Here is a 56,696-nt window from a genome sequence, read left to right as displayed (position 1 = left end):
GCCCGGTATTCGGCTGATCGACCCGAGCGTCGTCGGCCCGACCTTCGAGCAGTTGCAGCAGGTGCGTGGGTTCTACTCGTTCCCGACCGATCTGGACGTTGACCGCTACCGGATCGGCAACAAGACCGCCGACACGGTGATCGCGGTGCGCGAGGTGCAGATCGACAAGCTGCCGGCCGGCCAGCGCAACTGGAACAACGACCACACCGTCTACACCCACGGCTACGGCGTCGTCGCCGCGAACGGCAACCAGCGCGCCGCCGACGGGACACCGGTCTGGACCGAGAAGGATCTGCCGCCGACCGGACAGCTCGGCGACTACGAGCCGCGGATCTACTTCGGTGAGAAGTCGCCGGACTACTCGATCGTCGGTGGCCCGAAGGGCGGCCAGGCGGTCGAGCTGGACACGCCCGAGGGCAAGGAGGGCGGCAACCCGACGCTGAACACCTACGACGGCAAGGGCGGCGTCGCGCTCGGCAGCTTCGGCAACCGGTTGCTCTACGCCACCAAGTTCCGCGACGCGAACCTCCTGCTGTCCAGCCGGGTGAACCCGGACTCGAAGATCCTCTACGACCGCAGCCCGCGCGAGCGGGTCGAGAAGGCCGCGCCGTGGCTGACGCCGGACGGTGACCCGTACCCGGCGATCGTCGACGGACAGGTCGTCTGGATCGTCGACGGCTACACGACCTCCGCGAACTACCCGTACGCCCAGAAGGTCGCCCTGGACGACAGCACCCGGGACACCACCACGGGCCGCGGCACGATCGCGCAGCAGCCGAGCGAGGAGATCAACTACATCCGCAACTCGGTGAAGGCGGTCGTGAACGCCTACGACGGCTCGGTCGAGCTCTACGCGTGGGACGAGGGCGACCCGGTCCTGAAGACGTGGATGAAGGCCTTCCCGAACACCGTGAAGCCGCGCTCCGACATCTCGCCGGACCTGATGTCGCACCTGCGCTACCCGGAGGACATGTTCAAGGTCCAGCGCGACCTGCTGGCGAAGTACCACGTGACGGACTCGACCACCTGGTACCAGAACAGCGACCTGTGGCGTGTGCCGGCCGACCCGACCGCTGCGGTGACGGCGAACACGGACTCGTCGGTGCAAAACAACCAGCCTCCGTTCTATCTTTCGTTGCGGATGCCCGGTCAGACGGACCCCAAGTTCTCTTTGACCTCGGTCTACGTGCCGAACGCGGAGCGGGAGAACCTCACCGCGTTCATGGCGGTCGATGCCGAGGCGACCTCGAAGGACTACGGCAAGTTCCGGATCCTCCGACTACCCGGCAACGTGCAGATCCCAGGTCCGGGACAGGTCTTCACCAAGTTCCAGACCGACGACGGGATCAGATCGGCGCTGCTGCCGATCAACCAGCCGACCAGCGGCACGCGCGCACAGTTCGGCAACCTGCTCACGCTTCCGTTGGGTGGCGGTCTGCTCTACGTGCAGCCCGTCTACTCGGTGCGGACCGGTGGCGCCGGTAGCTACCCGGTGCTGCGCTACGTCCTGGTCTCCTTCGGTGATCGGGTCGCCTACGGGGCGACGTTGCAGGAGGCCTTGACCAAGGTCTTCGACACCACCGTCGACACCGGCGAGGACCCGGGGGACAAGCCGCCGACGAACCAGCCTCCCGCCAACCAGACGATCAAGCAGGCTCTGGCCGAGGCACAGGCTGCCTACGCGGCCGCCCAGACCGCCTTGAAGGCCGGCGACCTTGCTGCGTACGCGCGGGAGATCGACAAGATGAAGGCTGCGGTCGACCGAGCGGTCGCCGCCGGAGCCGGCACGGGTCCGACCACGACCCCGACCGCTGCTCCGTCGGGATCGCCCTCGAGCACGCCGACCAGCCCGCCGAGCTCGCCGACCGGCTGATCTCGGCGAACGCAGCAGCTCGCGAGGGGCGGTGACACCGGTGAACGACCGGGGTCGCCGCCCCTTCTCGTTGCCTAGAGCACCGGGTCAGGTCTGCGGACGGAAGCCGGTGGCGGTGCTGAGCAGGTCGTCCTCGGTGAACCGCGTGCGGTCGAGCGAGACCTCGGCCGCCAGCCCGGGGGAGACGAAGTAGAACACCTCGTCCTCCGCGGCGAGACCGTCGTACGGCCCGATCTTGACCGGGCGCAACTGCCAGGCGCCGGGATCCTTCTCCTCGTACTCGACCAGGAACGCCTTCAGGGCTTCGAGGTCAGTGAGCTTGTCGCCGCGCAGCGTCTTCACGGTCAGGTCGACCTTGAACGCGCCCTCCGGATCGGGCCCCGTTTCCCAGACCCGGCTGTGGAAGACGACGTCCTCCCACTCGTACTCGAAGTCGCTCGGTGTCCCGATGCCGGCGGGGAGATGCTCGATCACGAAGCCGTCCACGGTGCATGCCCTTTGCTCGATCGACGGGAAAGAGATGGCGCACGGCGCCGAGGATTCGACGGCTGCCGCGGAGGCGGCCGTCCAGACTCCCAAGGAGGCAAGAACCACCGCACTGCCCGAAACGATACGGCGCAGCGCGCTGCGGCTCGGACATGGCACGGCTCGGGAACGACGGGACGATCGCAACATGGTTGCCTCCTGGGCAGAGAGTCAGTCCTCGGCGCCGCACTTTCGCGTGGCGCCTCTTGCCCAAGAAGATGCAGTGATCGCGGTCGTGTCTGACGGCTGTTGTCGAATCTGTGGACAACTTGTTCTGATCAGTGCCCGATCAAGCGGTGCAGCCGATGGAACGTCTGCTGGAAGCCGAGCGCCGGCCAGGCCCGCGACGACAACAGATTCGTCATGCGCCAGTCGGTGACGACGGAGTCGTAGCCCTGGTCGGCAGACCAGTTCAGCACCGCTTCGCCGAGCGCCCGTCCAGCGCCGAGGCCGCGAGCCTCGGGCAGGACCGCAGCGAAGCCAAGGAAACCGCAGTTGTCCGGCCGCGACAGTCCGGTGTGGGCGCTGCTCTTCTCGATCGAGGTGCCGATCGACGACCCGATCACGATGCCGTTGCTCTCGGCCACAAAAGTCGTGTACTCCGGATCGTCGAAGTCTTCCTCCCACTCATCGAGCGACTCCTGCACTGTCGGCACCGTGCCGGAGGCGAAGACGGGAGACAAGCCCTGGTGCTGCGGAAGCGCGACATCCAGTTGGGCGAGCACCGGGATGTCGTCGCGGACGGCGCGGCGCACAGTCAATCCAGGACGCGCGGGAATCGGCGTCGCGGGGACAGGCTGGATCGCATGGGCATGCTGCGATCCGAAGGCCAGCCGGAACCACGCATCCAGTAGCGCCGCGTCGTCGGGGACCAACGTGTAGTGCGCGATTCGGCCTTCGTCGACCCACCTCGCCGCGGCGGCGCCGTACAGGTCTCTGATGTGTTCTGCCTCACGCACCGCGTGCCCGGCCGCCTCCACCCAGATATTGGGTCCCCACACCGGCGATGTCTTCGGTGCCCCGAGCAAGTAGCCGGTCACTTCGCCGCTGTCCCGCAGTACAGAGCCGGAAGTGCCTTCGGACTCCCAGACCGCGGTCAGCTCTCCGAGTGCACGCTGCGGATCTTCGTACCCGGCCGGCAACAGCGGGTGCCGCCGGCGATGCTCACGGTGCCGCTCCGCCAGCAGTGCTGCCGCAGCCGGCAGATCAGTGGCTTCGAACGGTCGGATGTCGAGTCGGGACATACCCCGGACGGTACGCCGCGCTGCTGCCTGGCGGACATGGATTTTTCGGGCCGGCCGATAACTGATTTGGTTGCCCAGCTCAGATCCACTAATGTAAACCCAGCGGCGCGGGGTGGAGCAGCTCGGTAGCTCGCTGGGCTCATAACCCAGAGGTCGCAGGTTCAAATCCTGCCCCCGCTACTACAGAAGGCCCTTTGACGAGGTAGGAACCTCAGTCAGAGGGCCTTCGTCATATCCGGCGGTAGGACTGGTCGTTACGTCGAACGGAGACCGGATGAAACGGCGAATTGTCGCCATCGTTGCCGGCGTTGCGGTGATCGCGGCCGGTGGAGTTCTGATCGTCCGGCCGTGGTGGGCCGGGCGGTGCTCGGCGAGCTTCGAAGAGGTCCCGGCCGCGGAGATGACGAAGCTCCACGCAGTGCCGCTGGACCAGGTCGATCCCAACGACTTCAGCGGGGCGACTCGGACGAGTGTCCGGGAGCTCCTGGTGGCCGCTCAGCATCCTGCGGCTCCGTTGGGGCGGGCCCGAAGCGCCGTCGTCGTACCGCATAAGGGCGGCGTCAGCGCGGCGCGCTTGATCAATTCGCACGACGGCGACGTCCGGTTCGAGATCGACGGCGGCGGCCTGATCGGGACGGAGTACTCGGGCGCGGTCGTGCAGGTCGACGGAGAGACCGGGAAAGCGGTGTGGGGACGCCGCCAGGTGGGGTACGGCGTCGGCGGTGGGAATGTGGCTGACCGGATGATGCTGATGCACATTCCCAGGGGCAAGGCGCCCCGTGTGGCGGCCGTGAACCCGACTGACGGTGAGCTGGACTGGTGCACCACCCTCGGCAAGGATCACAATACCTCGTGGCGGCCGACCTTTGACTCGGCCGCCTCCGGCGACGCCATCTTCGTCGTCCGCGAGTCCGATGCGGAGCAGGACTCCAAGGATGACAACGCCCGCGACGTGCGGTTGTCGCGTCTCGACGCCGGGTCCGGCAAGGTCAAGTGGAACAAGCCCGTCGAGAACCTCTCGCAAGCTGACTCCCTGCATGTGCTGCGGGACCAGCTGCTGCTGAGCCCGTACCGCCTGGACATGAACGTCGATAGCTGGGCGCGCATCACCGATCCGGCGTCCACGTCGAAGCCGGTGAGCGGTGCCATCGTGGCGCGTTCCGCTGCGGACGGCACGAGGAGCTGGACCTATCGCGGACCCGATCAGCGGGGATGGATCAACAATGTTCTCGGGACCGGCAAGGACGTCGCCGTCGTGATCTCCCGCCGCTCGTCGCAGCAAGGCAAGCGCTCGGTGAGCGAATCCTGGCTGACCGGCATCGATCGGACCGGCAAGGAGGTCTGGAAGCACGACTTCAAGGGTCAGTTCGACTACTTTCGCAGCGAGTCGTTCCTGGTGACCGGCGACTTGGTCATCTCCCACGAGAGCCGGGACCCCAAGACTGACCGTTCCGAGCTGGTCGCCCGCAGCCTGACGGATGGCACCGAACGCTGGCGGGCCCAGCTCACCGGAATCGGTGCACCGCTGCGACGCCGGTCGTCCGAGATCGTCGGCAACAGCCTCCTGACGACCTCCGCCGCTGCCGGGTTGATGGCCGTTGACCTCGGCTCCGGGGCCGTAACCAACCCGCTTCCAGGCGAGAAGTTCGGCCGGATCGACAGCATCGTCAGCGACGGCCGCACCGTGACCATCGATGCCAACGGCCTCTTCCTCACCTTCGACCGGGCATTCTGAGCCGCCTGCGGTGTCCTGGCCCCGGGACCCGATTTGGACGCGCACCGGCCATCGCCTAGACTTACGAACGTAAGGAAGCGGCGCGGGGTGGAGCAGCTCGGTAGCTCGCTGGGCTCATAACCCAGAGGTCGCAGGTTCAAATCCTGCCCCCGCTACTTTCGGAAGACCCGGACCAATCGGTCCGGGTCTTCTTCTTGTTCCAGGTGCTCTACGTCCTGCGGAGGTAGAGGTCGCGGAGCAGACAGATCTCGGCACCGTGGTGGATGACCTCGACATTCGTGTACAGCATCTTCTTCGCCAGCGGCGCGTCTGCGAAGGCAGGTGGATACCCCTGCGGCTCAGAGAGCCCTGCTGTGCCCAGACCTCGTACGCCGGCAATCCAGGCGACGTACTCGCGGTCGAGCTGGCTCAGCGCCTCGCGCGCGGTGCCGGCGTACGAGTAGGTCGACTCGGTGACTGGGGCGCGGCCGAGGCCGCCCGTGGACGCGAAGACGACGCTCAGGTGGGCCAGCCGCCAGGCGATGGTCGTCACAGGCTCCGGGGTGGGTGGGGGCTGTGCGTAGTCCAGGGTGAACTCGCCTGTCCCGAAGGAGACCGGTGCTGTGCTCTCGCCTCGGCGGCTGAGGGTCCAGCAGTTCGGGACGGGCTGCCAGAAGTATTCGTCGTCGGTCAGTCCGTCGAGCCGGGGCTGGAGGCGCTCCTGCCAGTGCGACTCGAGCTGATCGACCACCTCGGCACACCAGTCAACGTCCACACCGCGACAGTAGCTCTAGAGGGTGAGGCGGGCTTGTAGGCCTAGGTGGTCGGTGAGGTAGCCGGGGCCGTTTGGCATGGGTTGTTGGTCGGTGAAGGTGAGGTGGGCGGTCTCGACGGTGATCGCGGGATCGGAGAGGAGGATGAAGTCGATGCAATGGGCCGTCTTGCCGGGTCTTAGGTAAGTGGCGTGGAAGGTTGGCGGGCAGGTGGGGCCGAAGGCGTCGAGCAGGCGGGTGTCGCGGAGGAAGCTGCTGAACAGGGAGCTGTCTCGGGCGATGTTGAAGTCGCCGGAGACGAGTGCGGGTTTGTCGAGGGCTGCGAGTACTCGGCCGACGGTGGTCAGTTGCTGGTGCTGGAGTCGGTAGTAGCGGTTGGACTCGGACCAGTCGCCGTCGAAGTTGGCCAGGAGGTGGGTGTTGGCGACGGCGAGGTGAGGGAGCGTTGTGACGAGGACGCCCTTGAGCCATGCCTTCTGGCGGGACAGCCTCGGGAGTCCGACCGCGTCCGCCGTGGATGGCATCGGGAAACGCACATAGTCGGTCCGGGCGAACGCAGTACGGGAGAGAGTCAGCAGCCCGCCAGCGGGGCCAGCGGCGGACCTTCGGAAGCTTGCGAAGCGGTACGACGGCATCGCTCGTGCCAGCTGGCGGAGGTGGTAGTAGGTGAGGACCTCCTGGAAGTTCACGAGGTCCACTGCTGATGCCTCGAACACGGCACCGATCGCGGCGTACCGCTCAGCGAGCCGGGAACCGCGGAGCGGCATGCCGCGGGTGTTGAGCGAGGCGACAGTCAACTGAACCAATGGACTTCTCCGTGAGTCTCAAACGACATGACTGATCCGTCGACCGTTTGACGCCTACTGGCGCGACGCCGATGCCGAGGCCCACTCGATCCTGGTTCATGTGCTTCCGGGTAACTCGAACCTCGCGGACCACGACGCTGCCTGGTGGCGAGCCCGCCATGCGCGCATCGAGGAAGCCGCCGCCGCGGCTATTTGACGGCGAGCTCGCCCAGCTCTGACCAGTCGTTCTGGGGCACCTTGAAGTTGACGATGCGCGGGGTCTCGACGAGGTGCGGCGGGAGGTCGCGCTGGGCGGCTTTGAAGTGGTCGGAGGTGACGTGGGCGGTGGCGGCTTCGTCGTCGGCGAAGGCCTCGACCAGGACGTACTCGTTGGGGTCGTCCAGGGAACGGGACCAGTCGTACCAGAGGCAGCCGGGCTCGGCGCGGGTCGCGGCGGTGAAGTCGGCGGTGATGGACGGCCAGTTCTCGGCGTGCTCGGGCTTCACGCGGAACTTCGCGGTGATGAAGATCATGGGTCCGACGTTAGCGCAGCGTGAACCCGGTGCCGAGCGAGTCATGGGGGTCGAGAGTGAAGGTCGCGGTGCCAGTGCGGTGAGCGGTTCCCGATACCTCGCTCAGTACGCCGGTAGGCGTGTCAGCGAGGATGCGGCCGCGGAACGTCGTACCGACGATCGACTCGTGCACGAGGACAGCGCCGGGCGGCATTCGGCCGTCGGCGTGCAGGAGGGCGAGGCGGGCGGAGGTGCCGGAGCCGCAGGGGGAGCGGTCGACCTGGCCGTCGGCGAAGACGGTCACGTTGCGCTGGTGCAGCGGGCCTAGGTCGTCGTACAGGATGGTGCCGTAGAGCCCGTTCAGTCGCGGGTCAGTCGGGTGGATGGCCGTGTCGTTGAGCGCATGCTTGATCTGCCGGCCGATGGCGATCAGATCGGCGTGGCAGTCCGGTGTGACGGTTAGACCGACGGATGCCGCGGGCAGTGAGGCATAGAACGCGCCACCGAAGCTGATGTCTGCAACGACTCCCGCTACCGGCACTGAGCGAGCCAGCACGTACGACGGCACGTTCTCGAACGCCGCACCGACCACTCTGCCGCCGGCGCACGTTACTCGCGCCACCACTCGACCAGACGGTACGTCGATCACCACCTCGGTCTCGCCGTCCGGCACAGCGGGGACGAGGCCGCTCTCGACCGCCCACACACCCAGGGCGATCGTCCCGTGCCCACATGCGGTCGAATAGCCGTCCTTGTGCCAGAACAGCACGCCGAAATGCGCACCCGCGTCATCAGGCGGTACGACGAAGCACCCGTACATGTCCGCGTGCCCCCGCGGCTCGTTCACCAGCAACTGCCGTACGGCGTCGACCGCCGCGCTGGACTGCGCAGTCAGCCGCCGCTCAGCCACCGTGGAACCGTCGACCACCGGACCGCCATCCGTGACAATGCGGAACGGCTCTCCAGCGGTGTGATAGTCGACAACGCTCACAGGCTCCACATGGGCAGCCTAGGCGGCCTGGCGGGCGGCGAGCAGAGCGCAGCGGAGCTTGGCCTTGTCCGGGTAGCCGGCGGCGTGGCCGATCTCGTAGACGTCGTGGCTGCGCATGTTCACCATCGCTGCGACGTACCAGACCGGGTTCCCCTCGGCCAGCATGGTGATGATCATGGTGGTGGTGGCGTTCATCCTGACCCTCTCCTCTGGTTGCTCTTACTGATACGTCGGATCAGGAACGCCGAAATCGACATCGGCCGGTCAGGCAAAACGAAGCGCCCCGGTCGATGACCGGGGCGCTTGTCCGTGTGGGTCCCGGGGGGAGTGGGACCTCCACACGTTGGGGGGGACTTGGACAGTAACAACCCGGTGGGGTCATGTCCGAACCAGAGGACCAGCTGCCGCGGGTTTCCGGTGAGCGGTGCGATTCGTGCGCTCAACGGTGAGTTACTCCTGCAGTTGTTTTCTGACCGGTGTGCCGGTCAGAAAACTACCTACCGCTTCGATCAGCTGAGCTCTACGATCGCATCCGCGGACGCGGCGGTCGCTGCGATCAGCTGGGCGTTGCGCTCGTCGCTGCCGAAGGTGCGCTCGTGCGCCTCTTCACGGGACCGTCCGAACTGCATGTGCCGGGCTTCGAGTCGCTGGTGCCGCAGTTCCTCGGGAACCTCGACGTACCAGCACTGGTCGAGCACAGTGCGGACGGTGGTCCACGGGAGCTCGTCGAGCAGCAGGTAGTTCCCCTCGGTCAGCACGAGGCTGACGTCTGGGGCCACACCGATGCTGGCGGCGATTGAGTCCTCCAGCGAGCGGTCGAAGCGGGGCGCCCAGATGTGCTCGTTCGACGCCGTCTTCAGTCGCTGGAGCAGGGCTACGAAGCCATAGCCGTCGAACGTGTGCGGTGCGCCTTTGACGGCCGCCAGCCCCAGCTCGTCGAGCACAGACTGCGCCAGGTGGTAGCCGTCCATGGGCACCAGCGCGATGCTGTGACCAGCTGCGGTCAGTCTGGCGGTGAGCTGCTCGGCGAAGGTGGACTTGCCGGCCGCCGGCGCACCACAGATGCCGAGGATCCGCCGTTCACCACTGGTGGCGAGCTCGACCGCAACGTCGAACGCGGCCTCAGCATCAAGTGTGCGCACCCGCCGATCCTAGAGCGCCACGCTCAGGTCGCTCTCGTGCTGCTGGTGGACGATGCGGCGGGCGATGGAACCGAAGCCCTCCAGTTGCAGCGTGTGCGGCGCCTCCGGCAGACGGTGGCCCAGTGCAGTCACGGTGTCGAGACAGCGGGCCTGTCCGAGGATGGCCCAGCCGGTGCGACTATCTGGGCTCAGGTCGAGGTCCTCGGCGAGCAACAGCTCCGAGCCGAGCCACGCGCGGCTCTGCGTCCGCAACGTGCCACCGACCTCTCCGTACCGGCCGAGGACGAGTGACTCGCGGATCTCGGCCGTGCACCCCGGCTCCAGCCGTACGACGGTGGACCGCGTCACGTCGGCGTCCGCGGCGACCACGAACGGTTCGCCGTACCAGCTCAGGCTGGCGCCACCGCTCAGCTCGACCGCGACGTCCCAGCGCGCCGACCCACCACGCATCGCGTAGGCGACCGTACCGGCCGTCTCAACGATCTCTAGCCGGATCGGTCCGGACACCACCACCTCGATCCGTACCTGGTCCCCGGCCAGCAGCAACGCACCGGCCGCCACCAGGGCAACCCGTACGACGCCTGGCGGTCCCGGGAGTCGCCGCGGTGACAGGTGGTCAGTGATCAGCACGCACCGGTCGCGGACCGGGTCGGCGACGATCTCAATGCGAGTGGGCATGGGTGTGCGAGATCAGTACGCCGTTCTCGTCGACGTGAGAGTGCGGTGCCATCGGACCGGGGTCGACCGGCGTGTGGTCGCCGTTCCGCACGATCTGGGTCATCGCCAGCACCCACTCTTTCAGACTGGCGACCGAGGCCGGGTCGTGCCTCGACAACGCGAGCACCGGCTTGCCGCTGCGGGCAGCCTCGGCGTCCTTGACCATCTGCGGTACGTCGACGCCGACGTACTGGGCGAGGTCGGTTTTGTTGACCACCAGCAAATCCGCTCGGGCGATACCGGGACCGCCCTTGCGCGCGACGTCACCACCGCCGGCCACGTCCAGAACGAAGATCTGCGCGTCGACGAGCGCGGGGGAGAAGGTCGCGGTCAGGTTGTCGCCACCGGACTCGACCAGTACGACGTCCAGCGGCGCGAAGTCGCGTTCGAGATCCTCGACGGCGATCAGGTTCGGCGTGACGTCGTCGCGGATGGCGGTGTGCGGGCAGGCGCCGGTCTCGACGGCGCGGATGCGCTCCGGGTCGAGCACGCCGGCCGAGCGGAGCAGACGCGCGTCCTCGTCGGTGTAGATGTCGTTGGTGATCACGCCGAGGCGGAGTTCGTCGGCGAGCTCGCGGCAGACCATCGCGATCAGCGAACTCTTCCCGGTACCGACCGGCCCGGCGACGCCGAGGCGGAACGAACGAGTGGTCTCAGGCATGGAACAACCTCATTCTCTCGATGGCGTGCTGCTCGGCGAACTGGTCGATCAGTGGTGCGCCGCCGGCGGGAATCTTCTCGATGTCGGTCAACGGCGCGACGTCGGTGACGAGCCGCTCGATGTCGTCGTGCACCGCGGCCAGCCAGGTGACCGCGTCGGCCGGGTCGACCGGGAGGAGCTTGAGTGAGGCGGCGACCACGGTCTGGGCGTCGTCGTACGCGACCAGTCGTGCGACTTGTTCTGGCGTTAGGCCGGTCACGGCGCCGATCACGCCGATGACTACTGGTCGCGCGATCTCGCCGTCTCTTGGTAGGTGCTGCAGTACGTCGGGCCAGACGCGCTCCGCCAGTCGGAGGTAGGCGCGGCCTTGTCGTCTCGACGCGGTCCTCAGCGCGCGGCTGGGGGTGCGCGCGGCCCAGGCCGACTCGAGGTGCGCGAACCTGGGGGCCATCACAATTGCTCGCTCAGCGCGGTCTCCCGCCTGGGCGAGGTTGATTTCGTCATTTGTGATGGCCTGGCGGTCCGGGCCTGCGTAGTGGCGGGCGAGTACGGCGACTGCGGCTTCGATCCGGGTCACCGTTCGCAGGCGGTCGCGGGCGTAGGCGCCGACGTCGGCCAACTGCTTGCCGTCGGCACCCAATCCCGCGCGTACGGCGGGCTCGAGGCCCGCGGACTGCGTGTGTCCGCCGGTCGGGAGCCGGCCGTCTGCGAGCATCAGCGCAACCACCTCGGGCGAGCTCACCGGCCGACTCCTGGCATGGCGCGGCGGGCGCCGGCCAGGTCGTCGTACCGGCGGCCTCGCAAGGCCGGCAGTTCGTTAGCCGGTACTTTTTCGTCATCTAGCGCCGAATAATCACCGACTAGCGCGAGCGTCCTCATCAGAACATCGCGTAGAGCTGGGCGAGCGGGAGGACCGTCGCGGGGGAGGGCTCGACCGGCTCGCCGTCGACGGCGATCGCGAACGTTTCGGGGTCGATGTCGATCGTCGGAAGCGCCGAGTTGTTCTTCATGTCTGCCTTCCCGATCGACCGCGTCGGCCGTACGCCGAGCAGTCGCCGACGCAACCCGAGTCGCCCGGCCAGCCCGTCGTCCAACGCAGCCGGCGAGACGAACGTGACCGACAGATCCGCCCCGATCGCATCGCCGAACGACGGCCGCATCAGCACCGGCTGCGGTGTCGGGATCGACGCGTTCGGGTCGCCGAGCGCGGCCCACGCGATCGCGCCGCCTTTGATCACCAGGCGCGGCCGAACCCCGAAGTACTGGGGATCCCACAGCACGAGATCCGCGAGCTTCCCTACCTCCACGGAACCGATCTCGTGATCGATGCCGTGGGCAATCGCCGGGTTGATCGTGTACTTCGCGACGTACCGGCGGGCTCGCTCGTTGTCGGCCGGCAGCCCGCCGTCGAGCGCGCCGCGGCGGTGCTTCATCACGTGCGCGACCTGCCAGGTCCGGGTGATCACCTCGCCGATCCGGCCCATCGCCTGCGCGTCCGACGACGTGACCGACAACGCGCCCAGGTCGTGCAGGATGTCCTCGGCCGCGATCGTGGTCGCACGGATCCGCGACTCCGCGAACGCCAGATCCTCCGGTACGTCGGGACTGAGGTGATGGCAGACCATCAGCATGTCCAGGTGTTCGGCGACCGTGTTCACGGTGTGCGGGAGGGTGGGGTTGGTCGAGCCGGGGATGACATGCGAGTACGCCGCGATCGAGAGAATGTCGGGTGCATGGCCGCCGCCCGCGCCCTCGACGTGGAACGCGTGGATCGACCGGCCCGCGATCGCGCCGAGTGTCGACTCGACGAACCCGGCCTCGTTGAGGCTGTCCGCATGCAGCGCGACCTGCAACCCCCAGTCGTCGGCCGCCCGGAGCGCGGTGTCGATCGCGGCCGGGGTCGAACCCCAGTCCTCGTGCACCTTGTAGCCGGCCGCGCCCGCGAGCGCCTGCTCCGCGAGCGCCTCGGCACTGACCGTGTTTCCCTTGCCGAGCAGGAGAATGTTGAGCGGGTACGCGTCCAGGCTGCGATGCATCTGCTCGAGATGCCACGCGCCGGGCGTCACGGTCGTCGCCTTCGACCCCTCGCTGGGGCCCGTGCCACCACCTGCGACGGTGGTGATCCCAGTCGCGAGTGCCTCGTGGAGTTGCGAGGGCGACAGCAGGTGCACATGGGAGTCGATCGCGCCCGCGGTCAGGATCCGACCCTCGCCCGCGATCACATCCGTCGACGGTCCGATCCGCAACAGCGGATGCACCCCGTCGGCGATGTCCGGGTTGCCAGCCCGTCCCAGCGCCACGATCCGCCCGCCACGAATCCCGACGTCAGCCCGAATGATTCCCCACCAGTCCAGAACGACGACGTTGGTGATCACCGTGTCCGGCGCTCCATCCGCCCGAGTCGCCGCGCCCTGAGCCATCGACTCGCGAATCGACTTGCCGCCCCCGAACACAACCTCCTCACCCCCGACCGTCCGGTCCTCCTCCACCTCGATCCACAAGTCGGTGTCGGCCAGCCGAACCTGATCCCCCACGGTCGGCCCGTACAAAGCGGCGTACGCAGCCCGAGAAATCTCAACCATGACGCTTCACCTGGATCCCTGGTACCAGGCGGGCGCCGCGGAGGGCGACGAGGTTTACCTCGCGGGAGGCGCCGGGTTCGAAGCGTTGCGAGGTGCCGGACGGGATGTCGAGGCGGAAGCCGGCGGCGGCTTCGCGGTCGAAGGCGAGGGCCGTGTTGGCGTCGGGGAGGTGGAGGTGCGAGCCGATCTGGACCGGGCGGTCGCCGGTGTTCACGATCACCAGTCGCAAGCGCTCGTCGGGGGCGCGGTCGGCGTTGAGCACGATGCTGCCGGGGCGGACGCGGATCGCTCCTGGTGCAGCGGCGGGGCCGGATGTTGCTGGGTACGTCCCCTGTTCTTCCTTACTAAGTCTACTCGGCTCTGCCATCGGGGCCGCCTTAAATGATCGGGTTGTGGATAGTCACGAGCTTGCGGCCGTCGGGGAACGTCGCCTCGATCTGCACGTCGTGGAGGAGCTCGGCCACCCCGGGCATGACCTGGTCGCGGGTGAGGACCTCGCGACCGGTGTGCATGAGATCGGCGACGGTGGCGCCTTCGCGGGCGCGTTCGATGACCCAGGTGCTCAGCAGGGCGACGGCCTCGGGGTGGTTGAGGAGCACTCCCCGGGCCAGCCGGTCGCGGGCGACCATGCCGGCCACGGAGAGCAGGAGCTTCTCGACGTCCGAGGGGGTGAAGTTCACCGGGCCGCCGGGAGGACGTGGTCGGCGACCTTGTCGGTGCTCAGGCACAGCGAGCAGACGGCCGCGTCATGCGTCTGGCACGCGGTCATGTCGGGTCGTTCGTAGTCCTGACGACAGACATGACACGTCAGTACGTCGCCCGACGGGTTGCCGTGCTCGTCGTACATGGGCAGGTCGAGCCCGTCGTCGGTACGCCGCAGGTAGTACTTCCCGCGGGTCGCCACCGCGAGCACCGGCGGCAGCACGAGCGCGAGACCGATCGCGACGAGCGGCGAGTACGGCTTGATCCCGTCGCCGAGTCCACCGAAGAACACCAGGATCGAGACCCCGGCGGCGACTCCCATCGACACGAAGCCGACCGGATTGACGGCGTACAGCATGCCGCGGCGGAACTCGGGATGCAGCGGCGACAGCTTCAGCAGGTACTTGTTGAAGACGATGTCAGAGGCAACGACCACGATCCACGCCATGCCGCAGTTCGCGTAGAACCCGAGGATCGTGTTGAGGAAGTCGAACATGTTCGCCTCCATCAGCACCAGCGCGATCAGCAGGTTCACGGCCAGGAACACCAGCCGCCCCGGATAATGCCGAGTCAGCCGCGTGTACGAGTTGGTCCAAGCGAGCGAACCGGAGTAGGCGTTCGTCACATTGATCTTCACCTGACTGATCACCACCAGTACGACGGCCAGCGTCATCGCGAGCCACCCAGGCAGGAACCCGCGGTAGATCTCGAGGAACTGATGCACCGGCTGATTCGCGATCGCCGCCCCGCCATCGACCTGCGCGATGACATAGACCGCCAGGAACAGCCCGATGACCTGCTTCAGCGCACCGAAGATCACCCAGCCCGGACCGGCGAGCAGCATGGCGGTCCACCAACGTCGCGAGTTCTCCGGCGTCTTCGGCGGCATGAACCGGAGGTAGTCGATCTGCTCGGCGATCTGCGCGATCAGCGACAGACAGACACCCGCCGCGAGCAGCATCGAACCGAAGTTCGCGTCCGGTCCGTAGTCGAGGAACGTCGAGACCGAGTCCGGGTGCGAAACAACCAGGTACACGAACGGCAGCACCATCAGGATCAGCCACAGCGGCGTCGTCCAGACCTGCAGCGTGGACAGCACCTTCATCCCGTAGATCACCAGCGGGAAGATCACCAGCGTCGACACGGCGTACCCGAGCCATAGCGGCACACCGAGCCCGAGCTCCAGCCCTTGCGCCATGATCGAGCCTTCGAGCGCGAAGAAGATGAAGGTGAACGACGCGAAGATCACGTTCGTCACGACCGACCCGTAGTACCCGAAACCGCTGCCGCGGGTGATCAGGTCGAGGTCGATGTTGTAGCGGGCGGCGTAGTACGCGAGCGGCAGTCCGGTCGCGAAGATCACCACCGCGAAGATGCCGATTCCCCAGAGGGCGTTGGTGGTTCCGTACGAGATACCGATGTTCGCGCCGATGGCGAAGTCGGCGAGATAGGCGATGCCGCCGAGTGCGGAGACGGCGACGACGCCGGTCGACCAGCGGCGGTAGCTGCGCGGGGCGAAGCGCAGCGTGTAGTCCTCGAGGGTCTCGCGGGTGGCCGCGGACTGAGTTGCTGGCGGAGTGGTGCGATGGTCGAGCGAGGGTTCAACAGACATGGCGGAACTCCTGGCGGCACCTTCGGGCGAGTGGTGCTCCGGCGGGCCGGCGACGCTGCCGGCGGGCGATGCACCCGAATGGAAGGAACCTAGGAAGCGCGTGTTACCGCAGTGTTGCCGATCCGCTACGTTCGTGTATTTCCATCTGGAAGTAATCCGCGAGCTCGGCCTCGAGCTCCCGCTGTACGGCGCTCACGCGCGTCGCGACCGTGGATCCGACCGGCGACAGCGCGGCGACGATACGACGCTTGTCGGTCGCATGGATCCGGCGCAGGACCAGACCGCGCTCGACCAGCTTGTCCACGTGCCGCGTCAGACTCGCCGCCGGCAGTACGGCGGACTCCGCGAGTACCGACATCGGTTGGCCCGGCTCCTCGTGCAGCGCGGCCATGATCCGCCACTGCTCGATCGTGAGCTCGAACTCGACCAGCAGCTCCTGCAGACCGAGCTCGATCCGGCGCTCGGCGCGCTTGAGCTGGAGCAACAAGCTGGTCGGCACGGCACCCCCTCTGTCTACGTGGTGGGAAATATAGCTCTTCGCTCGAAGTTCCGCCTCCGATTCGGTCACACTGAGCGCGGGAGGTGACAGTGCGCCGTACTGACGTGGTCTCGATCGCTTTCGTCGTTCCGCAGCAAGGACCGACCGGTCTCTACGGACCCTCCTGCCTCGCCTGCGGTCAGCTCGCCGTCGAGCAACTGAATGCCCGCAACGGGATCGCCGGGCGACAGATCGAGCTCGTGTACGTCGATGCCGGTCGCCCCGCCGAGGTGGTCGCGGAGGAGGTCGGGCGGCTCGTGGACACGGGCCGGATCGACGCGGTTGCGGGCTGGCACATCTCTGCGGTCCGGGTCGCTATCGCGCGGCGGATCGGTGGGCGGGTCGTCTATGCCTTTGCGGCGATGCACGAAGGCGGTGACGAGACCCCGGGTGTCTTCCTGCTGGGGGAGCGGCCGGTGAACCAGTTGCTGCCGGCCGCGGCCTGGTTGCGCGAGCACCATGGGGCGCGGCGATGGGTTGTCGTGGGCAACGATTATGTCTATCCGCGAGTGACCGGTTCGGTTGCCCGAGAAGCCTTGCGGGACAAGGGTTCTGAGATCGTCCACTCGGCGTACGTCCCACTCGGTACGTCGGACTTCCGCGGCGTACTGGATGAGTTGCGGACGACGCCGGCCGACGGGGTGATCATGCTGCTGATGGGGCAGGATGCGGTGCACTTCAACCGTCAGTTCGCCCGGGCGGGATTGAGCGAGCGGTTGCTCCGGCTCAGCCCGGCGATCGAGGAGAACACGCTCCTCGGCGCCGGCGCCGGGGCTAATGACGGATTGTTCGCGGCGGCGGCGTACTTCGACGGGACGCACACCGTGGAGAGCGGCGAGTTCGCCCGGACCTACTACGCCCGCTTCGGCGCCTACGCTCCCGCGCTGAACGCTGTCGGTGAGTCCTGTTACGAGGCCATTCGCTTCCTGGCCCGCCTCGGCGAGGTGGCCGGCTCGATCGACATCGGTTCGGTCGCCGCGCTGCCGAGCGGGCACTTCTACGACAGCCCACGCGGGCTGATGCGCCTCGACGGCAACCTGGTCGACCAGGACGTCTACCTCGCCGCGGCCGACGGTCTCCAGTTCACCATCCAGGAGCAGATCGCGTACACGCGCTGAGTGCGGATCGCCAGCCCATCACAATTGCGGTGCCGCCGCGCGTCGCCGTGGGGAGAGGTCGCGCTGGAGCAAATGTGATGGCGTGGCGGTCCGTCATGCCAGGTAGCCGTCGGGGCGGATGAGGATCTCGGCGCCGTCTGCAGCGTGGTAGCTGTCGAAGGCACTCGTGGAGGCGTAGGCGGTGCCGATGGGATCCGTGCGGACCAGGTCGACGGTGTGCGGGTGGGTTGCCGGCGTGGTGGGGGAGAAGCGGATGAGGGTTTCGTGGGGGCCGCGGAAGAGATCGAACAGGCGTAGGTGGTTGCCAGCGGCATCTACCAACGTGGCGTCGGGAGCGCGGTCGCCGGAGGTGAGCGCGCTTGTGTCGCTCAGGTCGCGGTAGGAGACGTCCAGTTGCTTGGTGTTCTCGCCGCGCTCCAGGGCCGACTCGTCACCGTCGATGTGCTTCTGCATCAGGTCCTCGCTGATGCCGAGGACGCGGGCCGCGTTCGTCCGGCGTTCGGTCTCGTACGTCGCGAGGATCTCTTCGCGGCCGTCGGCGAGTTTCCAGCCGAGGTTGTAGGCGTCCTGGACGCCGGTGTTCAGGCCCTGGCCGCCGGTCGGCGGGTGCACGTGCGCGGCGTCGCCGGCGATGAAGACGCGGCCGACGCGGAACCGCTCGGCGAGCCGCACGTTCGGGCGCCAGACGGTGACCCAAGTCAGGTCGTGCAGCTTGGCGAAACCGGGGCCGGCGTACGTGTCCATCAGGTCCTGCAGGACTTCGAGGGTCGGCTCGCGGTGCTCCTCGACGATCGGTGAAGCGAGCTGGAACTGGTCGCCACCCGCCAACGGCATCAGCACGATGCCCTCCATCGGGTTCTCCTTCTTGGCGAACCAGTACGACTTGTCGTGGTCGAGCCCGTCCGCCGCCACGTCGCCGATCAGCACCTTGATCGAGTCGTCCGTCGTACCTTCGAAGGCGATTCCGAGCTGCTTGCGGACGAGGCTGGCGCCTCCGTCAGCACCCACCAGGTACGTCGCCTGAACGGTCTCCCCGGTCGACAGTTCGGCGACGACTCCGGTCGCGTCCTGCGTGAACCCGACGATGGCCGTGTTCAGTTCGACCTGGACGCCGTACTCGGCGAGCTTGGTGCGCAGGATCTCTTCGGTGCGCGACTGCGGGAGCATGCGGCCGTTCGGGTACGGGATGTCCGGTGTGGGATCCACGAGTTCGCGCATCTGGCGCTGGTCGACCTCAACACCGTCGAGATGGATGTGAACCGTCGACCCGTCGATGCCTTGGCGGATGACCTCGTCGACGACGCCGAGGTCGTCGAACACCTCCAGCGTGCGCGGCTGCAGGCCGTCGCCGCGGGAGCCCTCGAAGAACTCAGTCGCCTTGTCGACGATGCGGACCGCGAGGCCGCGGCGGGCGAGGTCGACCGCCAGGGTCAGGCCGGTCGGGCCGGCGCCTGCGATGAGTACGGTCATGCTGGTCTCCTTGACTGAATCATGATTCACTGAATCTGTATTCACTATGAACCTGGCTAGGGTTCGGTGTCAAGGGAGTCGAGGAGGTGGGCGTGACGGAGACCGCGAGCCGCCGGGAACGGGCGGCAGGGACCGAGGCCGCGCTGAAGCAGGCCGCGCGGGAGGTGTTCGCCGCGCGCGGATACCTGAATACGAAGATCACCGACATCACCGCGGCCGCCGGTCGCGCGACGGGATCGTTCTACAACCACTTCGCCGGTAAGGAAGAGCTCCTCGAGGCACTGCTGAAGGACATGCTCGCGGCCGCGGACCAGCGAGTGCTGGACATCTCCGGGCACGATGACGACTTCAGCAAACGGTCGGCGATCCGCTGGCACGTCGCGATGTTCTGGCAGTTCTACCAGGACCACCTGCCGGAGATGATCGCGGTCAAGCAGGCCTCGATGCTCGACCCGGAGCTAGGCCGCCGCCTGCAAACGATCATGGCCGACGACGATGCCCACATGGTCGGGCACCTCGACCGGCTCCCCAACCCGCCGGCCGACCCCGCCGCGGTGATCACCGCCATCAACGCACTCACGGAGGGCTTCGCCTACACCTGGCTGGTCGTCAACCCCGCCAACGGCCAAACCATCGACTCCGAGGTCGCCATCGACCTCTTGACCGACCTCCTGCACCACGGACTGGCGGGGTCGGCGGACCGCTGACACTCACCAACTGCTCGTACGGCGCGAGGCTCCCGCGTGCACACGCCGGCGAGGTGGCCAGTTGCGGAGGTTGGTGAGTGGGGGCGATCCGCTCAGCCGGCTACTCCTCGGGCGGAGGTGGCTCTTCCGCGCCTTCGCGTTCGTCGCGCTCTGCCCACTCCATCAGTGGCGCGAGCGAGTGCGACTTGTCGTCGATGGTGGCGTGCAGGTCGCCCAGGTCGGCGAAGCGGTCAGGGACCGTCGCGATGGTGAAGGCTTTGGGGTCGACGGTGTCGATCTCGTCCCAGGTGATCGGGGTCGAGACCGTACCTTCGGGGTTGCCGCGGACTGAGTACGCGCTGGCGATCGTGTGGTCGCGAGCGTTCTGGTTGTAATCGACGAAGAGCTTCTTGGGATCGCGGTCTTTCCGCCACCAAGTGGTCGTCACGTCGTCCGGCACGCGTCGCTCGACTTCACGCGCGAACGCGAGCGCGGCACGCCGTACGTCGGAGAACCCGTACTCCGGCTCGACCCGCACATACACATGGATTCCGGAGCCGCCGGAGGTCTTCGGGTAGCCCACGATGTTCAGCTCGTCCAGGACCTCGTGGACGACGTGGGCGACGCTGCGGACGCGGTCGAACGGGCAGTCCGGCATCGGGTCGAGGTCGATCCGCCACTCGTCCGGCTTCTCGGTGTCGGCTCGCCGCGAGTTCCACGGGTGGAACTCCACAGTCGACATCTGCACGGCCCAGGCTACGTGCGCGATCTCGGTGACGCACAGCTCGTCGGCGGTGCGGTTGTACCGCGGGAACTTGACCTGCACGGTCTCCATCCACGGCGGTGCACCGTGCGGCAGCCGCTTCTGATGCACCTTCTCCCCGGAGACACCCGATGGGAACCGGTGCATCATGCACGGCCGCTCCCGCAGCGCCCGGACGATGCCGTCGCCGACGGACAGGTAGTACTTGACCAGGTCCAGCTTCGTCTCGCCGCGGGCAGGGAAGTACACCCGGTCCGGGTTCGAGACCCGGACCGTCCGCTCGCCGACCTCCAGCTCGATCGCCGGAGACTTCTCCTTGGCCATGCGTTCAACCTAACCGCCACAACCGACAAACGGCACGTACTACGCCAGTCGCGTCAGCCAACCGCGCGTGTCGGGCACCCGTCCGTACTGCACGTCCAGCAGCGCAGCGCGGATCTTGGCGGTGACCGGGCCGGTCTCCTCGCTGATCGTCAGGTCGCCGTCGGGCCACGCCAGACGGCCGATCGGAGTGATCACCGCGGCGGTGCCGGAGGCGAAGACCTCGGTGATCTCGCCGGACCGGACGCCGTCCTTCCACTCATCGGCGGAGATTCGGCGCTCTTCGACCTCGTGGCCGAGGTCAGCGGCCAGGTCGAGCACCGACTCGCGGGTGATGCCGGCCAGGATCGAGCCGGACAGCTCCGGAGTGGCGATCCGGCCGTCGGCGTACACGAAGAACATGTTCATGCTGCCGATCTCCTCGAGCCACTTGTGCTCGATCGCCTCGACGAACGCGACCTGCTCGCAGCCGTTCGCGGTCGCCTCGGCCAGGCCGACGAGGCTGGCGGCATAGTTGCTGCCGCACTTGGCCGCGCCGGTGCCGCCGGGCGTCGCCCGGACGGTGGAGGTGGTCAGCCAGATCGAGACGGGCCGGGGGCCGGTGTCGAAGTACGGACCGGCCGGTGACGCGATGACGCCGAACAGCACCTCGTGGGCAGGCCGCACACTCAGTGCGGCCTCGGTGGCGATCATGTACGGCCGCAGGTAGAGGCTGGTCTCACCGTCGGTCGCCGACGGCACCCACACTTCGTCCACCGTCACCAATGCCCGAAGTGCTGCCACAAACGCGTCCTCGGGCACCTGCGGCAGTGCGAGCCGCTGCGCGCTCGCAGTGAACCGGGCGGCGTTGCGGTCCGGCCGAAACGCCCACACTGATCCGTCAGCATGCCGGTACGCCTTCAGGCCTTCGAAGATCTCCTGCGAATAGTGCAGTACGGCGGCGGCCGGGCTCACGCGCAGCGGCGCATACGCGGTCACCTTCTGGTCGTGCCATCCACGGTCGACCGTCCAGTTCGCCACGACCATGTGGTCGGTGAACGTCAGACCGAAGGTCGGTTTGGCCAGAATGGCCTCCCGCTCCTCGGCACTGGCCGGATCACTCCGCAGCTCCACTGCAAAGTCCCACACATCACTCGCCGTCATTTCTGCAGTCACCCTCGGCACGCTACTCCCGACCGAGGCCTGAGGACGACTCGCTGCCCACAGTGCGGCCACCCCACGCCTCTGCGGCCAGCAGACGATCGAGATCGTGCAGTCCAGGCAGCCTCGGCTCGCGCGACCGGACCACGGCCAGCACGCGCTCGGCAACGCCGTACACGTACGTCGTGTGCCACTCGTCCGGCAGCTCGATCAGAACCCGCAGTGCCAGTGCGAGTGCCGCTGGGCCTTGGCCACCGCCGGCGAAACACTCGGCCATCCCCAACTCCAGCAGTGCACGCTCCTCGAGCCTCTCGCTAGGACAGAGCTCCAGTGCACGCGCGAACATCAGACAGCCCGCAGTCCAGTAGCCGAGGCTCGCGCAGACGCTGCCCTCCACCGCATGCACCTCGTACGGCGTTTGCCCGGCGCCGGTGCTTGCCGAGGGCAACTCGTTGGCGTAGCTGAGCACCTCCGGCAGCTGCTCGTGCGCTTCGACCACTCGACCGAGCCCGGCGAGGATGCGTGCCCGCACTGCCCGTGCGCCGAGCAGGTGATCCGGGTGGAGTGGTTCTTGCAGCGCGAGAGCCAGGGCTTCATCCGCCAGCGGCAGAAGCTCCGACAGCGCGCGTCCCTCGGAGAGCCCGCTGGTCGCCTCGCGGCTGCGGACGAGGCTGCTCAGCCCTGTGTCGCCACAGCCGTCCGCCAGTTGGCGTGCTGCCCACCACCATCGCCTGGCCTCGCCGACCCGTCCGCAGGCGGTGAGAGTCTCGGCGACCCAGACACTGAGCTCCGCTTGCCGGGCGTCGTGCCCTGCCTGGCGATCGGTCTGCAGGGTACTCAGCCGACTGACCAGCTCCGGCAGGCGTCGCGCCGCGGGGAGACGCCGGAGCTCGTCGAGCTGGTCCGGCCACTGCGGAAGCAGGACCGAGTCCGGGAGGGCCGTCGTGAGTTGCTGCCAGGCGGTCTCCAGGGAGTGCGTCCGCATCGCGGGTGTGCCGGTGCGCGCCTTGGTGGAGGTCCGGCGATAGGTCTCGACCAGCCGGTCGCCGGTGCCGAGCTCGCCGTCACAGAGGCGCGCCAGGTCCGCCGATCCCGGGCGTTGGCCGCGCTCCACCTGGGACAGGTAGCTGTGGTCGTACCCGACGCGGCCGGCGAGTTGGCGCAGGCTCAGGCCGGCCGCCTGCCGGCACTGTCTCAACTGGGCGCCGAACGCCACTCCGGAGTCTGTTTGAGGTTGGGTCTGCGTTTGGGTCACAGGATCGCCCCCGTTCGTGCTGCGGGCCCTCCGGTCCGCTCACTGGTCCGCCTGGTGGTTGCGGTGCGTGTCGAAGAACCTACAAGGCCCCTCCGACAAAACCGGTGGTGCTGGGCCGGGGGTCGATTTCTCTTGTGGTGTGGGCTGTTTGGTGAGGTGTGGGCTGTTCGGGGAGCCCACTGCTCACACCTGGTGGGGCAGGTCGCAGGTGGGCAAGGCTTTCCGGCATGAACACGATGCGGCGGCAGGCTCGGCTCTTTCGGCTGGTGCGGCACGCCGACGCGTCCGGGCTGCGGGGGACCGGCACGCTGGCCGAGGGCGTCGAGTGGTCCGACGGCTCCGTTGCGCTGCGCTGGCGTGGCCCCTGGCCCAGCACCTCCACGTGGGACCGCGTCGAAGCGCTCCTCGCCGTGCACGCCACCGACGGTCGGACTCTCCTGCACTGGTCCGCCGACCCGACCACCCCGATGCTCCAGCAAGCGCCCAGCCCGCAGCCATCGACCCGACCAGCCGATCAGTCACCACCGGTGGTGTGGCTGCCGGCACCCGGCCTCGACGGTCTTTGCGCCCGCTGCGGCCAGCTCTGGCCCTGCCTCAGCTGCGGGCCGTAGTGCCTCGACGGGTCGCCACGGCCAGCAGGTAGCGGGCCGGCAGTTCGACCGCGCCGTCGGGCCGGGTCCACTTCGTGGCGATCTTCTCCAGGGCGAGGGCACGCACCTCGTCCAGCCGGCCTGCTTTCTCCAGTAGTGGGAACGTCGCAACACCGAGCGGGTGCTGGGCGATCCGCGTCGTCCAGTACTCCTCGGCCGAGGCAGCGCGGAAGGTCAGGTCGTGCACTGTGGAGGAGACCTCGAAGCCGAACGGGCCGAACAGCTCCGACAGGGCCTTGGGGTCGTGCCAGTCGATCCGTCCTTCCATGGCCTCGCCGGAGCCGGTGATCTCGCGCATGGTCCGCGCAAGGATGCCGACGACCTCGTCGACGCCACCTGGCAGCCAACTGGTCAGCAGCACCCGGCCCGCCGGGGTGGCGACCCGGGCGAACTCCGCCGCGGCTGCCTGTGGGTCGGGTGCGAAGATCACGGCGAAGTTCGACAGCAGGACGTCGGCCGAGGCGTCGGGGAGCGGGATCGCTGCCGCAGTGCCGTCCACTGCGGTGATGTCGCGGTCGCCCGCGGCCGCCTGGATCACTTCCCGCAACCGCGCAGCCGGCTCCACCGCGGTGACCTGCGCGCCAAGGTCGGCGGCCAGCAGGGCGGCGTTCCCCGTCCCAGCGCCGACGTCGACCACACGCTCACCCGGTTGGAGCTGTGCCGCAGCGACGAGCTCACGCGCAGCAGGCGCCAGGTCTTTCGCGGTCGACTCGTATGTGCCCTGTCCCCAGTCGATCTGACTCATGCGCACACCGTAGCCCTGGCGGTGATCGGACAGGGACGGCAATCCGACAGCGCCGGTCCATTGACCCCGGAGTTATTAAGCCTCTCTACTAAATCCGTCCCCTCCGCCCATCTGGGAGGTTCACCATGCGTTCACGACTGTTGGCAGTCGTCGTCGGACTGCTGCTTGTGCTCGTCGGCGGGACCCAGGTTGCGCAGGCGGCGAACATCTTGACCAATCCGGGGTTCGAGAGCGGCTCACTGAGCGGCTGGAGCTGTTCGGGCGGCTCGGTGGTCAGCACTCCCGTGCATAGTGGCGGCTTCGCGCTCAACGGTGCGGTGTCCGGTTCCGACTTCGCCCAGTGCAGCCAGACGGTGACAGTGCTCCCGAGTACGACGTACTCGCTGTCGGGGTGGGTGCGTGGTTCGTACGTCTATCTGGGAGTCACCGGGGGCTCCTCTACCTGGACGCCGTCGGCCGCGAGCTACACCCAACTGAGCCTCTCGTTCACGACCGGTGCGAGCCAGACGTCCGCTCAGATCTACGTGCATGGCTGGTACGGCCAACCGGCGTACCAGGCGGATGACATCGCCCTGGACGGTCCCGGCGGCAACCCGCAGCCCGGTGGACCGAGTGTGCCCGGTACGCCGTCAGTCACCAGTACGACGAGCAGTGCGATCGGACTGAGTTGGGGCGCCTCGACCGGCACCGTGACCGGCTACCGGGTCTACGAGGGGTCGACGGTGGTCCAGACAGTCACCGGTACGACGGCCACGGTCAGCGGACTCGGCGCCTGCACCAGCCACACCTACACCGTTGCCGCATACAACAGTGTTGGAGAGTCGGCGAAGTCAGGCGGTGCGTCAGCGACCACCACAGGCTGCACTAGCACCGGACTGCCGAAGCATGCGCTGATCGGCTACCTGCATGCGAGTTTCGCGAACGGCTCCGGGTACGTGCGGATGGCCGACGTACCGAGTGAGTGGAACATCATCAACCTGTCCTTCGGGGAGCCGACCTCGGTGACATCCGGGGACATCCGGTTCAACCGCTGTCCGGTGAGCGAGTGCCCGAGTGTGGAGAGCGATGCGGACTTCCTGGCCGCTATCAAGGCCAAACAGGCCGCAGGCAAGAAGGTGCTGCTCTCGATCGGCGGACAGAACGGACAGGTGCAGCTGACCACCGCAGGTGCGCGGGACACGTTCGTGAACTCGGTGAGCGCGATCATCGACCGCTGGGGCCTGGACGGACTGGATGTCGACTTCGAGGGGCACTCGCTCTATCTGGATGCCAACGACACCGACTTCCGCAATCCGACCACTCCGGTCGTGGTGAACCTGATTTCGGCGCTCAAGTCGCTCAAGGCGAAGTACGGCGCGAAGTTCGTGCTGACGATGGCTCCGGAGACGTTCTTCGTGCAGATCGGCTACCAGTTCTACGGCGGGGGCACGAACGGCGGTGACAACCGCAGAGGGTCCTATCTGCCGGTCATCCACGCGATGCGGGACGCCCTGACCGTGCTGCACGTCCAGGACTACAACTCCGGTCCGGTGATGGGGCTGGACAACCAGTACCACACCATGGGCGGCGCAGACTTCCACATCGCGATGACCGACATGATGAAGGCCGGCTTCCCGGTCGGAACCACCGGACAGACCTTCCCTGGGCTGCGCGAGGACCAGATCGCGTTCGGACTGCCCGCCGCGACCAGTGCCGGCAACGGCTACACCGCACCGGCCGCCGTACACCAGGCACTGGACTGTCTGGTGAAAGGACAGAGCTGTGGTGGCTACACGCTGCGGGGCGGCGCCTCACCGGCGCTCCGCGGGCTGATGACGTGGTCGATCAACTGGGACAAGTACTACAACTGGGAGTTCCGGAACAGTCACGCCCCGTACCTCGCGGCCCTGCCGTAACAGGGCCGTAGGCCCGGCCCCGCTGTTCGGTCCGCGCCCCGCCCCCGCGGACCGAACCGGGGCCTGTGGACAATCGATCCCTCTTTGTGGGTTTTCGCTGGTATCAATGAGGCATGACAGCGTCGACTTCCCGCCCGGTGATCCTCACCGTGGACGACGACCCGGGCGTTTCCCGGTCCATCGCTCGTGACCTCCGTCGGCGGTATGCCGAGGAGAACCGCATCGTCCGGGCCGAAACCCCGGCCCAAGCCCTGGACGCCCTCAAGGAGCTGAAGCTTCGCGGCGAGCAGGTGGCCCTCCTGCTCGCCGACTACCGCATGCCGCAGATGTCCGGGATCGAGTTCCTCGAGGCCGCGATGGATCTGTACCCGCTGGCCCGCCGGGTCCTGCTGACGGCGTACGCGGACACGGACGCCGCGATTCAGGCGATCAACGTGGTCGATCTCGACCACTACCTGCTCAAGCCCTGGAACCCGCCGGAGGAGAAGCTCTACCCGGTGGTCGACTCGATGCTGGAGCTCTGGAAGACGACTCCGGTGGCGTCGTCCGACGAGACTCGCGTCATCGGTCACCGCTGGTCGGCGCCCTCGTTCGCGGCGCGTGACTTCCTCGCCCGGAACGCAGTGCCGTACCAGTGGCTCGGTGTGGACGACGACGAGAGCAAGCGCCTGCTCGAAGCCGCCGGCCTCGACGGTACGACCCTGCCGGTCGTCATCACGCCGGACGGATCGGTGCTGGTGGCACCTAGTGAGTCAGAGCTGGCCGACAAGGTCGGTCTGGCGACGAACCCGGCCGCTGAGTTCTATGACTTGGTTGTGGTCGGCGGCGGCCCAGCAGGGCTAGGTGCAGCCGTGTACGGCGCCAGTGAGGGACTGCGGACCGTTCTGGTCGAGCAGGTGGCGACAGGTGGTCAGGCTGGTCAGTCGAGCCGTATCGAGAACTACCTGGGCTTCCCGGACGGCGTATCGGGCGCGCAGCTGACAGACCGGGCGCGGCGACAGGCAGTCCGATTCGGAGCCGAGCTGCTGACCGCACGGCAAGTGGTGGGGTTGGAGACCATCGGTTCGGCGCGGCGGCTCAAGTTCTCCGACGGCAGCGAGATCTCCGCACACTCCGTCATCCTGGCGACCGGTGTCTCGTACCGGCAGCTGAATGCGCCCGGCATGGACGACCTGTGCGGCCGCGGCATCTACTACGGCGCGGCCACCACCGAGGGGCCGAGCTGCGCCGGCCAGGAGGTCTACATCGTCGGCGGAGCGAACTCCGCCGGTCAGGCTGCGGTCTATTTCTCGAAACACGCTTCGCGCGTGCATATGCTGGTAAGAGGTCCCTCGCTCGAGGCGACCATGTCGTCGTACCTGATCGATCAGATCGCCGGCATCGACAACATCGAGGTGCACACCTGCACGCAGGTGGTCTCCTGCAAGGGTTCGGATCATTTGGAGCGCGTGACGCTGGTCAACAGTGCGACCGGTGAGAGCCGCGAGGTGGACACGGAGTGGATGTTCGTGTTCATCGGAGCGGCCCCACGGACGGACTGGCTGCCCGGCGACCTGCTGCGCGACGAGCGCGGCTTCGTGCTGACCGGTCCGGACCTGCGCGGCCGGCCACCGGGCTGGGCGCTCGAGCGCGACCCCTACCACCTGGAGACGAGCATGCCCGGCGTCTTCGCGGCCGGGGACGTGCGGGCCGAGTCCGTGAAGCGGGTCGCCTCGGCTGTCGGTGACGGCGCGATGGCCGTGACCTTGGTGCACCGATACCTGGAGATGCTCTGATGACTGTGCCTGAGAGTGCGCCTGCTGACAGCGCACCCGAGCTGCGACGGATGACCCGCGACGAGCTGCGCACGCTGTTCCTGTTCGAGGCGCTGTCCGACGACCAGCTCGACTGGGTCGCCCGCGAGGGCTACGTCATCCATGTCGAGGAAGGGCAGGTCTTCCAGGAGGGCGCGGAGGCGACCTGCTGTTTCATGCTGCTGTCCGGTTCGCTGCGGATGTGCAAGCTGCTGCAGGGTGAAGAGGTCGAGACCAACCGCAGTTCCCAGCGCGGTGTCTACGCCGGTGCGTTCAACGCGTTCTTCGGCGACAACGAGAGCAAGACCTACAACGCCTCGATGTACGTCCTGGAGCCGTCGGACTTCTACGTGATCGATGCCACGACGATGGCCACCATGGTCAGCACGTGGTTCCCGATGGCGATGCACCTGATCGAGGGCTTCGTGATGGGGACCCGCCGTAGCAACGAGACCATCGGCCAGCGCGAGCGGCTGCTGGCCCTCGGCTCGCTGTCGGCCGGCCTGACGCATGAGCTGAACAACCCGGCCGCGGCCGCGGTGCGGGCAGCGGCGACGCTGCGGCAGCGCGTGGCCGGCATGCGCCACAAGCTGGCGATGCTTGCCGACGGGACGCTCGACGCGACCAAGCTGCACAAGATCGTCGCGATCCAGGAGGACGCGGTCGAGCGCGTGGCCAAGGCGCGCGACATGAGCGCGATGGAGCAGAGCGACGCCGAGGACGAGCTCTCGGACTGGCTGGACGACCACGGCGTCCGTGACAGCTGGGACGTCGCACCGGTGCTTGCGGCAGTCGGTCTGGATGCGGACTGGATGGAGGGCGTGCGCGCCGCGGTCGGCGACGAGTACCTCGAAGGTGCGGTCCGCTGGCTGATGTACACGATCGATACTGAGTCCCTGATGAACGAGATCGACGACTCGGTCACGCGCATCTCGACACTGGTCGGTGCGGCCAAGCAGTACTCGCAGATCGACCGAGCGCCGTACCAGATCGTTGATCTGCGCGAGCTGCTGAAGTCGACGCTGGTGATGATGTCGGGCAAGTTCGAGGGGCTGACGATCGTCAAGGAGTTCGACCCCGACCTGCCGCAGATCCCGGCGTACGCTGCGGAGCTGAACCAGGTGTGGACGAACATCATCGACAACGCGGTGCAGGCGATGAACGGGTCAGGCACGCTGACGCTCCGGACCAAACGCGACGGTCAGTACGTCGTCGTCGAGATCGGCGACACCGGTCCGGGAATCCCCGCCGACATCCGCACTCGGATCTTCGAGCCGTTCTTCACCACCAAGCCGATCGGTGAAGGCACCGGCCTCGGACTGGACATCTCCTGGCGGATCGTGGTCAAGAAGCACCACGGCGATCTGCGGGTCGAGTCGGAGCCGGGCAACACCTGGTTCAAGATCGTTCTGCCGGTCGACCCCGAGGCGGAGATCCAGGCGCAGGGCGAACTGATCTCTTGAGCTCGCCGCGGATTCGATTGGTGGAGCTGCCGCAGGCAGGGATGACCGCCTTGCTGGCGGACGATCTGGCGGCAGCTCAAGCGGCGACCGGGGTCGAGCTCGGGCCGTTGTTCATTGGTGATCGTGCGAAATGGCTATGGAACTACCGGCTCAAGCAGCTTGAGGTGGAGCCGGAGGCTGCGGCCTGGATCGCGCGGATTGTCGTTGCCGAGCCGGAGGATGTCGTCGTCGGGTACACGGGATTCCACGGGCCACCGGATGCGGACGGCATGGTGGAGGTCGGGTACACCGTCGATCCGGCGTACCAGCGGCGGGGTTATGCGACGGCGATGCTCGGGGCACTGCTCGAGCGCGCCGAGCGGGAGCCCGCCGTACGGGTGGTGCGGGCGTCGATCAGCCCGGACAACGTTGCGTCGCTGGCGACGGTGGCGAAGTTCGGGTTCGCGCAGGTGGGCGACCAGTGGGACGACGAAGACGGGCTGGAGTTGCTCTTCGAGCTGCCGATCAAGTGATCGGCTGGGTGGCCTCGATGTCCGCGATGGCTGCCCGGGTGGCGTTGGTGAAGCTCCAGAACACGTCTTGAAGAGTGTTCTTGCGCTCGGCGCGGGAGTTGATCCCGAACATGGCAAGCCGAAGCGGCGTGGTGATTTCGAGCTGCGCTCCGGCGCCGAGCAGCGTGCGGTTCGCGATGTTGGCCGGGTCGTCACCATTGAGGTCCGGGAGGTTGGCCGCGTTGATCGCCCGTACGCCGGCTGCCGTGAGCCTGGTGATGAGCCGCGACTTGAGCGCGTTGTTGCGGCCGCCGACGAGCACCGCCTGAGTGCCGTCCGGGAGTCCGGCCTGGGACTCCTTGCAGCCGTGCAGACCGATGGCATTGAGCGAACCGGCCGTCAGGGAACGCGCCATGTGGTCGTCGCAATGCGCTGACGTGACGTGTAGCGCCCCGTTGTCAGAGGTGCGCAGGCCCTCGAACATCCAGTAGTCGTGCAGTGGGCCGGTCGGCTCCAGGGTTTTCGGGTGATAACCGCTGACCGCTAGGCAGAGCTCCGACGTACCGGTTTCGATGCCGCCGCCGTGCGGAGCGAGGATCACTGTCCGCTGGGTGACGTTGCTGTCGAGCCAGGCATGCCGGCGGAATCGCCTGGCGTAGTCCTCTCCCTCGGTCAGGTCGGGGTCGGCGTACAGCTCTGTGTTGGACGTGTACTCGGTTGTGGTGGCCGATGCGGTCAGCATTCGCGACCCTGCCGCCGCCACTACAGCCATCCCCAGAAAGCCTCGCCGTGAGCTACGCATCCACCTACTGTGCGGTCGGTCCGGCGTTGGGGTTCGCGCAGACGGCGTGTCGTGATGTGAGACTTGGTGAATGTTCACGTTGCAGCAGGTCAACGAGATTCATGACCGACTCGGGAGTGCGTCGACACTGAAGGCCTACTTGGAGGCGCTGCGCTCGGTCGGTGTCGTAGCCAGTGATTCGTATCTGACCGACGGGCACACGGTGCACCGTGGTGCTGACGGCTACGAGGTCGCGACTGCGCCGGCGCACGAGGTGTTCGAGATCGCGACGACAAGCGATCGGGACGCCGCGCTGGAGCAGCTTCGGCTGGCCGAAGCGGGCGAGGCTTCCTACGTCGAGATGTCGCGCGGGCTGGCCGCCGCCGGGGTGGAGAAGTGGACCTTCGACACCGCGGCGCTGACGATCACGTACTACGACCGCGCGGGGACCGTGCTGCTGTCGGAGTCGGTATGACCTGTTCGGCGGACCGTCAGGCCATCACAAATGGGTGGGCGGACGCGGGCTGAGCGTGGGCCGCGGTGGGGGTGAGCAATTGTGGTGGCGTGGGGGTCCGGACTTCCACCACTCACTAAGTGCAGTGCGTGGCCGTTGGATGAGCCTGCGTAGGCGGGGAATGCGCGTGGGCACGGAGGTTGGTGAGTGGGGGCGGTCCGGGTTAGCGGAGGGCGGTGCCTTGGGTGTGGGTGAGGAGGGTGAGGTCTTGGCGGGTGGGGAGGGACTCCCAGTCGCCGAGGGCGGTGACGCAGAAGGCGCCTGAGGTGGTGGCTCGGGTGAGGCGGTCTTCCGCGGGGAGGTTGTCGAGGGTGGCGGAGAGGTAGCCGGAGACGAACGCGTCGCCCGCGCCGATGCTGTCGACGACGGTGACCGGGAGTGCCGCGCTGTGGAGGGTGCCGGCTGTGGTGTGGGACCAGGCGCCGTTGCCGCCGGCGGTGACGACTACTTCCGTGGCGGTCCGCATAAGGTCGGCGACCGGGTCCTCGGCGTCGGTGAGGAGGTCGAGTTCGTCGTCGGAGGCGAAGACGGTGTGCACGTGCGGGAGAAGCTCGCGGATGGCGGTGGCTTCCGCGCGCGACCAGAGGCGGGCGCGGTAGTTCACATCCAGCGAGACCTGTACGCCGTTCGCCGCAGCAGCCCGTACGACGGCCAGCGTCGCGGCGCGTGCGGTATCGGAGAGCGCCGGGGTGATGCCGGTGACGTGGAGCAGTCGCGGTTGGACTGCCTCCAACGCTGCTAGGCATTCGTCTGCAGTGACGGTGGAACCGGCGGAACCGCGGCGGTGGTAGCTGACCCGCGTGATGTCGTGCGACGGCTGGTCGAAGGCGATGAACCCGGTGAAGTCCGTGTCGGAGAACCGCATGCGCGAGGTGTCGACGGCCTCGGCACGGAGCGTGCGCTCGATCAGGCGGCCGGGTTCGTCGTTGCCTACAGCACCTAACCAGGTGGCAGTGTGCCCGAGGCGGGCGAGACCGATCGCGACGTTCGTTTCGGAGCCGGCGATCGACAGCCGCGCGTCGCCGCCGAGGCGCATCGCGCGCCGTGTCCGGAGGGAAACCATCGTCTCGCCGATGGTGAGCAGGTCGGTCATCGCGGTACTCCGAGGTTAGGTCCAGCGGCGTGCGTGCGGGGTAGGTCGAGGGGGCGTGCGTGCGGGGGTAGGTCGGGTGACGTGCGTGCGGGATGCGTCGTACCGGGGGAGCCGCCGATCCCACGACCTCATCTTGCGCACAACGGTGGGTCGTCGTGTCTTTGGGCACGAGGTGCGTCTTTGGGTATCCACCAACCGTTTTGTGGGTGCTGGGGTGGTTGGTGGGTGCTCAGAGTCGTGGTTGGTGCACAAAGGTGGGTGGGCTTGTCTTTGGGTGCGAAGTGCGAAGTGCGAAGTGCGAAGTGCGAAGTGCGAAGTGCGAGGTGCGGGGGCCGGGGAGCGGGATGCGGTGGTGGTGGGTGCGAGGTGCGTCTTTGGGTACCCACCAACCGTTTTGTGGGTGCTGGAGTGGTTGGTGGGTGCTCAAGGTCGGGGTTCGTGCACAAAGGTGCGGGAGCCTGTCTTTGGGTGCGAACTACGACGTGCGGGATGCGGTGGGGCGTGAGGTGCGGTGGTTGCGAGTGCGAGGTGCGGGGGTGCGGGGTGCGGGGGTGGTGAGGGTGGGTTAGAGGGTGAGTGTCGTGCGGAAGGTGGCGGCTCGGTCGGCTAACGCCTCGAGGGAACCGCCGGTGCCGGCGTCGCCTAGGAGGGGGGAGCCTACGCCGACCGCGACAGCGCCGGCGGCCAGGTATTCCGGGGCGGATGCAGCGTCCACGCCGCCTACGGCGATCAGGGGGGCGTGGGGGAGAGGTGCGGCTAGTTCGCGGAGGTAGGAGGGGCCGTGGACTTTGGCGGGGAAGATTTTGATGGCGGTGGCTCCTAGGTCGAGGGCTGCTACGACCTCGGTGGGCGTCAACGCCCCGCAGAGCAACGGGAGGCCGAGGTCGACGGCTCGGTGGGCGCCTTGGGTGATGGCGGGGGTGACGACGAAGGTGGCGCCGGCGGCGGCGACCTCGTCGGCTTGGGTGGGGGTGAGGACGGTGCCGGCGCCGATCAGGATGGTGGGGTTGTGAGCGGCACGCGCGACGGCGATAGCCTCCAGAGCGCCCGGCGTGGTGAGGGAGATCTCGAGGGCGGTGATGCCGGCTTCGACGAGGGTGTCGACGCAGGCGACGGCGCGCTCGGGGGAGTCGGCGCGGATGATCGCGAGGATCTTCCGGTGACGCAGTTCGGCTAGCAGGTCCATGAATCCTCCGGAAGACATAGGACGTCTGATGTTCGCTGGTGGGAAGCGCTGAAAGAAGCTAAATTACTGCGAGAGCAACCCGTGAGGTTGTTTACTTTCCGTTCATTTGGAGGCATCCGCCCATGCCCACACGCCTTCCACTGCTGCTCGCGCTCGGCCTGCTGTTGCCGGCCGTGCCGCTGACTGCCGAAGCCGACAATCAGCCTGCTGCGATCACGCAGACGGTGCTGTTCAACAAGGGGGACGGCGGCTACGGCTGCTACCGGATCCCCGCCATAGTGAAGACCAAGACGGGCGCGCTGCTGGCGTTCGCCGAGGCGCGGCGTACGTGGTGCGCCGACTCGCAGGAGATCGACCTGGTCGTGAAGCGCTCCGACGACGACGGCCGGACCTGGTCGGAGGCCGAAACCGTGCTGTCCGGCACGGACGCGGATCCGAACGCGGTCGCCACCCGCGGCAATCCGGTGCCGATCGTCGACCAGGAGACGGGCGACATCGTGCTGCTGACCACGATGGACCCCGGTACGACGAGTCGCCCGCGGACGCCGTACGTGCAGACCAGCACGGACGACGGGCACACGTGGAGCAAGGCGACCAACATCGGCGCGCAGATCGATGATCCGACGTGGAGCTGGTACGCGACCGGGCCGATGCACGGCATCCAGCTCACGCGTGGCGCGCATGCCGGCCGAATGGTTGCTGGGACCAACTATGACGTCAACAACCAGGATGCGGCGCAGCTCGTCTACAGCGACAACAAGGGCGTGACCTGGCAGAAGGGTGCGACCGATCTCCGCATCGACGGCCAAGTGCCGCAGGAGATCAGCGTCGTCGAGAAGGTCGACGGTGGCATCCTGGCGATAGCGCGCAACAACGCCGGCGGTCCCGGCGTGAATCGGATGACCGCAGTCAGCAACGACGGCGGCGAGACGTACACGGCGCCGTACAAGACTGTCGATGGGCTGGTAACCCCGACGGTGCAGAGCTCGGTGCAACGGCTGCGGGCGGTCGATCAGGGCGACAAGTACAACCGGATCTTGCTCGCCGCACCGGCGGATCCGGACCGGCGGCGGTACATGACGATCCGGTCCAGCTTCGACGAGGGCAAGACCTGGCAGTCCGTTGCCGAAGGCACCCGAATCACCAGTGACTGGTCCGGCTACTCGGACATGGCCGTCCTGGATACCGGTGAGATCGGCTTGCTGTACGAGGCCGGTGCGGTTGATGCGCGGGACCAGATCCGGTTCGCGCGATTCACCGAGAACGACATCGGCCACCCGGATGCGCCGCTCGGGACGACCACGCCGGACGTGTCCGGGCTGGGCAACCACAGCTACCTGCGCGGCGGTACGACGTCGGTCGCGGGGAAGTTCGGTCAGGCGCGGGACCTCGATGGGACCGATGACGCGATCCAGTTGCCGTTCGCGGAGTCGCTCGCGGTCGGTGCCGGTGACTTCACGGCCATGGCGTGGATCAAGTACGGCCCCGGTACGGCGAACCAGGCGATCTTCTGGGGCTACAACATCAACGAATACTCGCAGTTCTGGCTGCGGGCCGAGCCGGGCGACAGTCGCATCCGCGGGTTGATCACCACGGGTGGGAAGACCGCGGTCGTGGCGACGACCAAGGCGTACAACGACAACACCTGGCATCACGTCGCACTGCAACGCAAGGCCGGGACGCTGGCGATCTGGGTCGACGGGGCGCAGGTCGCGTCCGTTGCGTCGCCCGAGGGTTCGGTCAGTCCGGGCCGGCCGTTCAAGATGTACGTCGGGCAGCGGCTCGACGGCGCGCATCACTTCAACGGCGCGATGGACGAGGTGCGGATCTACAAGCGGGCGCTGACCGCGGCCGAGATCGGCAGCATCCGCACGACCAACAGCACGACGGTGCCGAACGTCGTACTGGATCTGCCGCTCGGCTGACATCACACCGGCCTGGCGGAGATGGTCAGCCGCCAGGCCAGCTCACCACTCGCCGGTACGACGGCCGCGTCGCCGGGGCCGGCTTCGGCCAGGTCGAAGACGCGGCCGAGCATCGGTTCGACGCCCAGACTCCGGTACGGCGCGTTGGCCGGAAACCCGCCGAGGTTGCGCCAGAGCGCCGTGGAGACTGGTTGCCCGGGGCAACTGAGGTGGGTGGTGAGTTCGGTGCCGCCGTCGCGCACGGTCGTGGTCGGGCAATCGACCAGGATCGCGCCGACCGCCGTACCGTCAGTTGAACCATAGGTGTCGAGGCCGAGGGCCGGCCAGGGCGCGGTGACCCAGGGCGCGTTGGTCGGCCAGGCGTCGAGCAGTGGGGCCGCTTCGGGGTAAAGGCGGCACTCACTCGGATCCGCGGCAATGGTGGCGCCGACCGCGCAGTCCAGCAAGGCGTGAGCCGCCCAGATGAACCGGTACGCCGGTGGCGCGGTCAGGTGGTAGTCAACCGTGACGCAATCTTCCCCGCTGGTGAAGCTGCGGGTTAGCACAGTGTTGTCATAAGCAACTGTATCGGCCCATGGCTGGTTCCAAAGCCCACCGTGATCCGGCGTACCGCGAACAGTGGGGAAGCATTCATCGACACCACCCGCATCCGTGAACGCCGTGTGTCCCGTCCGCGGTCCGTCCACCAGACCAGGCCCGTCCCACAACCATTCGCGGTCGGCCAACCACAGTGAGGTCCACCGCCCGCCATCAGCCGCATCGATCCTCACCATTCGGCGAAGGTGCCGTCTTCTTGGGTCCAGACCGGGTTTCGCCAGGTGTGGCCGGTTTTGTCGGCGGCACGGACCGCGGCTTCGTCGACGGTGATGCCCAGGCCGGGGAGAGGGTTGTACGTGGCGTGGCCGTTGACCCAGGTGAAGGGGGCGGGGTCGACGACGTACGACGTCAGGTCGCTGGTGAGGTTGTAGTGGATGCCTCGGCTTTGTTCCTGGATGAGGAAGTTGGGGGTGGCGAAGGAGACCTGGAGGCTGGCGGCCAGGGAGATGGGGCCGAGAGGGCAGTGCGGGGCGAGCATCGCGCCGTGGGTGTCGGCGAGAGAGGCGATGCGGCGGAGTTCGGAGATGCCGCCGGCGTGGGAGACGTCGGGCTGGACGACGGCGACGCCGGCGTTCAGGGGAGCGACGAACTCGGAGCGGTGGTAGAGGCGTTCGCCTAGAGCGACTGGGACGGTGGAGCTGCTGACGACGTCGGCGAGGTGCAGCATGTGCTCGGGCAGCACGGGCTCTTCGACGAAGAGCGGGTGCAGGCCTTCGACTGCGTGCAGGATGCGGCGGGCACCGGCGACGCCGACGCGGCCGTGCAGGTCGATCGCGACGTCAAGGGTGTCACCGAGCGCGGAACGGGCTGCGGTCAGCCGGGCCACGATGTCGTTGATCTCGGCAAGCGATGGGGACGGCAGGATGCGGCCGCTGGCGTTCATCTTCACCGCGGTCATCCCGGCCGCGACCTGCTCGGCGACCTGATCGGCAACCTCGGCCGGCTCATCGCCGCCGACCCACGCGTAAACGCGGGCTCGGTCCCGGACCCGTCCACCGAGCAGTGCCGCGACAGGAGCGTCGTACACCTTGCCGGCGATGTCCCACAGTGCGTGATCGAGTCCGGCAACAGCGCTGCTCAAAACAGGCCCGCCGCGGTAGAAGCCGCCCTTGGTGAGCGTCTGCCAGTGGCGCTCGATCTGCAGCGGGTCCTGGCCGATCAGGTACTCCGACAGTACGTCGATCGCCGTCCGCACGACCTCGGCGCGACCCTCGACGACCGGTTCGCCCCAGCCGACGACACCGTCGCTGGTCTCGATCCGGCAGAACAGCCAGCGCGGGGGAACCAAGAACGTCTCGATGCGTTCGATCTTCACGACCCACGCACCTCGTGCAGGTCCTCGGCAGCCTTGGCCAACAGCTCCTTCATCGCTTGTTCAGCGGCAGCCGGGTCGTGAGCGCGAATCGCTTCCAGTACTCGGCGGTGGCTCGGCAATGGGTCGTCCGACGGCTTCACCTTGTGGACCAGCCGGTCGCGATCGGCCAGGCCGGTCTCCATGATCACTTCCATCTTGGTCAGCAGTTCGTTCCCGGTCGCGGCCAGCAAGGCGCGGTGGAACGCGAGGTCCGAGGCTACGGCCGCCCGGTCGTCGGTGGCCGACTCCATCGCCGCCATGGCTGCGTCCAGCGCCTCGAGATGTGAGTCCTGGGCGCGCACCGCGGCCAACCGAGCCGCGGCCGGCTCGACGATTCCGCGAACCTCGTGCAGCTCCTCGAGCAGCTCCGGCCGGACGTCGGAGTCGCTGAAGTGCCAGCGGATCATGTCCGGGTCGAGCAGGTTCCAGTCCGTCCGCGGCCGGACGAACGTGCCGCGCTTCTGCCGCGCGTCGACCAGTCCCTTGGCGGTCAGCACCTTCAGCGCCTCCCGGACCGCGGTCAGGCTGACCCCCAGGTCGGCCTGCAGATCGGGCACGTTGATGGTCGCGCCCTCCGGGATCGTCCCGGACAGGATGCGCTGCGCCATCACCTCCACGATCTGACCGTGCAGTCCCCGCTGGATTCCCGCCACACTGCTCTCCCTCATGCCGAGTCCTTGGCGGCGGACCAGCCGCCGTCGACCACAATGCTCGCCGCGGTGACGTACGACGCCTCCGCCGACAGCAGGAACGCCACCACCTGCGCCACCTCATCCGGTTGCCCGAGTCTGCCTGCCGCGGTCGCGCGAGCGCTCCGCTCCAGGTCCTCCGGTCCGTACCGGTCCCACGCGGCGGTCTTGATCGGTCCCGGCAACACCGAGTTCACCCGGATCGAACCGCCGTACTCGACACCCAACTGCCGCGCGAGTGCCACCAGCGCGCCTTTGCTCGCCGCATAAGCAGCATGCCCCGGGATCCCCGCCAATGCATGCACCGACGACACCAGTACGACGGAACCTTCGCGCGCCGCGAGGTCGTCGTACAGGGCGCGGAAGCCGAGGAAGGCGGCGCTCAGGTTCACGTCGAGCTGCCGTTGCCAGGACGCCGGCGTCATCTCGTGGGCCGGCCGGACATCGGAGATGTAGGCGTTGCTGACGAATCCGTCGATCGGCCCGAGCTCGTCGCGACCGCGGGACACCACCTCCGCCCAGGTGTCGGGTGACGTGACGTCACCGACGACGCTGAGCGCCTTGCCCGCGATCTCCCGTGAGGGATGGAGGTCGACCTGCACCACTGCGGCGCCCTCGGCCAGGGCGCGCTCGGCGCAGGCCGCGCCGATCCCCGACGCGGCCCCGGTCACCACGATCACCCGCCCAGCCAGCCGCACGCGTTGCCTCCTCCGAAGTCAGCTCCCAGCCAAGCACGTGGGCGGAGCTCCTCCAACGATGAACGAGGCATCAGTTGATCGTGACCGGCTGATCACGTCAAGCGATTTGCTCGTAATTTACGAATTAATATTGACACCTGGGATCGCTCGCCGCAAGATCGTCGGCAACACACCACTCCCTCGACTGGCACGCCGGCCGAGCAGATCTCAGGAGTTCAGGCATGACGGGTCTGGCAGCAGATCGACGTACTTTCCTCAAGGGACTCGGGCTGCTCGGCGCGGCCACGCTGGTGCCCGGCTGTGCGACCACAGCGTCGAGTCCGGGCAGCGGCGCGAGCAGCGGAGCAACTGGTGAGCTGTCGCTGCAGTCCAACCTGTCCGCCGAGCAGGCCAAGGGCGCGATGGAGAAGTTGGTTGCCGCCTACAACAAAACTGGCGGCGCGCAGGTCAAGCTCAACACGGTCGCGGCCGAGATCTACCGCACCCAGCTGCCGACGTACCTGACGAGTGCGAACCCGCCGGACGTCTACACCTGGTACGCCGGATCGGTCGCGGACTCGTATGCGAAGAAGGGCCTGCTGCTCGACGTGTCGAGCGTGTGGGAGGGCCTGGGCAACTACCCGAAGGCGATGCAGACGCTCTCGACCAGCAGCACCGGCGAGAAGATCTTCGTGCCGACCAGCTACTACTGGTGGGGCATGTTCTACCGGAAGTCGAACTTCGAGAAGTGGGGTGTGACCCCGCCGAAGACCTGGGACGAGTTCCTCGCGGTCTGCAAGACCATCCAGAGCAAGGGCGTCCCGCCGATCGGTATCGGGCTCGGCGACACCCCGTGGGTGGCCTCGGCCTGGTTCGACTACCTGAACATCCGGATCAACGGGGCGCCGTTCCACCGCGACCTGCTGGCCGGCCGCGGCCGCTTCGACGACCCCAAGGTCAAGGCCGTCTTCACGAAGTGGCAAGAGGCGCTGCCGTACTTCGACCCGAAGGGCAAGTCGTTCCCGTTCCAGGAGGCGACCTCCGCGCTGCTCGGCGGCAAGACCGGCATGTTCCTGATCGGCACCTTCTTCGCGGACTCCGCGCCCAAGGACGCGCTGGACGACATCGACTTCTTCCAGTTCCCGATCATCGACCCGGCGGTGCCGGTCGCCGAAGAGGCGCCGACCGACGGCTACTTCGCCTCGAAGAAGGCCAAGGACCCTGAAGGCGTGAAGAAGTTCATGACCTGGCTGGCCACGGCCGAGGCCCAGGAGATCTACGTCCAGAGCTCCTCCGGTACGGCGATCCCCGCGAACCCGGACGGCAAGTCCGCGGACACCCCGCTGGTGAAGAAGGGCAAGGCGATGATCGAGAGCGCCGCCGAGCTCACTCAGTTCTTCAACCGCGACTCCAGCGACGCGTTGCAGCCGACCGCGGACGCCGCGCTGACCAAGTTCCTCGACAAGCCGGACCAGATCGACAAGATCCTCAAGGACTGGCAGGCCGCAGCCGAGAAGGTCTTCAAGGCGTGAGCATGACGTCCACGCGGCGGCTGCACCGGGTCTCGCCGCTCATTCTGGCGTTTGTCTTTGTGCCGTTCGTGGTTGAGGCGGTGTGGGTGTTCTGGCCTGCCTTGCAGGGGTTCTGGCTGGCGTTGACCAAGTGGGACGGGTTGTCAGCGCCGACGTTTGTTGGCTTCGGCAACTTCCGCGACATGGTGTCGGACCCGATCTTCCGGACAGCGTTGAAGAACACGGCCATCTGGCTGGTGCTGTTCGGTGGACTGAGCGTGGCCGGTGGATTCGGGATGGCGTTGCTGTTGCAGCGGGAACGCCGTGGGGTGGGGATCTACCGGGCCGCTCTGTTCACGCCGGTCGTCTTCTCGCTGGTGGTGACCGCGCTGATCTGGCGGGTCTTCTACCAGCCGGACGGCCTGGTCGACTCGATCCTGCGCGGGGTGGGGCTCGGTGACTTCATCCGGCCGTGGCTGGCCGATCCCGACACCGCCTTGTACGCCGTGATCCTGCCGGCGCTCTGGCGGCAGATCGGGTATGTGATGGTGCTGTATCTGGCCGGGCTGAAGGCCGTCGATCCGGCGCTGTACGAGGCGGCGAAGATGGACGGTGCATCGGCTTGGCAGCGGACGCTGTACGTGACGATCCCGCAGCTGAAGGGCGTCAACTCGGTCGTGCTGTCGGTGATCGTGATCGACTCGCTGCGATCGTTCGACATCGTCTGGTCGATGACGAAGGGCGGTCCGTACCACTCGTCGGAGCTGCTCAGCACCTACATGTACTCGACCGCGTTCCAGTCCACGCAGCTCGGCTACGCGTCGGCGATCGCCGTGGTCATCTTCATCCTCGCCCTGGCCGTCATCCTCGGCTACCTGATTCGCGCCTTCCGGGAGGAAGCATGATCAAGCGCGTGGGCTACCACGTCGCGATGAGCGTGGTCTCGTTCCTCTGGGTCGCGCCGATCCTGTGGGTGGTCGTGATCTCGTTCCGGAGCTTCGACGATGTCGCGGCGAACGGGCTCGGATCGTTACCGCACTCGTTCACGTTCTCGACGTACAAGCAGGCTTGGCAGGACGCGGACGAGTTCCGGGCCCTGGTCAACAGTCTGCTGGTGACGATTCCTGCCGTGCTGCTGAGTCTCGGGCTGGCGTCGATCGCGGCGTACGGGCTGGCGCGCTACAACATCCCGTTCCGGCGGACGGTGTTGCTGCTGATGTTGATGGGCAACCTGCTGCCGCCGCAGATCCTGCTGATCCCGATCTCGCGATTCGTGGAACTGATCGGGTACTACGACACGCTGATCGCGTTGATCGCTGTGCATGTGGGGTTCGGGCTCGGGTTCTACACATTCGTGCTGCACGGGTTCATGAGGGACTTGCCGCGGGAGATCCAGGAGGCCGCGACGATCGACGGAGCCGGGCCGGGGAAGATCTACCTGAGCGTGATCCTGCCGCTGACACGGCCGGCTCTCGCGGCGCTTGGCGCGCTGTCGTTCACGTGGATCTTCAACGACCTGCTGTGGTCGATCACGGTCATCCGCTCCGGCGAGAAGATGCCGGTCACGCCCGCGTTGCTGGGTCTGCAGGGTCTGTTCGTGTCATCGTGGAACGTCATTGCCGCTGGCACCGTGATCGCCGCAGTGCCGACTGTGGCGGTGTTCCTGCGGTTCCAGAAGCACTTCGTCGGCGGGTTGGCGATCGGAGCCGTCAAGTGAAGACCTGGACGTTGCGCGGAGCAACCACCTCGTACGTCGTCGGCGTACCGGACCATGGCGAGTGGGCCCAGCTGGTTGCCTGGGGCCCGCATCCGGTCACAGGCGGTCCCTCGACCGGCACCGAACACTTCCTCCCACGGGCAGACGTCGAGCCGCTCGAGTACGCCGTCCGCGGAGTGCGGTACACCGCACCCGTGGACCTGGTGGTGAGTGGACCCGACGGAGTGGACGAGCTCCGTCCCGTGTTCGTGGAAGCCCGTGAGACAGCGGGTGGAGCCGGCGGCGCGGAGGGGCTGGCGGAGCTGGAGCTGGTGTTCGCCGATGCGGTTCGGGGTGTGCGTCTCTCCCTCCACTACCGGATCGAGGGTGATGCGGTGGAGCGGTGGGTTGCTGTTCGCAACGACGGGGACGACGTTCTCACGTTGCATCGGCACGACTCGGCTGGGTTCACCGTTCCGACCGGCAAGACCGTCAAGTACCTGTGGGGCGAGTGGAATAGCGAGTTTCAGCAGGCTGAGCTGACGCTTGAGCGTGGTCGGTTCACCGTCAACAGCGCGCAAGGGATCACCGGGCATTCGTACTCACCGTTCCTGGCTGTCGGCGGGTACGGCGTACAGCTGGCGTGGAGCGGATCGTGGGAGCTGACCGCGGATGCGGACACCACGGGGACGGTCCGGATCCAGGCCGGTCGCACCTCGTCGAGTCAGGGGCTACGACTGCAGCCGGGGGAGACGTGGACGTCGCCGAAGGCAGTCGGAGCTTGTAGCGCGGAGGGCGCGGACGGGCTGGCGCGGGTGTTCCACGAGTACGAGCGGGCGCGGTCCAGGCGGCGTACGCCGAAGGTGCTTTACAACTCGTGGTTCGCGACCGAGTTCGACATCCGGGCCGAGCACCAGCTGGAGCTGGCCAAGAAAGCCGCAGGGATCGGCGTCGAGACCTTCGTGGTCGACGACGGCTGGTTCATCGGCCGGACTGACGACGCCGGCGGGCTGGGCGACTGGGAGGTCGATCCGGCCAAGTTCCCGCAGGGGCTCGACACGTTCATCGGGCAGCTGAAGGAGCTGGGCCTCGACTTCGGGTTGTGGGTGGAGCCGGAGTCGGTGAACCCACGATCGCGCTTGGCGGCCGAGCACCCGGAATGGATTCTGCGGACGCCGAACCGGGAGCCGGTGCTGATCCGAAACCAACTGTTGCTGGATCTCAGCCGCGACGACGTCGCCGAGTTCGTCTGGCAGACGCTCGATCGGTTGCTGTCGACGTACGACATCACGTACCTGAAGTGGGACGCTAACCGGCCGCGGTTGGACAGCGGCGATCAGCGGCGGGATCTGGACGGTCGCGTGGTGAACAACTTGTACGCGATCCTCGATCGGCTGCGTGTCGAGCATCCCAAGGTGACCGTCGAAGGCTGCGCCGGTGGCGGCGCCCGGGTCGATCTGGGGATGGCTCAACGTGTCGACACCTTATGGCCGAGCGACAACACGGCTCCGCTGGATCGGCTCAGGATCCAGCAGGGATTCCGGACCGGGTTCGCACCGCATCTAATGAGCTCCTGGGTGACCGACGCCGAGGGCACTCATGACGACCGCGAGCGCTCGCTCGACTTCCGCTTCCATGTGGCGATGGCCGGCGTACTGGGGATCGGCGCCGACCTGTCGCGCTGGACCGACGACCAGTTGAAGACCGCAGCGCGCCACATCGAGCAGTACAAGGACATCCGCGACCTGGTCGTCAACGGCACGGTCTACGGCCTGCAGGACGGCATCCAGTACGTCGGTACGAGCCGTTCCGTGGTGTTCCTGTGGGAGACGGGAACGCTGCCGACCCGGCCGCGGCGGGTCCCATTGGCCGGGCTGGACCCGGCCAAGAACTACCGGGTGGGGTCCGAGACTCTCCCGGGCAGCTACCTGCTGCAGGTCGGTGTCGCCTTCGGGGACGCCGACTCGCAGTGTCTGGTCATCGAAGCAGTCGACTGCTGAATCGAAGGGACAAAGATGAGGCGATTTTTCGGTGGGGTGATCGCGGCGGCACTGGTGGCCGGCGCGTTCGCGACCACCACGACGGCCCCGGCTGTTGCGGCTCAGGCAACAGCACCGGTCCTCAGCCCGACGCCGTACCAGGGCTGGAACACCTACTACGGTCTCGGCGGCGACTTCACCGAGGACACGATCAAGTCGGTCGCCGACTCGCTGGTCAGCCGCGGGCTGGCCAAAGCCGGCTACGACATCGTCTGGCTCGACGGCGGCTGGCAGGCCGACCAGTCGCGCAGTGACGCGGGCGACCTGGTCGCCAACCCGGCGAAGTTCCCGAACGGGCTGAAGCCGCTGGTCGACTACATCCACAGCAAGGGGCTCAAGGCCGGCATCTACACCGACGCCGGTCCGTACATCCCGGGCAAGTGCGGACTCGGCAGCGGCGGCTACTACCAGCGCGACGCCGACCAGTTCGCCGCGTGGGGCTTCGACGCGGTCAAGGTCGACTACCTGTGCGGGATCGCGGCGAACCTCGACCCGAAGACGGTCTTCACCGAGTTCGCCCAGGCTCTGCGGAACAACGCGAGCCACCGCCCGATGATCTTCAACCTCTGCAACCCGGTGACCTCGCCGGACTGGGGCAACTACCCCGAGTCGCAGCAGTCGATCAACTCGTGGTCGTACGCACCCGACATTGCACAGTCTTGGCGGACCTACACCGATGTCGGCTTCCAGGGCGACATCAAGTTCAAGGACGTCCTGCGGAACTACGACGCGAACGCGCGGCACCCGGAGGTTGTGCGGCCGGGCGCGTTCGGCGACCCGGACTACCTGGCTCCGGAGTTGGGCATGTCGGATGAGGAGTTCCGTTCGCAGCTGACGCTGTGGGCCGTCGCTGCCGCGCCGCTGGTGGTGGGCAGCGACGTACGGAAGCTGAGCGCGACCACGATCTCGATGCTCACCGATCCCGACGTACTGGCGATCAATCAGGACAAGGCCGCGGTCCAGGCGGTTCGGGCCGGTGCGGCCGGTACGACGGAGACGTGGGTGAAGCAGTTGGCCGATGGAAGTCGCGCGGTCGTGCTGCTGAACCGTGGCGACAGCGCTCGGACGATCACCACGACGGCCAAGGCGGTTGGGCTGAGCGGTGCGCGGTTCACGCTGAAGAACGCCTGGACGAACAAGGTGACCGAGAGCGCGGGCACGATCAGCGCGGCCGTCCCGGCGCACGGTACGGCGCTCTTCCGGGTCTCGCCGGCTACCGGATTGCCGGGTGCGTCGCACGTGACGGCGGGGATCCCGCAGGTGACGAAGGTCGGAACCGACATTCAGCCTGAAGGCGCGGCGCCGGTGGTTGCCGGTGGCGACGAACTGACTGTCCAGGTCGCTGTTCGGAACGATGGTCTGCTCCCGGTGCTGCAGCCGGCCGTGACCGTGGCCGGTGGCACCGGGTGGACCGTGAAGTCGTTGACGAAGGCTCCATTGTTGATTGCCAGTGGCAAGCAAGCGACCTTCGCGTTCACGATCAAGCTACCGCTCAGCGCAGCGCCCGGTACGGCGAGCTTGACCGCAACGACGTCGTACGACGCGATCGGGTACGGCGCCCAGCGGCTGACGACCGTATTGTCGCCGGTCGTGGTCGCGCCCGTGCCGCCGAAGGGTACGGTCCCGCTGTCGCATCACCAGTGGATCACCGCGACCAGCGGCTGGATGACACCGGCCATCGACGAAAGCGTCGGCGGCGGCAACCCCATCAAGCTGACCGGAACGACGTACCCGACCGGTATCGGTGTCGCCTCGCCGTCGCTGGTCCGCTACTACCTGGGCAAGGCCTGCACCCGCCTGAACGGCACCGTCGGAATCGACGACGTCGTCAGCAACGTCGGTCCGGACGGCGGCACGTCGACCTTCCAGATCGTTGGTGACGGCAAGGTTCTGTTCGACAGCGGGACCGTCGATCGCTTCACCCCGAAGCCCTTCGACGTCGACCTGACCAACGTCCGCGTCCTGGACCTCGTCGTCGGCGACGCCGGCGACGGCGGCTACAACGACCGCGCCGACTGGGCCGCCCCGACAGCTACCTGCTGACCTTCACTTTGGGCACCCATCAGCCACCTCACGCCGCAGCGGATGGTTGGTGGGTGCCCAAGGTCAGCTAGAGCCAGTCGATCTCCGAGGACTTGAAGTAGGTCCAGCCTCGGTGGGTCCAGAGGGGGGACTGCGCGGCTAGGTGGGTGGCGTAGGTGGGCCAGGTCGTGGTGTGGGACCAGGCTTTTTCGGCGGCGCCGGGGAGGCGGGGGAGGAGCAGGAACTCCAGGTCGTCGCGGCTGGTGACTGTTTCGCACCAGACGGCGGCTTCGACGCCGGCCAGCTGGTCGTCGGAGGTGACGCCGGGGGTGTTGGCGACCGGGTCCCAGTCGATGCCGTCGTGGATCGTGGCCGGCGGGTAGGCGCGGAGGCCGACGCGGGCTCGGGTTTCCTCTTGCTCGGGGTCGGCGGACTCGGCGGCGTGGGGGCGGTCGAAATACAAGTACGTGGTGGCGGAGACGAGGAGTTTGCCGCCGCGTTCCAGGGCCTTCGGTACGTCGTGCCTGGCCTTGCCGAGGTGTTCGATCAGGAACTCCGGGACCTCGGGCCGCTCGGAGATCGCGTCGATGTCCTGGACGTCCAGCCAGTACTGCGTGACGTCGGCCGGGTCCACGTCGGCGCGGGCGATCTCCTGCCAGCCGACGACCCGCTTGCCCTTGTCCCGGACGAGTTCCGCGGCACGGCGTACGAAGGTGGCGTGCGCTTCGTCGGACATGCCCCAGGCTTCGTCACCGCCGATGTGCAGGTACGCCGAGCGCGGGAACTGCGGGACCACCGCGTCCACGACGTCCTCGACGAAGGTCCAGACCGCCGGATCGGCCGGATCGAGGGAGTGAAACTCGAGGTGGCCGCCGTCGGGCAACGGGATGCCGGGGAGCTCGGTGGTGAGTTCGGGGTACGCGCGGGAGACCGCGCCGGTGTGGCCGGGGAAGTCGATCTCCGGGACCAGGGTGACGAACCGTTCCTCGGCGTACCGGTTGAGCTCGGCGAGTTCCAGCGGGGAGTAGTAACCGCCGGGGCGGTCGGCCATCGCGCCGAGTGAGCCGAACTTGATGAGTTCGGGGCGGTTGGGGACCTCGAAGCGCCAGCCTTGGTCGTCGGTGAGATGCAGGTGCAGGACGTTGAGCTTGTAGAGCGAGCACATGTCGATCACGCGGCGTACCGTCTCCGGCGGGTGGAAGGTCCGGACGACGTCGAACGACAACCCGCGCCATGCGAACCGCGGTCCGTCGATGATGCGCTGGCACGGGATGTTCGCACCGTGTACGGCGATCAGCTGCCGGAGCGTGGTGAGGCCACGGAACACGCCTTCGGTGGTCGGGCTCCAGACTCGGATGCCGGTGGAGCTCACCTCTAGTCCGTAGCGTTCGTCGACCTCCGCGCCGTCGGCGCGAACGCCGGCGACGGCCGGTACGTCGTCCAGTCCGTCTGCGCCGAAGGTTATGTGAATCCCACCTGAGGCGGCCGAGGAGACCGCGTCGGCTGAGCTCGCACCGGCCGGAAGTAGGAGGGCCAGGGCAGAATCCAGTCGGAGGTCGGTGGCGAACTGGGCTGCGACGGGGGCCAGCTCGGGGGAGCCGACCGTGAGCGGAGTGCCGGCGGTGAGGGCAGAGTCGGGGGTGAGCGGAGTGCCTGCGGTGAGCACGAAGACGCCTTCGCCGGGCGTGGTCGACACGGGGCTGGGGATCATGGCCTGCTCCAGCGGGTGAGTGGTGTCGGCAGGGTGATGGCCGGAGGCTTCGCGGGACCACCGGCCACCACCTGGTCATTGGATCAGATCAGCGGTGTCACTGGGGAGAGCGCTGTTATGGGTGGATTCTTTCGGAGTTTACCGATTGATCGTTTGGTAGTGACATCTCGGCCGGTTTCGGGCACTCTCATGTGGGAAACCGCTCGCAAATGCCGCGATGGAGGCAGAAATGCGCAAAGCACTCGCGACTGTGGCACTGGCCGGGGTGGGGTTGAGCAGTGGAACCGCGATGGCCGGAGAGGCTGCGACCACGCCTGAAACCGTCCCTGTTCAGCTGGTCTCGATCACCGATTTCCACGGCTACCTACGGCCGCCCTCGCCAGCCGACGGCGGCACGATCGCCGGGCCGCAAGGAACCCAGGTGGTCGGTGGCGCGGCGTACCTGGCGACGCATCTGAAGACGATCCGGGCCGGCCACCGCAACTCGATCCTGTTCTCCGACGGCGACAATTTCTCCGGGTGGCCGTTCGAGGTCGACGTGCACGCGGACGAGCCGACGATCGAGGCGCTGAACGCGTTCGGCATCGAGTTCTCCAGCGTCGGCAATCACGAGCTGGACGTGTCGAAGAGCTTCCTGGTCGACCACATGACCAAGGGCAAGTGCTTCGGGACGCCCGGCGTCGACAGCTGCTTCACCGACTCCACCGGCCGCCGCTTCCACGGGGCCGACTTCGAGTTCCAGTCGGCGAACATCGTCGACGCGAAGGGCCGGCCGATCGTCGCGCCGTACACGATCCGCTGGGTGCGCGACCACGGCCGCACCTTCCCGGTCGGCTTCATCGGGCTGACCGTTCCGGACACGCCGGTCGGCAGTACGTCGTACCAGCCGGAGCTGAAGGCGCTCGACCCGGTCGAGTCCGCGAACCGGGCGGCCGCCGAGCTGACCCGCAGAGGAGTGAAGGCGATCGTGCTGAACATGCACGACGGCGGCACCGACGCCTCGCCGACGTACGACGACTGCGTCAATCCGACCGGTCCGGCGATCGACCTCGCGCGCAAGGTGACTCCGCAGATCGACGCGATCGTCACCGGGCACTGGCATGCGGCGTTCAACTGCAGCATCCCCGACCCGGACGGCAACCCGCGGCCGGTCGTCGAGGCGGCGAATCACGGCCGGCTGATCAGTGAGATCAACCTGCAGCTCGACCGCCGGACCGGTGAAGTTCTGCGCGACCGCACCACGTCGGCCAACCACGCGGTGACGCGCGACGTCGTACCGGATCCGCAACTCCAGAAGATCGTCGACTACTGGGCGGCCGCAGGACAGCGCAAGTACGCCGAACCGGTGGCGACCGTGACCGGTGACTTCACCCGCACCCCGAACGCGGTCGGCGAGAGCACGATGGCGGACCTGGCGGCGGATGTGCACCTGTGGACGGCACGTCGCTACACCCAAGCTGACCTCGGCCTGATCGCGGCAAAACCGGCGACCGGATCCACGGCGCTGCGGGGCGACCTGCTGGTGGCCAACAGCAACAAGCCGGGTGATGCCGACGGTCGGGTCCTACTGGGAGAGTCGTGGGAGGCCTACGGCTACGGCAACCCGATCCTCACCGTCAGCCTGACCGGCGCCGAACTGGATGCCGTGTTCGAGCAGCAGTGGCAAGGCGACAAGTTCGCGCCGCTGGCCGTCTCCAAGAACGCCTCCTACACCTTCGACACCAGCCGCGCGGTGGGAGATCGGGTGGAGCTGGCTATTGACGGAAAGCCACTGGACCCCGCGAAGACCTACCGCGTCGCCGCGCTCGCCTACACCGTGATCGGCGCCGACGGTTACACAGCGTTCAAGACTTCCTACAGCGACCCCATCCGCACCGACACTGATCACGAAGCCTTCGCCACCTACCTCCGGGCGCACGGGACCCTGACCCCGGCGCCCCTCGACCGGGTGACGCAAAAGGGCTGACAACCGTTGCCCCTCAAGCTCCGTACTCATCGGTGACGGAATCGGCGAGGGGAAACAACGGATGGTGCGGAGAACGCGGGACGAGGAGTTCAGCGAGTACGTCGCTCAGCGGCGTACTCAGCTGCGCCGGATCGCCTACCTGCTGTGTGGCGACGTGCACAAGGCGGAGGACCTGGTCCAGACGGCGTTGCTGAAGCTGTACGTCGCCTGGCACCGGGTGCAGCGCGAAGGCAATATCGACGCCTATGTACGGCGGATCCTGGTGAACTCCGGGATCGACGAGAGCCGCCGGCCGTGGCGCCGGGAGGAGTCCGGGCTGGACGGTCTGGACCCGGCCGCCGCGGAGGGGCTCGCGGTCGAGGACCGCCGGGTGCTGATCGAGGCGCTGGCGAGTCTGCCGCTCGGGCAGCGCCGGGTGGTGATCCTGCGCTACTTCGTCGGGCTGTCGGTCGACGAGACCGCGACCGACCTCAACTGCGGCACCGGCACGGTGAAGAGCCAGAGTGCGCGTGCCCTCGCCCGACTGAACGACTTGCTGAGTGCCCAGTTTCGGGCTGTAGGAGGACACCGATGATCGACGAGCAGTTGCTCCTTGAGCGCCTGACCGATGCCGCCGCCGCGCAGGACGACCTGCTGCCGCGGGCGGTCGCCGACGACCTGGCCGCCGGCCGTCGCCGTCTTCGCCGTCGGCGGTTTCTGGCCGCCGGTACGGCGGTGGTCGCGGCCGGCGCGGTGGCCGTGGCCATGATCGGGGTGAACGGCGTACTGAAGGACCCCGCGCAGCTGCAGGTGCCGATCGCCACGCAGCAGGCGCCGGCGCCGTCGAAGCCGGTCGACTTCGACAAACTGATGAAGGGCTTGATGTTCAAGCACTTCGACCCGCAGAAGAAGCACCTGAACTTCACCACCGGACCGTTCGACATCGACACCACCATCGGGCGCCACGGCACCCAGCGCAAGGTGGGCTGGAACACCAAGGGCGACAAGGGCCAGGGCATGTTCCTGATCGAGCTCAGCCGGTCGGCGAAGGCCGCGGACAGCACCTGCGGTTCGTTCTCCCAGTTCGAGAGCAAGCCCGTGAAATGCCAGTCGGTGACCCTGCCGAACGGACGCCCGGCGATGCTCGGCCGCCAGGGCCGGATGATCGAGTTCAGCTACCTGCAGCCGGACGGCGAGTTCGTGTACGTAGGAGTCGATCCGGTCTTCCGCAACAACACCACGATCGCGTCCGCGGACATGGCGGTCACCAATGAGCAGCTGTTCGCGTTCGCCACGGACCCGGCGCTGAACCTGCCGCCGCTGAGCGCAGCCCAGCAGGCCGACGAGGCCAAGCTGAAGGACTTCGCGCCGACGCCGGCGCAGGCCGAGGCTGTCGTGCTCGCGAAGATCGGTGGCAGACTGACCCGCGAGTACCTCGAGGACCGGCCGGGCGAGCTGTACGTCTCCGACAAGTGGAGCAAGGGCGCGGTCACCGCAACCGTCGAGATCTCGGCCGACGCCTCGATCCTCGCCAGCGAATGCAAGGCGCAACTCTCGGTACCGTCGTGCACTGAAGTGCATCACAGCGGCAAGGTTGTCGAGTACCACGAAGGTGCGCGGACCTATCAAGGCGGGCCGAAGTTCGTGATGGGCGCGACGTACAAGCAGCCGGACGGTGACCTGGCGGCGGTGCGCGTGCTGTACGACGGGAAGAAGGCGCCCGCAGGAGCGATCCCCAGAGGACTGATCATGGATCTGGTGACCGATCCGGCCTTCGACCGCTGACCGTGTCCGGGGTAGCGACCGCGCTACCCCGGAACGGGGGTACGACTACCTGTTGCGGTGAGCTTCGGCCACGCTCTTCAGATAGAGCGCGCTCTGCTTCGGGATCCGGGCCTGCGTGTCGTAGTCGACCCGGACGATGCCGAACCGCTTGACGTAGCCGTACGCCCACTCGAAGTTGTCCATCAGCGACCAGGCCAGGTAGCCGCGGATGTCGGCGCCCTGGTTGATCGCGTCGGCGACGGCCGCCAGGTGGGTGGTGAAGTACTCGGTGCGGCCGTCGTCGGCGACGAACCCGTTCTCGTCCGGGGTGTCCTCGAAGGCGGAGCCGTTCTCGGTGATCACCATCGGCAGGTTCGGGTAGTCCCGGGCGATGCTGAGCAGCAGGTCGGTGAAGCCCTCGGGGACGATCTCCCAGTCCATCGCGGTCTTCGGCCGGCCGAGCGGGACGGTCCGGCTGATCGGCAGGCCCTTCTCGTCGGTCGTGCTGCCGTCCTCGGCGTACCCGGTGAACTTCTGGCTGAAGTAGTAGTTCACGCCCAGTACGTCGATCGGCGCCGAGATCAGCTCGATGTCCCCGTCCTGGACCGGGATCTCGACGCCTTCCAGCGCCAGGTCCGCGACGATGTCGGCCGGGTAGCGGCCGTGCACCAGCGGGTCGAGGTAGATCCGGCGGCCCATGCCGTCGGCGCGGCGCGCGGCCTCGGTGTCCGGCTCGGCGTCGCTGGCCGGGTACGCCGTCGCCACGTTGAGCGTGATGCCGATGTCCAACTTGCGCGGTGAGGCCTCGCGCATGGCGGTCGTGGCAAGCCCGTGGCCGAGCAGCAGGTGGTGGACGGCGGCGATCGCGGCCGGGTACTCCTTGCGACCCGGTGCGTGCAGGCCGTAGGCGTAGCCGAGCATCGCCGAACACCACGGCTCGTTCAGCGTGGTCCAGGTGTTGACCCGGTCCTTCAGCGCGTCGAACACCAGCATCGAGTACTCCGCGAACCGGTACGCCGTGTCCCGGTTCGGCCAGCCGCCCGCGTCCTCGAGCTCCTGCGGCAGGTCCCAGTGGTACAGCGTCACCCACGGGTCGATGCCCTGAGCAAGTAGTTCGTCGACGAGCTTGTCGTAGAACCCCAGACCGGCCGGGTTGACCGGCCCCTTGCCGCCCGGCTGCACCCGCGGCCACGCCACCGAGAACCGGTAGGTGTCGAAGCCGAGGCTCTTGATCAGGGCAACGTCTTCGGGCATCCGGTGGTAGTGGTCGCAGGCGATGTCGCCGACGTCGCCGTTGTCGATAGCGCCCGGGACCCGGCAGAAGGTGTCCCAGATCGACGGCGTCCGGCCGTCCTCGGCGATCGCGCCTTCGATCTGGTACGACGAGGTCGCGACACCCCACCGGAAGTCGGCCGGCAGACCCGCGATCAGGTCTGCCGCCCCCGAAACGGACGTAGTACTCATAAAGTCGCCTTTCACGAAGTGGGAGGGTTTAACCGACCGGAACACGGCCGGGGAGCCAGCAGGCGACGGACCGGCTGGGGTCGTTGCGGGCCGACGGAATCCCGAGCAGCGGGATCTCTTCGGAGCAACGGTCGAACGCGTGCGGGCAGCGCGGGTGGAACGAGCAGCCGGACGGCATCCCGCGCAGGTCCGGCGGCGAACCGGGAATCCCGGCCAGCTCCTTGCGCGGGCCCCGCAACGCCGGGAAGGACTTCAGCAGTCCTTCACTGTACGGATGCAGCGAGTCCTTGTAGAGGTCGGCCGACTTCGCCTCCTCGACGATCCGGCCGCCGTACATGATCGCGATCCGGTCGGAGAACTCGACCAGCAGCGACAGGTCGTGGGTGATGAACAGCACCGAGAAGCCGAGCCGCTCGCGCAGCTCGACCAGCTGGGCCAGGATCTGCCGCTGCATCACCACGTCGAGCGCTGTGGTCGGCTCGTCCATGATCACGACCTGCGGCTGCAGTACGAGCGCCATCCCGATCATCACGCGCTGCCGCATCCCGCCGGACAACTGGTGCGGGTAGGCGTCCATCCGGTCCGCGGAGATGCCAACCAACTTGAGCATCTCCTTCGCCCGGGCGACCCGCGCCTCGGTCGACAGGTCCGGCTCGTGCGCCCTGATCACGTCGAGCATCTGGGTGGAGACCTTGTGCACCGGGTTGAGCGAGTTCATCGCACCCTGGAACACGATCGAGGTCTCGGCCCAGCGGAACGCCCGCAGTTCGGCGTTCGTCAGTGCCATCACGTCGTACGGGTCACCGCCCGGCGGGTGGTAGATCACTGACCCGCCGCTGATCACGCCGGGCGGCGGCAGCAGCCGGGTGACGCCGTACGCGAGGGTGGACTTGCCGCTGCCGCTCTCACCCGCGAGGCCGAGCACCTCACCACGGTGCAGCGTCAGCGTGACGTCGCGGACCGCCTGCACGCCTTGGTCGCCCAGGCCGTAGTCGACGCTGAAGTCCTTGATCTCCAGGACCGGCTCTTTCGCGGTCATGCCGCGGCCCCCTTCTTCTGGTTCTTCCGTACGACGGGAGTCGGCGGCACGACCTTGCTGCCGAGCACCGGGGTGAAGCCGACGCGCATCTGGACCGAGTGACCGTCCTTGGTCTTGAGCCGGGTGTGGCCGCTGCTGCGCAGCCGCGGGCTGACGAACTCGTCGATGCCGAAGTTGATCAGCGACAGCGCCGTACCGAGGATCGCGATCGCGAGACCGGCCGGGACGAACCACCACCACGCGCCCTGGGCGAGCGCCTGCTGGCTCTGCGCCCAGAACAGGATCGTGCCCCAGTTCCACTCGGAGATCGTCGAGATGCCGATGAAGGCCAGCGTGATCTCGGACATGATCGCGAAGATCACCGTGCCGACGAAGCTGGAGGCGATGATCGCGGTCAGGTTCGGCATGATCTCGGCGGTGATGATCCGCCAGGTGCTCTCACCGGTGGCCCGCGCCGCCTCGACGTAGTCACGCCGGCGCAGCGACAGGGTCTGGGCGCGGAGCACTCGAGCACCCCAGGCCCACGAGGTGAAACCGATGACCAGGGCAACCATCAGGTCACCCGCGCCCGGAATCGTCGAGGCCACGATGATGATCAGCGGCAGCGCCGGGATCACCAGGAAGACGTTCGACAGGGCGGACAGACCCTCGTCGGCGGCGCCGCCGAGGAAGCCCGAGCTGACCCCGATCAGGATCGACAGCGCGGTCGCGACCAGGCCGGCCAGCAGGCCGACGAACATCACGCCCCGGGTGCCGACGAGCATCTGGCTGAAGATGTCCTGGCCGAGGTGCGTCGTACCGAACCAGTGCTTGCCGGACGGAGCCTGGAGGATGTCGCTGCTGCGCTGCGACGGGTCGAACGGCGCGATCCACGGACCGATGATCGCGATCAGGCAGAAGAAGCCGAGCACGACCAGGCCGGTCGCGGCCTTGCCGTTGGCAACGAACCGCAACCGGCGGCGCTTGGCGGGCTTGGCCTCGACCGCGGGGCCATCCGGGCTCACCGCGGTGATGGTGCTGGTGGGTGCGGACATCTCAGCCCTCCTTCCGGGTGCGGGGATCGAGCAACAGGTAGGCGACGTCGGCGATCAGGTTCGCGACCAGGACCGAGAGCGTGATGACCAGGAAGACGCCCTGCATCAGCGGATAGTCCTTGGAACCGACGGCCTGGAACAGGTTGTAGCCGATCCCGGGGTAGGAGAAGACGATCTCGACCAGCAGCGTGCCGCCGACGATGAAGCCCAGCGACAGCGCGAAGCCGGACACGTTCGGCAGCAGGGCGTTGCGAGCGGCGTAGCTCATCATCACGCGCTTCTCCGGCAGGCCCTTGGCGTGCGCGACGGTGATGTAGTCCTCCGAGGCCACCGTCACCATCATGTTGCGCATGCTGAGGATCCAGCCGCTCACCGACGAGATCAGGATCGTGATCGCCGGCAGCAGGCTGTGGTTGATCGCGCTGCCCATGAACTCGGGCGTCCACCCCGGCACCAGGCCGGGCTCGTAGCCGCCCGACGACGGGAAGATGCTGTCCGGGCCGGCCAGGATCGCGATCGCCAGCAGACCGAGCCAGAAGTACGGGATCGACGACAGGAACGTTGTCACCGGCAACAGACCGTCCAGCCAGGAACCGCGCCGCCAGCCGGCCAGGACGCCGAGACCGGTGCCGATCGCGAAACTGGCGATGGTGGTCAGGCCGACGAGTGCGATCGTCCAGGGCAGACTCTGCTGGAGGATGTCGATGACCGGGGTCGGGAAGAAGGTGAACGACAACCCTAGGTCGCCGCGGAACACCTGACCCCAGTAGTCGACGTACTGGCTCCAGAGGCTGGCGTTCTTGTCCAGGCCGAACAAGACGTACAGCGACTGGATCGCCTCGGTGCTGATCTGGCCCTGGTACTTGTTGATCAGCGAGGTGACCGGGTCACCCGGGATGAGCCGGGGGATGAAGAAGTTGATCGTCAGTGCTGCCCAGGCGGTGAACAGGTAGAAGGCGATGCGCTGAAGCAGGAATTTCACTTCGCCGCTCCTTCCTCGTAGAGCCAGCAGGCAGCCCAGTGACTTTGACCGTTGTCGACAACGGGTAGCTCGAACCTCGGCGGTAGCTCGGTGGAGCACTTCGGCATCGCGTGCACACAGCGCGGGTGGAACCGGCAGCCGGTCGGCGGTGCGATCAGGCTCGGCGGCTCGCCACTGCCCTGGTCCTCCGGAGCGCGCAGATCGCCGACCCGGTCCAGCCGGTCGGGATCGGGGGCGCTCTCGATCAGCAGTCGCGTGTACGGGTGCGCCGGGTTCTGGGTGACGGTCTCCGAATCGCCGCCCTCCACCATCCGGCCGGCGTACATGACCATGGTCTCGTCGGCGAAGTACCGGGCTGAGGCAATGTCGTGGGTGATGTAGAGGATGCCGAGGTTCAGGCGTTCCTTCAGATCACGCAGCAGGTTCAGTACGCCGAGGCGGATCGAGACGTCCAGCATCGAGACCGGCTCGTCGGCCAGCAGCACCTCGGGATCGGCGCCCAGAGCGCGGGC

53 protein-coding genes and 2 tRNA genes (2 of these 55 cut by a window edge) are annotated in these 56,696 nt (G+C 67.4%); 21 read left to right on the top strand and 34 right to left on the bottom strand.

The features are described 5' to 3' along the window. On the top strand, positions 1-1,873 hold the 3' portion of the coding sequence (locus tag ABZS29_RS01350) for a UPF0182 family protein (RefSeq protein WP_355457439.1). It extends 1,106 nt beyond the left edge of the window; the window shows 1,873 of its 2,979 coding nt (coding positions 1,107-2,979); its start codon lies beyond the left edge, outside the window; it ends in the stop codon at positions 1,871-1,873. An 87-nt stretch (positions 1,874-1,960) separates the two neighbouring features. On the opposite strand, the gene ABZS29_RS01345 is transcribed toward ABZS29_RS01350, so the two are convergent. Together ABZS29_RS01345 and ABZS29_RS01340 are read right to left on the bottom strand one after the other, a co-directional pair. Then, positions 1,961-2,359, bottom strand: a complete 399-nt coding sequence (locus tag ABZS29_RS01345; RefSeq protein WP_355457437.1) for a hypothetical protein — start codon at positions 2,357-2,359, stop codon at positions 1,961-1,963. A 317-nt stretch (positions 2,360-2,676) separates the two neighbouring features. Continuing rightward, positions 2,677-3,642 (bottom strand): GNAT family N-acetyltransferase, encoded by a 966-nt coding sequence (locus ABZS29_RS01340; RefSeq protein ID WP_355457435.1) that lies wholly within the window; start codon positions 3,640-3,642, stop codon positions 2,677-2,679. 106 nt (positions 3,643-3,748) lie between these two features. Between ABZS29_RS01340 and ABZS29_RS01335 the strand changes: the two genes are divergently transcribed. The 3 genes from ABZS29_RS01335 to ABZS29_RS01325 all read left to right on the top strand — a co-directional run bounded on the left by ABZS29_RS01335 (position 3,749) and on the right by ABZS29_RS01325 (position 5,532). Continuing rightward, positions 3,749-3,822, top strand: a tRNA-Met gene (locus ABZS29_RS01335). A gap of 94 nt (positions 3,823-3,916) precedes the next feature. After that, on the top strand, positions 3,917-5,377 hold the full coding sequence (locus tag ABZS29_RS01330) for a PQQ-binding-like beta-propeller repeat protein (RefSeq protein ID WP_355457433.1): 1,461 nt from the start codon (positions 3,917-3,919) through the stop codon (positions 5,375-5,377). Positions 5,378-5,458: 81 nt separating this feature from the next. After that, a tRNA-Met gene (locus tag ABZS29_RS01325) sits at positions 5,459-5,532 on the top strand. A 53-nt stretch (positions 5,533-5,585) separates the two neighbouring features. Here the strand turns inward: ABZS29_RS01325 and ABZS29_RS01320 are convergent. From ABZS29_RS01320 to ABZS29_RS01255, 14 genes are all read right to left on the bottom strand, one after another. Further along, complete coding sequence (locus ABZS29_RS01320) at positions 5,586-6,131, bottom strand: DinB family protein (protein WP_355457431.1); 546 nt, start codon at positions 6,129-6,131, stop codon at positions 5,586-5,588. Between the two features lie 15 nt (positions 6,132-6,146). After that, on the bottom strand, positions 6,147-6,935 hold the full coding sequence (locus ABZS29_RS01315; protein ID WP_355457429.1) for an endonuclease/exonuclease/phosphatase family protein: 789 nt from the start codon (positions 6,933-6,935) through the stop codon (positions 6,147-6,149). Between the two features lie 188 nt (positions 6,936-7,123). Beyond that, positions 7,124-7,447, bottom strand: a complete 324-nt coding sequence (locus ABZS29_RS01310; protein WP_355457428.1) for a putative quinol monooxygenase — start codon at positions 7,445-7,447, stop codon at positions 7,124-7,126. A 10-nt stretch (positions 7,448-7,457) separates the two neighbouring features. Continuing rightward, positions 7,458-8,426: a proline racemase family protein gene (locus ABZS29_RS01305; protein ID WP_355457426.1), complete on the bottom strand. Its 969-nt coding sequence runs from the start codon at positions 8,424-8,426 to the stop codon at positions 7,458-7,460. Positions 8,427-8,435: 9 nt separating this feature from the next. After that, positions 8,436-8,612 (bottom strand): hypothetical protein, encoded by a 177-nt coding sequence (locus ABZS29_RS01300; RefSeq protein ID WP_355457424.1) that lies wholly within the window; start codon positions 8,610-8,612, stop codon positions 8,436-8,438. Positions 8,613-8,926: 314 nt separating this feature from the next. Then, the gene (locus tag ABZS29_RS01295; protein WP_355457422.1) at positions 8,927-9,559 is read right to left on the bottom strand and encodes a nucleoside/nucleotide kinase family protein; all 633 of its coding nucleotides are present in this window, start codon (positions 9,557-9,559) and stop codon (positions 8,927-8,929) included. A gap of 9 nt (positions 9,560-9,568) precedes the next feature. Further along, positions 9,569-10,237 (bottom strand): urease accessory protein UreD, encoded by a 669-nt coding sequence (locus tag ABZS29_RS01290; RefSeq protein WP_355457421.1) that lies wholly within the window; start codon positions 10,235-10,237, stop codon positions 9,569-9,571. Next, the gene (gene ureG, locus ABZS29_RS01285; protein WP_355457419.1) at positions 10,221-10,937 is read right to left on the bottom strand and encodes an urease accessory protein UreG; all 717 of its coding nucleotides are present in this window, start codon (positions 10,935-10,937) and stop codon (positions 10,221-10,223) included. Before ureG ends, ABZS29_RS01290 begins: the two co-directional genes overlap by 17 nt. Then, entirely contained in the window at positions 10,930-11,679 is a 750-nt protein-coding gene (locus ABZS29_RS01280) for an urease accessory UreF family protein (RefSeq protein ID WP_355457417.1), read from the bottom strand. The genes ureG and ABZS29_RS01280 overlap by 8 nt, the downstream gene beginning before the upstream one ends. 136 nt (positions 11,680-11,815) lie before the next feature. Next, complete coding sequence (locus ABZS29_RS01275; protein WP_355457415.1) at positions 11,816-13,519, bottom strand: urease subunit alpha; 1,704 nt, start codon at positions 13,517-13,519, stop codon at positions 11,816-11,818. Then, positions 13,512-13,784 (bottom strand): urease subunit beta, encoded by a 273-nt coding sequence (gene ureB / locus ABZS29_RS01270; RefSeq protein WP_355460807.1) that lies wholly within the window; start codon positions 13,782-13,784, stop codon positions 13,512-13,514. Before ureB ends, ABZS29_RS01275 begins: the two co-directional genes overlap by 8 nt. 112 nt (positions 13,785-13,896) lie before the next feature. Continuing rightward, on the bottom strand, positions 13,897-14,199 hold the full coding sequence (locus ABZS29_RS01265; protein ID WP_355457413.1) for an urease subunit gamma: 303 nt from the start codon (positions 14,197-14,199) through the stop codon (positions 13,897-13,899). Then, complete coding sequence (locus tag ABZS29_RS01260; RefSeq protein ID WP_355457411.1) at positions 14,196-15,833, bottom strand: hypothetical protein; 1,638 nt, start codon at positions 15,831-15,833, stop codon at positions 14,196-14,198. Before ABZS29_RS01260 ends, ABZS29_RS01265 begins: the two co-directional genes overlap by 4 nt. A 103-nt stretch (positions 15,834-15,936) precedes the next feature. After that, on the bottom strand, positions 15,937-16,332 hold the full coding sequence (locus tag ABZS29_RS01255) for a MarR family transcriptional regulator (protein ID WP_355457409.1): 396 nt from the start codon (positions 16,330-16,332) through the stop codon (positions 15,937-15,939). 89 nt (positions 16,333-16,421) lie between these two features. Here ABZS29_RS01255 and ABZS29_RS01250 point away from each other — a divergent pair, with 89 nt between their 5' ends. Further along, positions 16,422-17,489 (top strand): substrate-binding domain-containing protein, encoded by a 1,068-nt coding sequence (locus ABZS29_RS01250; protein WP_355457407.1) that lies wholly within the window; start codon positions 16,422-16,424, stop codon positions 17,487-17,489. A 93-nt stretch (positions 17,490-17,582) separates the two neighbouring features. On the opposite strand, the gene ABZS29_RS01245 is transcribed toward ABZS29_RS01250, so the two are convergent. Further along, positions 17,583-18,959 carry an FAD-dependent monooxygenase gene (locus tag ABZS29_RS01245; protein WP_355457405.1) on the bottom strand — a complete coding sequence of 459 codons (1,377 nt, stop codon included), beginning with the start codon at positions 18,957-18,959 and terminating at the stop codon, positions 17,583-17,585. A gap of 92 nt (positions 18,960-19,051) precedes the next feature. Here ABZS29_RS01245 and ABZS29_RS01240 point away from each other — a divergent pair, with 92 nt between their 5' ends. Further along, positions 19,052-19,666 (top strand): TetR/AcrR family transcriptional regulator, encoded by a 615-nt coding sequence (locus tag ABZS29_RS01240; RefSeq protein WP_355457403.1) that lies wholly within the window; start codon positions 19,052-19,054, stop codon positions 19,664-19,666. A 100-nt stretch (positions 19,667-19,766) separates the two neighbouring features. On the opposite strand, the gene ligD is transcribed toward ABZS29_RS01240, so the two are convergent. Genes ligD through ABZS29_RS01225 form a run of 3 tightly spaced genes read right to left on the bottom strand, consistent with a single transcriptional unit; the run spans position 19,767 to position 23,085 of the window. Next, positions 19,767-20,732: a non-homologous end-joining DNA ligase gene (ligD, locus tag ABZS29_RS01235; protein WP_355457401.1), complete on the bottom strand. Its 966-nt coding sequence runs from the start codon at positions 20,730-20,732 to the stop codon at positions 19,767-19,769. 39 nt (positions 20,733-20,771) lie between these two features. Next, positions 20,772-21,884: a branched-chain amino acid aminotransferase gene (locus ABZS29_RS01230; protein ID WP_355457399.1), complete on the bottom strand. Its 1,113-nt coding sequence runs from the start codon at positions 21,882-21,884 to the stop codon at positions 20,772-20,774. Positions 21,885-21,894: 10 nt separating this feature from the next. Continuing rightward, on the bottom strand, positions 21,895-23,085 hold the full coding sequence (locus ABZS29_RS01225) for a helix-turn-helix transcriptional regulator (RefSeq protein WP_355457398.1): 1,191 nt from the start codon (positions 23,083-23,085) through the stop codon (positions 21,895-21,897). Positions 23,086-23,351: 266 nt separating this feature from the next. Here ABZS29_RS01225 and ABZS29_RS01220 point away from each other — a divergent pair, with 266 nt between their 5' ends. Further along, entirely contained in the window at positions 23,352-23,735 is a 384-nt protein-coding gene (locus ABZS29_RS01220) for a hypothetical protein (RefSeq protein WP_355457396.1), read from the top strand. Here ABZS29_RS01220 and ABZS29_RS01215 read toward each other — a convergent pair. Next, positions 23,719-24,519, bottom strand: coding sequence for a methyltransferase domain-containing protein (locus ABZS29_RS01215; RefSeq protein WP_355457395.1), 801 nt, complete (start codon positions 24,517-24,519; stop codon positions 23,719-23,721). The genes ABZS29_RS01220 and ABZS29_RS01215 overlap by 17 nt on opposite strands. 125 nt (positions 24,520-24,644) lie before the next feature. On the opposite strand from ABZS29_RS01215, the gene ABZS29_RS01210 reads away from it, so the two are divergent. From ABZS29_RS01210 to ABZS29_RS01195, 4 genes are all read left to right on the top strand, one after another. After that, complete coding sequence (locus tag ABZS29_RS01210) at positions 24,645-26,414, top strand: glycosyl hydrolase family 18 protein (protein WP_355457393.1); 1,770 nt, start codon at positions 24,645-24,647, stop codon at positions 26,412-26,414. Between the two features lie 113 nt (positions 26,415-26,527). Next, a complete protein-coding gene (locus ABZS29_RS01205) occupies positions 26,528-28,189 on the top strand; it encodes an FAD-dependent oxidoreductase (RefSeq protein ID WP_355457391.1) in 1,662 nt (553 codons plus the stop codon). Next, complete coding sequence (locus ABZS29_RS01200; RefSeq protein WP_355457389.1) at positions 28,189-29,670, top strand: ATP-binding protein; 1,482 nt, start codon at positions 28,189-28,191, stop codon at positions 29,668-29,670. Before ABZS29_RS01205 ends, ABZS29_RS01200 begins: the two co-directional genes overlap by 1 nt. Positions 29,671-29,690: 20 nt before the next feature. Next, a complete protein-coding gene (locus tag ABZS29_RS01195) occupies positions 29,691-30,182 on the top strand; it encodes a GNAT family N-acetyltransferase (protein WP_355457387.1) in 492 nt (163 codons plus the stop codon). Here ABZS29_RS01195 and ABZS29_RS01190 read toward each other — a convergent pair. Continuing rightward, positions 30,175-30,963: a poly-gamma-glutamate hydrolase family protein gene (locus ABZS29_RS01190; RefSeq protein WP_355457386.1), complete on the bottom strand. Its 789-nt coding sequence runs from the start codon at positions 30,961-30,963 to the stop codon at positions 30,175-30,177. The genes ABZS29_RS01195 and ABZS29_RS01190 overlap by 8 nt on opposite strands. Positions 30,964-31,033: 70 nt before the next feature. Here ABZS29_RS01190 and ABZS29_RS01185 point away from each other — a divergent pair, with 70 nt between their 5' ends. Next, positions 31,034-31,417, top strand: a complete 384-nt coding sequence (locus tag ABZS29_RS01185; protein ID WP_355457384.1) for a DUF1398 family protein — start codon at positions 31,034-31,036, stop codon at positions 31,415-31,417. A gap of 202 nt (positions 31,418-31,619) precedes the next feature. On the opposite strand, the gene ABZS29_RS01180 is transcribed toward ABZS29_RS01185, so the two are convergent. Together ABZS29_RS01180 and ABZS29_RS01175 are read right to left on the bottom strand one after the other, a co-directional pair. After that, positions 31,620-32,549, bottom strand: coding sequence for a sugar kinase (locus tag ABZS29_RS01180; protein WP_355457383.1), 930 nt, complete (start codon positions 32,547-32,549; stop codon positions 31,620-31,622). A gap of 565 nt (positions 32,550-33,114) precedes the next feature. Further along, positions 33,115-33,735 carry a bifunctional 4-hydroxy-2-oxoglutarate aldolase/2-dehydro-3-deoxy-phosphogluconate aldolase gene (locus ABZS29_RS01175; protein WP_355457382.1) on the bottom strand — a complete coding sequence of 207 codons (621 nt, stop codon included), beginning with the start codon at positions 33,733-33,735 and terminating at the stop codon, positions 33,115-33,117. Between the two features lie 122 nt (positions 33,736-33,857). Here ABZS29_RS01175 and ABZS29_RS01170 point away from each other — a divergent pair, with 122 nt between their 5' ends. After that, complete coding sequence (locus tag ABZS29_RS01170) at positions 33,858-35,660, top strand: sialidase family protein (protein WP_355457381.1); 1,803 nt, start codon at positions 33,858-33,860, stop codon at positions 35,658-35,660. Between the two features lie 2 nt (positions 35,661-35,662). Here ABZS29_RS01170 and ABZS29_RS01165 read toward each other — a convergent pair whose 3' ends face one another. Genes ABZS29_RS01165 through ABZS29_RS01150 form a run of 4 tightly spaced genes read right to left on the bottom strand, consistent with a single transcriptional unit; the run spans position 35,663 to position 38,998 of the window. Next, positions 35,663-36,433 carry a hypothetical protein gene (locus tag ABZS29_RS01165; protein ID WP_355457380.1) on the bottom strand — a complete coding sequence of 257 codons (771 nt, stop codon included), beginning with the start codon at positions 36,431-36,433 and terminating at the stop codon, positions 35,663-35,665. Beyond that, a complete protein-coding gene (gene dgoD / locus ABZS29_RS01160) occupies positions 36,427-37,572 on the bottom strand; it encodes a galactonate dehydratase (protein ID WP_355457378.1) in 1,146 nt (381 codons plus the stop codon). The genes ABZS29_RS01165 and dgoD overlap by 7 nt, the downstream gene beginning before the upstream one ends. Beyond that, on the bottom strand, positions 37,569-38,279 hold the full coding sequence (locus ABZS29_RS01155; RefSeq protein WP_355457377.1) for a FadR/GntR family transcriptional regulator: 711 nt from the start codon (positions 38,277-38,279) through the stop codon (positions 37,569-37,571). Before ABZS29_RS01155 ends, dgoD begins: the two co-directional genes overlap by 4 nt. Then, the gene (locus tag ABZS29_RS01150) at positions 38,276-38,998 is read right to left on the bottom strand and encodes an SDR family NAD(P)-dependent oxidoreductase (protein WP_355457375.1); all 723 of its coding nucleotides are present in this window, start codon (positions 38,996-38,998) and stop codon (positions 38,276-38,278) included. Before ABZS29_RS01150 ends, ABZS29_RS01155 begins: the two co-directional genes overlap by 4 nt. A gap of 221 nt (positions 38,999-39,219) precedes the next feature. Between ABZS29_RS01150 and ABZS29_RS01145 the strand changes: the two genes are divergently transcribed. Genes ABZS29_RS01145 through ABZS29_RS01125 form a run of 5 tightly spaced genes read left to right on the top strand, consistent with a single transcriptional unit; the run spans position 39,220 to position 46,266 of the window. Next, positions 39,220-40,509 (top strand): substrate-binding domain-containing protein, encoded by a 1,290-nt coding sequence (locus ABZS29_RS01145; RefSeq protein ID WP_355457374.1) that lies wholly within the window; start codon positions 39,220-39,222, stop codon positions 40,507-40,509. A 2-nt stretch (positions 40,510-40,511) separates the two neighbouring features. Beyond that, positions 40,512-41,393 (top strand): sugar ABC transporter permease, encoded by an 882-nt coding sequence (locus tag ABZS29_RS01140; RefSeq protein ID WP_355460806.1) that lies wholly within the window; start codon positions 40,512-40,514, stop codon positions 41,391-41,393. Next, a complete protein-coding gene (locus ABZS29_RS01135; RefSeq protein ID WP_355457373.1) occupies positions 41,390-42,205 on the top strand; it encodes a carbohydrate ABC transporter permease in 816 nt (271 codons plus the stop codon). The genes ABZS29_RS01140 and ABZS29_RS01135 overlap by 4 nt, the downstream gene beginning before the upstream one ends. Continuing rightward, positions 42,202-44,184 (top strand): alpha-galactosidase, encoded by a 1,983-nt coding sequence (locus ABZS29_RS01130; protein ID WP_355457371.1) that lies wholly within the window; start codon positions 42,202-42,204, stop codon positions 44,182-44,184. The genes ABZS29_RS01135 and ABZS29_RS01130 overlap by 4 nt, the downstream gene beginning before the upstream one ends. Positions 44,185-44,199: 15 nt before the next feature. Continuing rightward, on the top strand, positions 44,200-46,266 hold the full coding sequence (locus ABZS29_RS01125; protein WP_355457369.1) for an NPCBM/NEW2 domain-containing protein: 2,067 nt from the start codon (positions 44,200-44,202) through the stop codon (positions 46,264-46,266). Positions 46,267-46,333: 67 nt separating this feature from the next. Here ABZS29_RS01125 and ABZS29_RS01120 read toward each other — a convergent pair whose 3' ends face one another. Next, on the bottom strand, positions 46,334-47,956 hold the full coding sequence (locus ABZS29_RS01120) for a family 20 glycosylhydrolase (RefSeq protein ID WP_355457368.1): 1,623 nt from the start codon (positions 47,954-47,956) through the stop codon (positions 46,334-46,336). Between the two features lie 229 nt (positions 47,957-48,185). Between ABZS29_RS01120 and ABZS29_RS01115 the strand changes: the two genes are divergently transcribed. From ABZS29_RS01115 to ABZS29_RS01105, 3 genes are all read left to right on the top strand, one after another. Next, positions 48,186-49,922: a bifunctional UDP-sugar hydrolase/5'-nucleotidase gene (locus tag ABZS29_RS01115; protein ID WP_355457366.1), complete on the top strand. Its 1,737-nt coding sequence runs from the start codon at positions 48,186-48,188 to the stop codon at positions 49,920-49,922. A gap of 61 nt (positions 49,923-49,983) precedes the next feature. Then, positions 49,984-50,496 carry a SigE family RNA polymerase sigma factor gene (locus ABZS29_RS01110; protein WP_355457365.1) on the top strand — a complete coding sequence of 171 codons (513 nt, stop codon included), beginning with the start codon at positions 49,984-49,986 and terminating at the stop codon, positions 50,494-50,496. Beyond that, the gene (locus tag ABZS29_RS01105; RefSeq protein WP_355457363.1) at positions 50,493-51,686 is read left to right on the top strand and encodes a hypothetical protein; all 1,194 of its coding nucleotides are present in this window, start codon (positions 50,493-50,495) and stop codon (positions 51,684-51,686) included. Before ABZS29_RS01110 ends, ABZS29_RS01105 begins: the two co-directional genes overlap by 4 nt. A gap of 45 nt (positions 51,687-51,731) precedes the next feature. On the opposite strand, the gene ABZS29_RS01100 is transcribed toward ABZS29_RS01105, so the two are convergent. The 5 genes in view from ABZS29_RS01100 to ABZS29_RS01080 are tightly spaced (at most 28 nt apart) and all read right to left on the bottom strand, a layout consistent with a single transcriptional unit that may run on beyond the window. Then, positions 51,732-53,129, bottom strand: a complete 1,398-nt coding sequence (locus tag ABZS29_RS01100; RefSeq protein WP_355457362.1) for a GH1 family beta-glucosidase — start codon at positions 53,127-53,129, stop codon at positions 51,732-51,734. Between the two features lie 28 nt (positions 53,130-53,157). Then, on the bottom strand, positions 53,158-54,168 hold the full coding sequence (locus tag ABZS29_RS01095) for an ABC transporter ATP-binding protein (protein ID WP_355457361.1): 1,011 nt from the start codon (positions 54,166-54,168) through the stop codon (positions 53,158-53,160). Further along, a complete protein-coding gene (locus tag ABZS29_RS01090; RefSeq protein ID WP_355457359.1) occupies positions 54,165-55,202 on the bottom strand; it encodes an ABC transporter permease in 1,038 nt (345 codons plus the stop codon). Before ABZS29_RS01090 ends, ABZS29_RS01095 begins: the two co-directional genes overlap by 4 nt. Position 55,203: 1 nt before the next feature. After that, a complete protein-coding gene (locus tag ABZS29_RS01085; protein ID WP_355457357.1) occupies positions 55,204-56,184 on the bottom strand; it encodes an ABC transporter permease in 981 nt (326 codons plus the stop codon). Continuing rightward, on the bottom strand, positions 56,181-56,696 hold the 3' end of the coding sequence (locus ABZS29_RS01080; RefSeq protein WP_355457356.1) for an ABC transporter ATP-binding protein. The gene runs 543 nt beyond the window's last position; 516 of the gene's 1,059 nt are visible here — the last part of the coding sequence; its start codon lies off the right edge, out of view; its stop codon occupies positions 56,181-56,183. The genes ABZS29_RS01085 and ABZS29_RS01080 overlap by 4 nt, the downstream gene beginning before the upstream one ends.

Origin of the sequence: Kribbella sp. NPDC005582, assembly GCF_040605415.1 — a bacterium.
Classification (GTDB): Bacteria; Actinomycetota; Actinomycetes; order Propionibacteriales; family Kribbellaceae; genus Kribbella.
This window is presented reverse-complemented; position numbering and strand designations above follow the sequence as displayed.

Excerpts from the sequence above, each read along its gene's own strand:
- ABZS29_RS01340 (WP_355457435.1), bottom strand. The coding sequence starts at position 3,642 with ATGTCCCGACTCGACATCCGACCGTTCGAAGCCACTGATCTGCCGGCT.
- ABZS29_RS01330 (WP_355457433.1), top strand. The coding sequence starts at position 3,917 with ATGAAACGGCGAATTGTCGCCATCGTTGCCGGCGTTGCGGTGATCGCG.
- ABZS29_RS01310 (WP_355457428.1), bottom strand. The coding sequence starts at position 7,447 with ATGATCTTCATCACCGCGAAGTTCCGCGTGAAGCCCGAGCACGCCGAG.
- ABZS29_RS01300 (WP_355457424.1), bottom strand. The coding sequence starts at position 8,612 with ATGAACGCCACCACCACCATGATCATCACCATGCTGGCCGAGGGGAAC.
- ABZS29_RS01290 (WP_355457421.1), bottom strand. The coding sequence starts at position 10,237 with ATGCCCACTCGCATTGAGATCGTCGCCGACCCGGTCCGCGACCGGTGC.
- ureG (WP_355457419.1), bottom strand. The coding sequence starts at position 10,937 with ATGCCTGAGACCACTCGTTCGTTCCGCCTCGGCGTCGCCGGGCCGGTC.
- ABZS29_RS01275 (WP_355457415.1), bottom strand. The coding sequence starts at position 13,519 with ATGGTTGAGATTTCTCGGGCTGCGTACGCCGCTTTGTACGGGCCGACC.
- ABZS29_RS01260 (WP_355457411.1), bottom strand. The coding sequence starts at position 15,833 with ATGTCTGTTGAACCCTCGCTCGACCATCGCACCACTCCGCCAGCAACT.
- ABZS29_RS01245 (WP_355457405.1), bottom strand. The coding sequence starts at position 18,959 with ATGACCGTACTCATCGCAGGCGCCGGCCCGACCGGCCTGACCCTGGCG.
- ligD (WP_355457401.1), bottom strand. The coding sequence starts at position 20,732 with ATGGCCAAGGAGAAGTCTCCGGCGATCGAGCTGGAGGTCGGCGAGCGG.
- ABZS29_RS01220 (WP_355457396.1), top strand. The coding sequence starts at position 23,352 with ATGAACACGATGCGGCGGCAGGCTCGGCTCTTTCGGCTGGTGCGGCAC.
- ABZS29_RS01215 (WP_355457395.1), bottom strand. The coding sequence starts at position 24,519 with ATGAGTCAGATCGACTGGGGACAGGGCACATACGAGTCGACCGCGAAA.
- ABZS29_RS01210 (WP_355457393.1), top strand. The coding sequence starts at position 24,645 with ATGCGTTCACGACTGTTGGCAGTCGTCGTCGGACTGCTGCTTGTGCTC.
- ABZS29_RS01205 (WP_355457391.1), top strand. The coding sequence starts at position 26,528 with ATGACAGCGTCGACTTCCCGCCCGGTGATCCTCACCGTGGACGACGAC.
- ABZS29_RS01200 (WP_355457389.1), top strand. The coding sequence starts at position 28,189 with ATGACTGTGCCTGAGAGTGCGCCTGCTGACAGCGCACCCGAGCTGCGA.
- ABZS29_RS01190 (WP_355457386.1), bottom strand. The coding sequence starts at position 30,963 with ATGCGTAGCTCACGGCGAGGCTTTCTGGGGATGGCTGTAGTGGCGGCG.
- ABZS29_RS01185 (WP_355457384.1), top strand. The coding sequence starts at position 31,034 with ATGTTCACGTTGCAGCAGGTCAACGAGATTCATGACCGACTCGGGAGT.
- ABZS29_RS01180 (WP_355457383.1), bottom strand. The coding sequence starts at position 32,549 with ATGACCGACCTGCTCACCATCGGCGAGACGATGGTTTCCCTCCGGACA.
- ABZS29_RS01175 (WP_355457382.1), bottom strand. The coding sequence starts at position 33,735 with ATGGACCTGCTAGCCGAACTGCGTCACCGGAAGATCCTCGCGATCATC.
- ABZS29_RS01170 (WP_355457381.1), top strand. The coding sequence starts at position 33,858 with ATGCCCACACGCCTTCCACTGCTGCTCGCGCTCGGCCTGCTGTTGCCG.
- ABZS29_RS01165 (WP_355457380.1), bottom strand. The coding sequence starts at position 36,433 with ATGGTGAGGATCGATGCGGCTGATGGCGGGCGGTGGACCTCACTGTGG.
- ABZS29_RS01155 (WP_355457377.1), bottom strand. The coding sequence starts at position 38,279 with ATGAGGGAGAGCAGTGTGGCGGGAATCCAGCGGGGACTGCACGGTCAG.
- ABZS29_RS01145 (WP_355457374.1), top strand. The coding sequence starts at position 39,220 with ATGACGGGTCTGGCAGCAGATCGACGTACTTTCCTCAAGGGACTCGGG.
- ABZS29_RS01140 (WP_355460806.1), top strand. The coding sequence starts at position 40,512 with ATGACGTCCACGCGGCGGCTGCACCGGGTCTCGCCGCTCATTCTGGCG.
- ABZS29_RS01135 (WP_355457373.1), top strand. The coding sequence starts at position 41,390 with ATGATCAAGCGCGTGGGCTACCACGTCGCGATGAGCGTGGTCTCGTTC.
- ABZS29_RS01125 (WP_355457369.1), top strand. The coding sequence starts at position 44,200 with ATGAGGCGATTTTTCGGTGGGGTGATCGCGGCGGCACTGGTGGCCGGC.
- ABZS29_RS01120 (WP_355457368.1), bottom strand. The coding sequence starts at position 47,956 with ATGATCCCCAGCCCCGTGTCGACCACGCCCGGCGAAGGCGTCTTCGTG.
- ABZS29_RS01115 (WP_355457366.1), top strand. The coding sequence starts at position 48,186 with ATGCGCAAAGCACTCGCGACTGTGGCACTGGCCGGGGTGGGGTTGAGC.
- ABZS29_RS01110 (WP_355457365.1), top strand. The coding sequence starts at position 49,984 with ATGGTGCGGAGAACGCGGGACGAGGAGTTCAGCGAGTACGTCGCTCAG.
- ABZS29_RS01105 (WP_355457363.1), top strand. The coding sequence starts at position 50,493 with ATGATCGACGAGCAGTTGCTCCTTGAGCGCCTGACCGATGCCGCCGCC.
- ABZS29_RS01100 (WP_355457362.1), bottom strand. The coding sequence starts at position 53,129 with ATGAGTACTACGTCCGTTTCGGGGGCGGCAGACCTGATCGCGGGTCTG.
- ABZS29_RS01095 (WP_355457361.1), bottom strand. The coding sequence starts at position 54,168 with ATGACCGCGAAAGAGCCGGTCCTGGAGATCAAGGACTTCAGCGTCGAC.
- ABZS29_RS01090 (WP_355457359.1), bottom strand. The coding sequence starts at position 55,202 with ATGTCCGCACCCACCAGCACCATCACCGCGGTGAGCCCGGATGGCCCC.